Origin of the sequence: Enterobacter sichuanensis, assembly GCF_002939185.1 — a bacterium.
Lineage (GTDB): Bacteria > Pseudomonadota > Gammaproteobacteria > Enterobacterales > Enterobacteriaceae > Enterobacter > Enterobacter sichuanensis.
In genome coordinates, this window is sequence record NZ_POVL01000003.1 from 1 (window position 1) to 57,180 (window position 57,180).

The 57,180-nt window shown below is 55.8% G+C and carries 54 protein-coding genes and 1 pseudogene (1 of these 55 only partly in view); 23 read left to right on the forward strand and 32 right to left on the reverse strand.

Features of this window, described 5'->3' with window-relative positions:
• The first annotated feature begins 265 nt into the window (after window positions 1–265).
• Window positions 266–928: an HD domain-containing protein gene (locus tag C5687_RS02145; protein WP_104556324.1), complete on the forward strand. Its 663-nt coding sequence runs from the start codon at window positions 266–268 to the stop codon at window positions 926–928.
• Here the strand turns inward: C5687_RS02145 and C5687_RS02150 are convergent.
• The 5 genes and pseudogenes from C5687_RS02150 to C5687_RS02170 all read right to left on the reverse strand — a co-directional run.
• Window positions 852–1,778, reverse strand: a complete 927-nt coding sequence (locus C5687_RS02150; protein ID WP_045406126.1) for an AEC family transporter — start codon at window positions 1,776–1,778, stop codon at window positions 852–854. The two genes, C5687_RS02145 and C5687_RS02150, sit on opposite strands and share 77 nt — an antisense overlap.
• Window positions 1,779–1,783: 5 nt before the next feature.
• A complete protein-coding gene (locus tag C5687_RS02155; protein WP_104556325.1) occupies window positions 1,784–2,518 on the reverse strand; it encodes a TSUP family transporter in 735 nt (244 codons plus the stop codon).
• A complete protein-coding gene (gene pyk, locus C5687_RS02160) occupies window positions 2,519–3,946 on the reverse strand; it encodes a pyruvate kinase (RefSeq protein WP_104556326.1) in 1,428 nt (475 codons plus the stop codon).
• Window positions 3,947–4,140: 194 nt separating this feature from the next.
• A complete protein-coding gene (locus tag C5687_RS02165) occupies window positions 4,141–4,908 on the reverse strand; it encodes a LysR family transcriptional regulator (protein ID WP_104556327.1) in 768 nt (255 codons plus the stop codon).
• A 37-nt stretch (window positions 4,909–4,945) separates the two neighbouring features.
• Window positions 4,946–5,161, reverse strand: a pseudogene (locus tag C5687_RS02170) (hypothetical protein); the annotation flags it as partial.
• 87 nt (window positions 5,162–5,248) lie between these two features.
• On the opposite strand from C5687_RS02170, the gene C5687_RS02175 reads away from it, so the two are divergent.
• The gene (locus C5687_RS02175) at window positions 5,249–5,587 is read left to right on the forward strand and encodes a FlxA-like family protein (RefSeq protein ID WP_025758767.1); all 339 of its coding nucleotides are present in this window, start codon (window positions 5,249–5,251) and stop codon (window positions 5,585–5,587) included.
• Here C5687_RS02175 and C5687_RS02180 read toward each other — a convergent pair.
• A complete protein-coding gene (locus C5687_RS02180; RefSeq protein WP_095451902.1) occupies window positions 5,584–6,519 on the reverse strand; it encodes a LysR family transcriptional regulator in 936 nt (311 codons plus the stop codon). The genes C5687_RS02175 and C5687_RS02180 overlap by 4 nt on opposite strands.
• Window positions 6,520–6,608: 89 nt before the next feature.
• Here C5687_RS02180 and C5687_RS02185 point away from each other — a divergent pair, with 89 nt between their 5' ends.
• Window positions 6,609–7,604, forward strand: coding sequence for a bile acid:sodium symporter family protein (locus C5687_RS02185; protein ID WP_059385483.1), 996 nt, complete (start codon window positions 6,609–6,611; stop codon window positions 7,602–7,604).
• Here the strand turns inward: C5687_RS02185 and C5687_RS02190 are convergent.
• The 3 genes from C5687_RS02190 to zipA all read right to left on the reverse strand — a co-directional run bounded on the left by C5687_RS02190 (window position 7,601) and on the right by zipA (window position 10,859).
• Complete coding sequence (locus C5687_RS02190; RefSeq protein WP_104556328.1) at window positions 7,601–7,816, reverse strand: DUF3820 family protein; 216 nt, start codon at window positions 7,814–7,816, stop codon at window positions 7,601–7,603. The genes C5687_RS02185 and C5687_RS02190 overlap by 4 nt on opposite strands.
• A 1-nt stretch (window position 7,817) precedes the next feature.
• Window positions 7,818–9,833 (reverse strand): NAD-dependent DNA ligase LigA, encoded by a 2,016-nt coding sequence (ligA, locus tag C5687_RS02195; protein WP_094918422.1) that lies wholly within the window; start codon window positions 9,831–9,833, stop codon window positions 7,818–7,820.
• A gap of 69 nt (window positions 9,834–9,902) precedes the next feature.
• Window positions 9,903–10,859 (reverse strand): cell division protein ZipA, encoded by a 957-nt coding sequence (gene zipA / locus C5687_RS02200; protein ID WP_104556329.1) that lies wholly within the window; start codon window positions 10,857–10,859, stop codon window positions 9,903–9,905.
• Between the two features lie 230 nt (window positions 10,860–11,089).
• Between zipA and cysZ the strand changes: the two genes are divergently transcribed.
• The 5 genes from cysZ (at window position 11,090) to crr (ending at window position 15,883) form a co-directional block, all read left to right on the forward strand.
• Entirely contained in the window at window positions 11,090–11,851 is a 762-nt protein-coding gene (gene cysZ / locus C5687_RS02205) for a sulfate transporter CysZ (protein WP_095451904.1), read from the forward strand.
• Window positions 11,852–12,014: 163 nt separating this feature from the next.
• On the forward strand, window positions 12,015–12,986 hold the full coding sequence (gene cysK / locus C5687_RS02210; RefSeq protein ID WP_104556330.1) for a cysteine synthase A: 972 nt from the start codon (window positions 12,015–12,017) through the stop codon (window positions 12,984–12,986).
• Between the two features lie 317 nt (window positions 12,987–13,303).
• On the forward strand, window positions 13,304–13,561 hold the full coding sequence (ptsH, locus tag C5687_RS02225) for a phosphocarrier protein Hpr (protein WP_000487600.1): 258 nt from the start codon (window positions 13,304–13,306) through the stop codon (window positions 13,559–13,561).
• A gap of 44 nt (window positions 13,562–13,605) precedes the next feature.
• Entirely contained in the window at window positions 13,606–15,333 is a 1,728-nt protein-coding gene (gene ptsI, locus C5687_RS02230; protein ID WP_008501604.1) for a phosphoenolpyruvate-protein phosphotransferase PtsI, read from the forward strand.
• A gap of 40 nt (window positions 15,334–15,373) precedes the next feature.
• Window positions 15,374–15,883 (forward strand): PTS glucose transporter subunit IIA, encoded by a 510-nt coding sequence (gene crr / locus C5687_RS02235; RefSeq protein ID WP_003861316.1) that lies wholly within the window; start codon window positions 15,374–15,376, stop codon window positions 15,881–15,883.
• A 44-nt stretch (window positions 15,884–15,927) separates the two neighbouring features.
• Here crr and pdxK read toward each other — a convergent pair whose 3' ends face one another.
• From pdxK to C5687_RS02285, 10 genes are all read right to left on the reverse strand, one after another.
• Window positions 15,928–16,764, reverse strand: a complete 837-nt coding sequence (gene pdxK, locus C5687_RS02240; RefSeq protein WP_104556331.1) for a pyridoxine/pyridoxal/pyridoxamine kinase — start codon at window positions 16,762–16,764, stop codon at window positions 15,928–15,930.
• A gap of 5 nt (window positions 16,765–16,769) precedes the next feature.
• On the reverse strand, window positions 16,770–17,681 hold the full coding sequence (gene cysM, locus C5687_RS02245) for a cysteine synthase CysM (RefSeq protein ID WP_025758777.1): 912 nt from the start codon (window positions 17,679–17,681) through the stop codon (window positions 16,770–16,772).
• Between the two features lie 118 nt (window positions 17,682–17,799).
• Window positions 17,800–18,894, reverse strand: coding sequence for a sulfate/thiosulfate ABC transporter ATP-binding protein CysA (gene cysA, locus C5687_RS02250; RefSeq protein WP_023615695.1), 1,095 nt, complete (start codon window positions 18,892–18,894; stop codon window positions 17,800–17,802).
• Window positions 18,884–19,759, reverse strand: coding sequence for a sulfate/thiosulfate ABC transporter permease CysW (cysW, locus tag C5687_RS02255; protein ID WP_025758780.1), 876 nt, complete (start codon window positions 19,757–19,759; stop codon window positions 18,884–18,886). The genes cysA and cysW overlap by 11 nt, the downstream gene beginning before the upstream one ends.
• Complete coding sequence (cysT, locus tag C5687_RS02260; RefSeq protein WP_045286558.1) at window positions 19,759–20,592, reverse strand: sulfate/thiosulfate ABC transporter permease CysT; 834 nt, start codon at window positions 20,590–20,592, stop codon at window positions 19,759–19,761. Before cysT ends, cysW begins: the two co-directional genes overlap by 1 nt.
• Window positions 20,592–21,605: a sulfate ABC transporter substrate-binding protein gene (locus C5687_RS02265; RefSeq protein ID WP_104556332.1), complete on the reverse strand. Its 1,014-nt coding sequence runs from the start codon at window positions 21,603–21,605 to the stop codon at window positions 20,592–20,594. The genes cysT and C5687_RS02265 overlap by 1 nt, the downstream gene beginning before the upstream one ends.
• 176 nt (window positions 21,606–21,781) lie before the next feature.
• A complete protein-coding gene (locus tag C5687_RS02270) occupies window positions 21,782–22,681 on the reverse strand; it encodes a Dyp-type peroxidase (RefSeq protein WP_104556333.1) in 900 nt (299 codons plus the stop codon).
• A gap of 92 nt (window positions 22,682–22,773) precedes the next feature.
• Window positions 22,774–23,349, reverse strand: a complete 576-nt coding sequence (locus C5687_RS02275) for an RpoE-regulated lipoprotein (RefSeq protein ID WP_047959186.1) — start codon at window positions 23,347–23,349, stop codon at window positions 22,774–22,776.
• 63 nt (window positions 23,350–23,412) lie between these two features.
• Complete coding sequence (locus tag C5687_RS02280; RefSeq protein ID WP_104556334.1) at window positions 23,413–23,862, reverse strand: DUF2919 domain-containing protein; 450 nt, start codon at window positions 23,860–23,862, stop codon at window positions 23,413–23,415.
• Entirely contained in the window at window positions 23,849–24,274 is a 426-nt protein-coding gene (locus tag C5687_RS02285) for a GNAT family acetyltransferase (protein WP_023308738.1), read from the reverse strand. The genes C5687_RS02280 and C5687_RS02285 overlap by 14 nt, the downstream gene beginning before the upstream one ends.
• 212 nt (window positions 24,275–24,486) lie before the next feature.
• On the opposite strand from C5687_RS02285, the gene amiA reads away from it, so the two are divergent.
• Both amiA and hemF read left to right on the forward strand, forming a co-directional pair.
• Window positions 24,487–25,362 carry an N-acetylmuramoyl-L-alanine amidase AmiA gene (gene amiA, locus C5687_RS02290; RefSeq protein ID WP_045286561.1) on the forward strand — a complete coding sequence of 292 codons (876 nt, stop codon included), beginning with the start codon at window positions 24,487–24,489 and terminating at the stop codon, window positions 25,360–25,362.
• Window positions 25,362–26,261, forward strand: a complete 900-nt coding sequence (gene hemF, locus C5687_RS02295; protein WP_104556335.1) for an oxygen-dependent coproporphyrinogen oxidase — start codon at window positions 25,362–25,364, stop codon at window positions 26,259–26,261. The genes amiA and hemF overlap by 1 nt, the downstream gene beginning before the upstream one ends.
• 85 nt (window positions 26,262–26,346) lie before the next feature.
• Here the strand turns inward: hemF and maeB are convergent, their stop codons facing one another.
• Window positions 26,347–28,626 (reverse strand): NADP-dependent oxaloacetate-decarboxylating malate dehydrogenase, encoded by a 2,280-nt coding sequence (gene maeB / locus C5687_RS02300; RefSeq protein ID WP_025758794.1) that lies wholly within the window; start codon window positions 28,624–28,626, stop codon window positions 26,347–26,349.
• Between the two features lie 246 nt (window positions 28,627–28,872).
• On the opposite strand from maeB, the gene tal reads away from it, so the two are divergent.
• Both tal and tkt read left to right on the forward strand, forming a co-directional pair.
• Entirely contained in the window at window positions 28,873–29,823 is a 951-nt protein-coding gene (tal, locus tag C5687_RS02305) for a transaldolase (protein WP_025758795.1), read from the forward strand.
• A 19-nt stretch (window positions 29,824–29,842) separates the two neighbouring features.
• The gene (gene tkt, locus C5687_RS02310; RefSeq protein ID WP_095449848.1) at window positions 29,843–31,831 is read left to right on the forward strand and encodes a transketolase; all 1,989 of its coding nucleotides are present in this window, start codon (window positions 29,843–29,845) and stop codon (window positions 31,829–31,831) included.
• 96 nt (window positions 31,832–31,927) lie between these two features.
• Here the strand turns inward: tkt and C5687_RS02315 are convergent, their stop codons facing one another.
• From C5687_RS02315 to aegA, 3 genes are all read right to left on the reverse strand, one after another.
• Window positions 31,928–32,971 (reverse strand): DUF1176 domain-containing protein, encoded by a 1,044-nt coding sequence (locus C5687_RS02315; protein ID WP_095441524.1) that lies wholly within the window; start codon window positions 32,969–32,971, stop codon window positions 31,928–31,930.
• A gap of 105 nt (window positions 32,972–33,076) precedes the next feature.
• Window positions 33,077–33,670, reverse strand: a complete 594-nt coding sequence (gene nudK, locus C5687_RS02320; protein ID WP_047959191.1) for a GDP-mannose pyrophosphatase NudK — start codon at window positions 33,668–33,670, stop codon at window positions 33,077–33,079.
• Between the two features lie 66 nt (window positions 33,671–33,736).
• Entirely contained in the window at window positions 33,737–35,713 is a 1,977-nt protein-coding gene (gene aegA / locus C5687_RS02325) for a formate-dependent uric acid utilization protein AegA (RefSeq protein ID WP_104556336.1), read from the reverse strand.
• Window positions 35,714–35,865: 152 nt separating this feature from the next.
• Between aegA and narQ the strand changes: the two genes are divergently transcribed.
• Together narQ and acrD are read left to right on the forward strand one after the other, a co-directional pair.
• Window positions 35,866–37,560, forward strand: a complete 1,695-nt coding sequence (gene narQ, locus C5687_RS02335) for a nitrate/nitrite two-component system sensor histidine kinase NarQ (RefSeq protein WP_104556337.1) — start codon at window positions 35,866–35,868, stop codon at window positions 37,558–37,560.
• A gap of 142 nt (window positions 37,561–37,702) precedes the next feature.
• Complete coding sequence (acrD, locus tag C5687_RS02340) at window positions 37,703–40,816, forward strand: multidrug efflux RND transporter permease AcrD (RefSeq protein ID WP_104556338.1); 3,114 nt, start codon at window positions 37,703–37,705, stop codon at window positions 40,814–40,816.
• A 109-nt stretch (window positions 40,817–40,925) separates the two neighbouring features.
• Here the strand turns inward: acrD and ypfM are convergent, their stop codons facing one another.
• On the reverse strand, window positions 40,926–40,985 hold the full coding sequence (gene ypfM / locus C5687_RS02345; protein WP_015572204.1) for a protein YpfM: 60 nt from the start codon (window positions 40,983–40,985) through the stop codon (window positions 40,926–40,928).
• A 387-nt stretch (window positions 40,986–41,372) separates the two neighbouring features.
• Here ypfM and C5687_RS02350 point away from each other — a divergent pair, with 387 nt between their 5' ends.
• The 3 genes from C5687_RS02350 to C5687_RS02360 are packed head-to-tail and all read left to right on the forward strand — an operon-like array spanning window position 41,373 to window position 43,083.
• Window positions 41,373–41,723 carry an ArsC family reductase gene (locus C5687_RS02350; protein ID WP_045284553.1) on the forward strand — a complete coding sequence of 117 codons (351 nt, stop codon included), beginning with the start codon at window positions 41,373–41,375 and terminating at the stop codon, window positions 41,721–41,723.
• 10 nt (window positions 41,724–41,733) lie between these two features.
• On the forward strand, window positions 41,734–42,861 hold the full coding sequence (dapE, locus tag C5687_RS02355) for a succinyl-diaminopimelate desuccinylase (protein ID WP_025758963.1): 1,128 nt from the start codon (window positions 41,734–41,736) through the stop codon (window positions 42,859–42,861).
• Window positions 42,862–42,885: 24 nt separating this feature from the next.
• Entirely contained in the window at window positions 42,886–43,083 is a 198-nt protein-coding gene (locus tag C5687_RS02360) for a YpfN family protein (protein WP_008501627.1), read from the forward strand.
• A gap of 38 nt (window positions 43,084–43,121) precedes the next feature.
• On the opposite strand, the gene ypfH is transcribed toward C5687_RS02360, so the two are convergent.
• The 6 genes from ypfH to dapA all read right to left on the reverse strand — a co-directional run bounded on the left by ypfH (window position 43,122) and on the right by dapA (window position 49,579).
• Window positions 43,122–43,817 carry an esterase gene (gene ypfH, locus C5687_RS02365; RefSeq protein ID WP_104556339.1) on the reverse strand — a complete coding sequence of 232 codons (696 nt, stop codon included), beginning with the start codon at window positions 43,815–43,817 and terminating at the stop codon, window positions 43,122–43,124.
• 73 nt (window positions 43,818–43,890) lie between these two features.
• Window positions 43,891–45,837, reverse strand: coding sequence for a tRNA(Met) cytidine acetyltransferase TmcA (locus C5687_RS02370; RefSeq protein WP_104556340.1), 1,947 nt, complete (start codon window positions 45,835–45,837; stop codon window positions 43,891–43,893).
• Complete coding sequence (ypfJ, locus tag C5687_RS02375; RefSeq protein ID WP_008501630.1) at window positions 45,837–46,706, reverse strand: KPN_02809 family neutral zinc metallopeptidase; 870 nt, start codon at window positions 46,704–46,706, stop codon at window positions 45,837–45,839. Before ypfJ ends, C5687_RS02370 begins: the two co-directional genes overlap by 1 nt.
• 120 nt (window positions 46,707–46,826) lie before the next feature.
• Window positions 46,827–47,540 (reverse strand): phosphoribosylaminoimidazolesuccinocarboxamide synthase, encoded by a 714-nt coding sequence (gene purC, locus C5687_RS02380; RefSeq protein ID WP_008501631.1) that lies wholly within the window; start codon window positions 47,538–47,540, stop codon window positions 46,827–46,829.
• Window positions 47,541–47,649: 109 nt separating this feature from the next.
• Window positions 47,650–48,684 (reverse strand): outer membrane protein assembly factor BamC, encoded by a 1,035-nt coding sequence (bamC, locus tag C5687_RS02385; protein WP_033146169.1) that lies wholly within the window; start codon window positions 48,682–48,684, stop codon window positions 47,650–47,652.
• A gap of 16 nt (window positions 48,685–48,700) precedes the next feature.
• A complete protein-coding gene (dapA, locus tag C5687_RS02390) occupies window positions 48,701–49,579 on the reverse strand; it encodes a 4-hydroxy-tetrahydrodipicolinate synthase (protein ID WP_008501633.1) in 879 nt (292 codons plus the stop codon).
• A 145-nt stretch (window positions 49,580–49,724) separates the two neighbouring features.
• Between dapA and C5687_RS02395 the strand changes: the two genes are divergently transcribed.
• Together C5687_RS02395 and bcp are read left to right on the forward strand one after the other, a co-directional pair.
• The gene (locus tag C5687_RS02395) at window positions 49,725–50,294 is read left to right on the forward strand and encodes a glycine cleavage system transcriptional repressor (protein ID WP_025758958.1); all 570 of its coding nucleotides are present in this window, start codon (window positions 49,725–49,727) and stop codon (window positions 50,292–50,294) included.
• Entirely contained in the window at window positions 50,294–50,764 is a 471-nt protein-coding gene (bcp, locus tag C5687_RS02400; RefSeq protein ID WP_025758956.1) for a thioredoxin-dependent thiol peroxidase, read from the forward strand. Before C5687_RS02395 ends, bcp begins: the two co-directional genes overlap by 1 nt.
• 92 nt (window positions 50,765–50,856) lie before the next feature.
• Here bcp and C5687_RS02405 read toward each other — a convergent pair whose 3' ends face one another.
• Window positions 50,857–51,921 carry an AI-2E family transporter gene (locus C5687_RS02405; protein WP_045284556.1) on the reverse strand — a complete coding sequence of 355 codons (1,065 nt, stop codon included), beginning with the start codon at window positions 51,919–51,921 and terminating at the stop codon, window positions 50,857–50,859.
• Window positions 51,922–52,142: 221 nt separating this feature from the next.
• Between C5687_RS02405 and bepA the strand changes: the two genes are divergently transcribed.
• Together bepA and arsC are read left to right on the forward strand one after the other, a co-directional pair.
• A complete protein-coding gene (bepA, locus tag C5687_RS02410; protein WP_045284557.1) occupies window positions 52,143–53,606 on the forward strand; it encodes a beta-barrel assembly-enhancing protease in 1,464 nt (487 codons plus the stop codon).
• A gap of 18 nt (window positions 53,607–53,624) precedes the next feature.
• On the forward strand, window positions 53,625–53,981 hold the full coding sequence (gene arsC / locus C5687_RS02415) for an arsenate reductase (glutaredoxin) (protein ID WP_045284558.1): 357 nt from the start codon (window positions 53,625–53,627) through the stop codon (window positions 53,979–53,981).
• Here arsC and C5687_RS02420 read toward each other — a convergent pair.
• Entirely contained in the window at window positions 53,978–54,802 is an 825-nt protein-coding gene (locus C5687_RS02420) for a hypothetical protein (RefSeq protein WP_104556341.1), read from the reverse strand. The genes arsC and C5687_RS02420 overlap by 4 nt on opposite strands.
• 147 nt (window positions 54,803–54,949) lie before the next feature.
• Here C5687_RS02420 and celB point away from each other — a divergent pair, with 147 nt between their 5' ends.
• Both celB and C5687_RS02430 read left to right on the forward strand, forming a co-directional pair.
• Window positions 54,950–56,269 carry a PTS cellobiose transporter subunit IIC gene (gene celB, locus C5687_RS02425; protein ID WP_025758948.1) on the forward strand — a complete coding sequence of 440 codons (1,320 nt, stop codon included), beginning with the start codon at window positions 54,950–54,952 and terminating at the stop codon, window positions 56,267–56,269.
• 3 nt (window positions 56,270–56,272) lie between these two features.
• Window positions 56,273–57,180: the 5' portion of a glycosylasparaginase gene (locus C5687_RS02430; protein WP_104556342.1), read on the forward strand. 49 nt of this gene lie beyond the right edge of the window; 908 of the gene's 957 nt are visible here — the first part of the coding sequence; the start codon lies at window positions 56,273–56,275; its stop codon lies off the right edge, out of view.

The following is a 57,180-nucleotide window of genomic DNA, read 5'->3' on the forward strand; positions in this document are numbered from 1 at the left end:
GTAAAAAAGCGCCCTAAAGGCGCTTTTTTGCTTTCTGCGATATATACGATTCGAACCTGTTGCAGGTTCGAGCCGAACGTAGTGAGGCACAGGAGCCGTTTTCGGCGACGGCCCGAAGGGCGAGCGGAAAACCGTATTCCTTTAAAAATTATGCGTTTTTCTCGTCTGGCAGACGTCTTAATTAAATGAAGGATAAGATATAACATTTCGGTCTGGAAAAGACGCAAAAAAGGCAATATAAAATAACGATTTAGGTGAAAAAACAATGAAACTCAGCGAACGTGCCAGACGCTTTGCAACCCAGGCTCATCGTAAAGCCGGTCAAAAACGTAAGTTCACAGGCGAACCTTATATTGTCCACCCTGCATCCGTCGTCAAATTACTACAAAGCATAAATCCAACCGAAGAAATGATCGCAGCGGCATGGCTCCATGATGTCGTTGAGGATACGGGAGTTACACTGGAAACCATCGATTCGTTGTTCGGCGTGGAGGTCGGACAATATGTTGAAATGCTGACGGATGTCAGGCCCCGGCGAACGGGAGGCTCTCGTATTGACCGCAAGAATGCCAATCTCATTCACAGCGCGCGGGCAAATGCCGGAGCACAAACGATAAAGTTATGCGATCTTATAGATAATGCAAGAGATGTTGTGGCGCGCGACCCGATTTTTGCCTGCGAATATATTTTAGAGATGAAAAGGTTGCTCAGTGTCCTCACAGCCGGAGATCAAATCCTGTATGCACAAGCCCGCGCGCTATGCGATGAAGGACTTGCCCTGCTGTGTCAGCAGCAGGGAAGCGATGCATGGTTCGTAGAGAGCTGGGCGCAGTATGAACAGCACACGCCACTCAGCTCGGTGACAACGTGGTCAGAAAAAGAATTGCCGGAATCGTTACCGCAGCCAGTACCGTCTGAACAGAAATAATGCCTGCTGAGAGGCGGTAATCTCCACCAAGCAGTTTGGACATGATGTAGGCAGAGGGAGTACAAGGAAGAGCGTTGAAGAGTACGACAGTTGCCAGTACAGGACCACTTATTCCTGACCATATACCAATGAGTAGTGTCACCAGAGGAACAAAAAGAAGCTTAACGATTGTCGACTGCAACACGGCACCGTGAGAAGCACGGGCCGCTTTCAGATCCAGCCCGGCACCTACAGCCAGTAGCCCCAGAGGCAGAGAAGCACCTCCCAGAATATGCAAAATGTCGGATACAATCTGCGGTAAATGCAAACTCGCGACATTAAAAAGCAGCCCAGCAAGCACCGAAATTATGACAGGGTTACGTACCAGCGCCCTGATGATTTGTGCCTGCGCGGGTTTCGAACCCTGACCGTAATACATCAGTACAATAATGGATGCCACATTCAAAAGAGGAATCGCTACAGCGATACTAATCGACGTGACTGCCAACCCGGTAGTGCCATAGGTTGCTGCCGCTGCCGCCACCCCAATATAGGTATTCGGCCGTAATGCTCCCTGAATGACAGAGGAAAATACAGGACCTGACTGTCTGCTTAATCCCCGCCAGATCCAAAGAGACAGAGCTGCCAGCAGCACTGCCCCAAGGATAGACCATGCGATAGGCTTGACCGGAAATTCCCCCAGGTCAGCCGAGGCAACCTGGGAGAACATTAGCGCAGGGAACAGCCAAAAGTAATTGAGCTTCTCACAGGGCAACCAAAATTGCATATCAATAAAATTGCGCGAGCGCAGCATATAGCCCAGGGCAATCAGAAACATGACAGGAATAAGAGCGAGCAGAGTCGTAATCATGGTCGTCAGATATATCCCTTCGTTAGCACCAGAATACCATATACCGCAATAAAGGCTGTCAGCAGACCTTCATATACGGATGGGCTAGCGCGACGGAAAAGTACGTTCCCTACTCCCCAGTAAACAAATAGTGCAAATGGTGCGGCCATAAAGCCGGAGAGACTCAGAGAATGTGGTTTCAGGATAGTAAGCGTAAGCAATTGTATTATGCCAAACATCAGATAATAGCGTGAGACTTCTGCGCGTATGGCTGTCTTTTCGTTTTGAATGGTTGAGGCATAGAGAGCCAATAATGCCCCACCCATATTTGCTACCCCATGCAAAGCCCCCATCACTAGCACATAAAGGCGCTGATATTTAATAAGCCTGGCACTGATAAACTGTCTAAAATTTGTACTCAATCTCACTACTGCAGAAAATATGAGTACCAGACCAATAATGAAGTCAAAATTAAACTTTCCACCTGAAGTAATAATGACACTCAGAAAGATAATCACAGCAGCCGCACACAAGGCCATATTTAAAATTTCTTTCCTGTCTACACGCCATCCACGACCAGTATATAACTGAGTCAATGAAATCAGGACCGATGAAGGCAAAAGCAGGCCCAGGACAGACGAAAAATCATACCCTAGCAGGAGAAGTGCTGGTGTCCCAAAGACCAGAATACCCATGCCAAAGATAGATTGAACCACTGAAAACAGCATAATAACAGGCAAGAAGAGATATTCGTGTTCCATTTATGCCACCTCTGCTTCATTGCGTTTTATCAACTGATGCTGAAGCCAGGCTTTTACATTAAGAGTGTGAATTACATTTCCATTAAGGCTATTACTGTCCTGTTGAGCAGAGATAATCACGACATAATCATCTTCAAGAAGATATCCACTATGGGTTAATTTTCTCAAAAGTTGATCTTCGCCCTGTAGTGATATTTCATCCTCGTTTTTAATATACACGCTGGTCACATTCGGAAGTAGATTCCAGCTACGTGTCAATTCTGGATGTGTTCCTATGGCTAATACAGGCAATCCGGCATCAGACATAGCAGCAATGCGCACGGCGTAACCCGTACGGGAAAGGACGACCAGGCGAGTCAGCGGTAAAGCCTTTGCAAGCGCACGAATGGTATGTCTGAGATCGCTGTCTGTTGGCTCTTTGACGGTATGATAAGGTGAGTGGCGCCCCGTAGCCGCGAGTGTCGCAATACGACTGATCCGATCAACAGCCTCAACCGGATAGCGACCCACAGCCGTTTCACCGGAAAGCATAACAGCTGAAGCGCCATCCAATATAGCATTAGTGATATCGCTGACTTCCGCTTTTGTTGGTAAAGGATTTTCAATCATGCTGTGGAGCATTTCAGTCGCAACAATGGTGGGCTTACCTGCGCGAGCCGCTTCACGGAGGATTTTTTTCTGATAAAGGGCCACATGATCAATGGATGTTTCAACGGCAAGATCGCCACGGTCAATCATAATCACATCTGCCGAATCTACAATTTCAGCAAGATGAGTAATCCCCCCACGGTTTTCTACTTTTGCCACGATACGCGGAACGGGTGCAGCAATCAGATCACGAATGGTTTCAATATGCTCCCGGCTTTCAACAAAACTGATTCCGATATAATCAACACCGATTGATTTAGCAAATTCAATCATTGCTCGATCTTTATCTGTTACCAAAGACTGCCCAAGGTCGATACCAGGAACATTTATTCCCTTACGACTCCTTAATTTGCCATCCATATCAGCCCGCAAATAAATATCTCTTCCCTGAATGTTGTCAACAACAAATGAAAGCGTTCCGTCATCTGCGAAAACGCCGTCGCCGACGGATAATTTCTCATGAAGCCGATCAAATCCGACGGGAACTTTTTCTGTACCGTCATGGCGGGTATCTGTTGTCAGTATTATTGTATCGCCACTTTTGAACGAAGGTTCATGAGCCAACTGGAGTGTCCGAATTTTCCTTCCAGGAATATCCAGCAGTACAGGAACATCAGGAACGGTGTTACGCAGAAGCTTAACCGTTTCTGCATGCCATTCGGGGGTATTATGAGAACCATTTAATCGAGCAACGGACATGCCTGCTTTGCGTAATTTGAGTAACGTGTCAGTATTGTCTGAAGCCGGGCCGATAGTAGCGATAACGCGTGAACCTGCCATAAATAACTCCTTGTATAAGAAAAGCTCTTTATGACAGTTTTATGACAATTCAGTTAATGATATTAAACTATTTAATATGCCTAATAATTATTACAGCAATTTTATGATGATCCGAACCTGTAATTTCAACATTTCCATAATTAGGGATTTCTTATACATATTTTCAATAAGAAGATAAAAAGCGTTTTATCCCCTCAGCCAGCCGTCAACGTCGCAATCAACGTCTTCACCGCAGGCGTCGCCTGCTTCTCGTCATACACCACATACAAATCGGCCGGTATACGCTCCTTCATCAGCGGCGAAAACCCGGCCTGCTGGCAGACGCGATGTAAAAATGCCCAATCAGAATGCGCGGAAGGCATCGTGACAAAATACTCGTCCTGCAATGCTGAGAGCGCAATTGCTGATTCGCTCACCAGACGGTGATCTTCCGGCATCGCCACCAGAAAAGCGGCGTCATACAACCGCACGCTGGTTAACCCCGCGGTGGGTTCGGTTGCCATTCGCCAGATGCCCACGTCCAGCTCCCGCCGCTCAAGCTGCGCCATCTGCATGACCGGGGATTTTTCACGAAACACGACATCTACATTCGGATGCGCTTTTAAAAAAGCGTGTATTACCGTGCGCACCTCGCTCCACATCGCAGTGCCGAAAATCCCCGGCTCAATGCGCCCAGCCTCCCCCCGGCCTATTTGCTCGACGCGAGCCAACGCCAGGTTTGCGCTGGCGAGCAACCGGCGCGACTCTTCCATCAGCACTTTACCGGCATGTGTCAGGGCGACACTTCGCGAGTGGCGAATGAACAGTAACGTGCCCAGCTGGCTTTCCAGTTCTTTAATATGCAAGCTGAGCGGCGGCTGAGACATATTGAGACGGGCCGCAGCCCGTCCAAAATGTAGTTCCTCCGCCACGGCCAGAAAGTAGCGCAGCAACTTGAGATCGGTACGATAGACGCGTTCCATCAAAACATATCCTGGCGATAACATTGATGCGCCTGCCTTAAGGCCTTTCACCCTCCACAGGGGAAATTGAGTGCGCAACTGTACGCATCTCGCTATTTTTACAGGTATGGCGATAGTTAAAACTGAAATAAAACACCACCGCGAGCGCCAGCGCGTAGGTTGCAAACACCAGCCAGATCGTCTGCCACTCTTTCACCCCGTCCACCGAGAAATAATCTACGGTTATACCGCTCAATACCGAACCGACATACGCAATGTAACTCCCTGCCAGATATGGCAGTTTTCCTCAAGCTAATCCCGTCGGTGCCGATACCTCTGTTTTATAACGCGAGGAAAAAGTATGACGACCATTCAGGCTTCAACCCAACCTATTCAGACCAGCGGCGGGAGCGGTACTTCCAGCAGTAACGATATCGCCGCGCAAATCAGCCGCATTCTCGATAAGATCAAAAAGCTGACTCAGCAGTTAAAAGAGCTGGCGAACAGCCCCGGCAGCACGGATGAGAAGAAAAAGCAGCAGGAACTGATTCAGACCCAGATCAAAGTGCTGCAGGCGCAGCTCGCCGCGCTGCAGCGCCAGCAGGCGGAAGAGGCGCAGAAGAAGCAGGATCAAAAGCTCGGCAAAGTGGAAGGTGTGAACAGTCCGTCAGACTCGCATCAGATCGATATCTACATCTAATCTTCTGATGCGTTAAACAGTGGGTCGCGTATGCGGGCCTCGGTTAATCGCTGTGCCTGGATACGCACCACTTCCCAGATGGCCTGGGCGGCACCCGAGAGGGAACGATTTTTTCGCCGGACCAGCATCAGCTTTCTCTCCACAACGGGCGTGAGTCGCTTCACGGCCAGCCGGCTTCCCTGCGGCAGGGGAAGCGCCAGAGCCGGCAACACGCTGATCCCGATTCCGGCTTCCACCATCGGAAACAGCGTCGCCGGGTGACCAATTTCCTGTACGATCGTTGCCGTTACGCCCTGATTCACCAGCGCGGAGTCAATCAACGGACGGCTGCCCGAGGCATAGTCCTGTAATACCAGATTTGCGCCCTGCAGGCGCTGCCAACTGACCTCCGGCAAGATTGCCAGCGGATCGTCGTCCCGACAGAGCAGTAAAAAAGGCTCTGAAAGCACGCTCTCACACGTCAGATCGCTCACCTGGCCGGGATCGATAACAATACCGAAATCCACATCTCCCTGGCGGATGCTTTCCAGCACCCACTGCTGCGGCCTGTCATGCAACACAAAATCGATATCCGGATAACGCTGGTTGCCCTCTGCGATACATTGCGGGATAAGGTGTGCAGAAATTGTCTGGCTGGCTGCGACCCGCACCGTACCCGAAAGCTGCTGCCCCAGTCTCCCGACGTCTCTGAGCGTGCTGTTCAGTTCATCCAGCAGCCGTTCGAGGCGCAAAGCCAGCTGTTGCCCCGCTTCGGTCAGGACAACCTCGCGCGTGGTACGGTCAAGCAGCCTCACGCCGGTCTGATTCTCCAGCTCTTTCACACTGTGGCTGACCGCCGACTGGCTCAGGCCAATCATCTCCCCTGCCCGACTAAAGCTGCGGGCATGCGCGACGGTAACGAAAATACGAAGCTGGCGTAAGGAGTAATTCATCTGTTTCGTTCATGAATGGATGCAATAAATCAATTTTATTTCTCAAATGGAAAAAAGCACAATAGCGACATCTGTTTTCAGGAGTCATTATGAAACTATTTCGTATTATTGATCCGTTTACGCTTACCCTGGTTGTTACCGTATTACTGGCCTCTTTCTTTCCCGCTCGCGGGGGATTCGTCCCGTTCTTTGAAGGGCTAACCACGGCCGCCATCGCCCTGCTGTTCTTTATGCACGGGGCGAAACTCTCCCGCGAAGCCATTATCGCCGGCGGGAGCCACTGGCGACTGCATCTGTGGGTGATGTGCAGCACCTTTATTCTTTTCCCGATTCTCGGCGTGCTGTTTGCCTGGTGGGCGCCGGTTAATGTCGACCCTGCGCTCTACACCGGTTTCCTGTATCTGTGTATTTTGCCGGCCACCGTGCAGTCCGCCATTGCGTTTACCTCTCTGGCGGGAGGGAACGTAGCGGCCGCCGTCTGCTCGGCATCGGCATCCAGTCTGCTGGGGATTTTCGTCTCCCCACTGCTGGTCGGCCTGCTGATGAACATGCACGGCGCGGAAGGTAACCTTGAGCAGGTGGGCAAAATCTGTCTGCAATTGCTGCTGCCGTTTGTGCTGGGCCATCTCTCCCGACCGTGGACCGGCGCGTTTGTGGCAAAGCACAAGAAATGGATTTCAAAAACCGATCAGTCGTCGATTCTGCTGGTGGTCTATTCCGCCTTCAGTGAAGCGGTCGTGAACGGGATCTGGCACAAGGTGGGCGCAGGCTCTCTGCTGTTTATCGTGGTGGTCAGCCTCATCCTGCTGGCGATTGTGATTGCCGTGAACGTCTTTGTGGCACGCAAGTGCGGATTCAACAAAGCGGATGAGATCACCATTGTCTTCTGCGGTTCGAAGAAGAGCCTGGCAAACGGTATCCCGATGGCCAACATTCTGTTCCCGACCTCGGTGATTGGGATGATGGTGCTACCGCTGATGATTTTCCATCAGATCCAGCTGATGGTCTGCGCGGTGCTGGCGCGTCGCTATAAGCGCCAGACGGAAAAACTGGCGCAGGAAGAGACCCGCGCCGCGAAGGCTTAAGGACGTTTCAGGGGCTGGACCAGCTGGGTCAGCCCCTCCGTTTTGATCAGTAACGTGATAGCCATCAGCTTGCCCAGTCGCCCGGCCGGGAATTCATCCTTGCGGGCAAACCACAGGAGATACTCCTCCGGCAGGTCAATCAGCCTGCGGCCCTTATATTTACCGAACGGCATCTCCGTATTAGCGATCTCGACGAGCTGCTCTTTCTCCACCTTACTCTCCTAACAGACGCATCATTTCCGCTTCGTCGATAACTTCAATCCCCAGCTCCTGGGCTTTTGCCAGCTTGGAACCGGCGGCTTCCCCGGCGATCACCAGGTCGGTTTTCTTCGACACGCTGCCCGCCACTTTAGCTCCCAGCGCGACCAGACGTGCCTTTGCATCATCACGGGATAGCTGGCTCAGGCTGCCGGTCAGCACCACCGTTTTACCGGCGAACGGGCTGTCGATCTCTTCGGCGTTGACGACGACCGGCGCAGGCCATTTGATGCCCTCGGCCAGCAGTTTGCCGATGACCTCGCGGTTGCTCTCTTCAGCAAAGAAGTTAAAGACATGCGTGGCGACGACGATGCCGACATCCGGAACTTTCTGCAGTTCGTCGATGCTCGCGTTTTCCAGCGCCTCCAGCGTACCAAAATACGCCGCCAGCCCTGCTGCCGTCGCTTCACCCACTTCACGAATGCCGAGCGCATAAAGGAAACGGGCGAAGGTGGTCTCTTTAGCCGCTTCCAGCGCGTTAACCACGTTCTGAGCTGACTTTGGCCCCATGCGGTCAAGACCTGTCAGCTTGCCCGCGGTCAGTTTGAAGAGATCCGCGGGGGTATGGACATACTCTTTCTCAACCAGCTGGTCGATAATCTTGTCGCCCATGCCGTCGACGTCCATCGCCCGACGGGAGACAAAGTGCTTCAGTGACTCTTTACGCTGCGCGCCACAGATTAAACCGCCCGTGCAGCGTGCCACCGCTTCACCTTCCACACGCTCAACGTCAGAGCCACACACCGGGCAATGGGTCGGGAAGATAACTTCGCGCGTATCGTCAGGACGTTCTGACTCAACGACGTTAACCACCTGCGGAATCACATCGCCCGCGCGGCGGATCACCACTTTGTCACCGATACGCAGACCAAGGCGTTCGATCTCATCGGCATTATGCAGCGTGGCGTTACTCACCAGTACCCCCGCAACCTGCACAGGCTCCAGACGCGCGACAGGGGTGATGGCGCCCGTCCGTCCTACCTGGAACTCCACGTCGCGCACAAAGGTCATCTGCTCCTGGGCCGGGAACTTAAACGCCACCGCCCAGCGCGGCGCACGCGCCACAAAGCCCAGCTGCTCCTGCAGCGCCAGCGAGTTTACCTTAATGACCACACCATCAATGTCGAAACCGAGTGTCGGACGGTCCTCTTCAACCTTGTGATAGAACGCAAGCACCGCCTCCGGTGAGTCGCAAAGCTGGACGCGGTTGCTTACCGGCAGCCCCCAGGCCTTAAACTGCAGCAGACGGCCGAGATGCGTATCCGGCAGCTCGCCGCCTTCCAGAATACCGACACCGTAGCAGAAGAAAGTAAGCGGTCGCTTCGCGGTGATGCGCGGATCCAGCTGACGCAGAGAGCCTGCCGCCGCATTACGCGGGTTTGCAAACACCTTCCCGCCGGTGCGGCGCGCTTCCTCGTTGATTTTCTCGAAGCCCGCCTGCGGGAGGAACACTTCGCCACGTACTTCCAGACGCGCTGGAATGTTGTCACCCTGCAGCTTCAGCGGGATCGCGCGAATGGTGCGCACGTTGGTGGTAATGTCTTCCCCCGTGGTGCCATCCCCTCGGGTCGCGGCACGCACCAGTACGCCGTTTTCGTAGAGAAGGCTGACTGCCAGGCCATCCAGCTTCAGCTCACAGCACCAGGTCAGAGAGTCGTTGCTTTTCAGGCGATCCTGCACGCGCTTGTTAAACGCCAGGAAGCTCTCTTCATCGAAGACGTTATCCAGCGACAGCATCGGTACTTCATGACGTACCTGGCTGAATGCCCCCAGCGGCTCGGCGCCAACTCGCTGGGTGGGGGAATCTGGGGTGATAAGTTCCGGGTGCTGCGCCTCTAATTCACGCAGCTCGCGCATCAGGCGGTCGTACTCGGCATCCGGGACTTCCGGCGCGTCCATAACATGATAGAGATATTCATGATGGCGAAGCGTGGTTCGCAGTTCAGTGAGTTGTTGTTCGATTGAGTCCATATCACACCATCAATGAGAAAAAAACCCCGACATGCGGGGGTTGAGGAGGAGTTGAAGTAAACGCGACGATTACGCGTTGGCTTCCTTCACTTCGCGGATGCGGTCCTGATACTCGCGCAGTTTCTGCGGCGTCATCATGCGACGCTGATCGTCGAGTACCACACCACCGACTTCGTCGGCGATATGCTGAGCGGACTGCAGCATCAGCTTAAAGTTTTGCAGTTCATCACCGTAGGACGGCACCTGCATAAAGATAGTGACGCCCGGGGTCACGAAATCACCGGTCATTTCCGGATCAAACGTGCCAGGATTGACCATATTGGCCAGGCTGAACAGCGCCGGGCCGCTACCGTCAGGACTCAGATGGCGATGGAAAATATTCATATCACCAAACTTGAAACCTGCCTGTTGAATACTGTTAAGCAGCACATCACCGTTGAGATGGCTGCCCTGATGTGCGGCCACGTTCATGATGATCACCGCTTCTTTACGCTGCGGTTTTTCAACAACCGGTTCAGGCTCTGCAACGGGCTCAGGCTCAACGTGCGGGGCCGGGGCAGGCTGCGGCGCAGGCTGCACATGAACAGGCTGTTGCGGCTGTTGTACCGGCTGTGCAGGCTGCTGTTGAACCGGCTGCGGTGCAGCAGGCTGCTGATGGACAGGCTGTTGCGGCGGCTGGCGCACCGGCTCTTCTACCGGCTGCGGCGCGTGCTGGCGCGGCTGAGCAGAAGCATACGGCGGTTGATACTGGTGCTGCGCTGGACGGGGGGCTTCATGCTCCCCATGAGCCGCGCCGGGCGCAGTATTGACCCGATGAACACGAACTTCACCCACGCCGTCGTCGTCGATGCCATCGATGTCATCTTCACTGTCATCGTCGTCACGACTGGACTTCATGCGCTTCAGTGGGCGATCGCGAAACATAGAGGAACGCTCTTTACGGCTGGTCCAGAAACCATGTACCAGTAAAGCGATTATGGCGATCGCGCCAACAATGATTAATATCAGACGCAAATCCTGCATCATTATATTCTCTGTTGTTCTAACACCTTGCCACCACGGCAAACATTTACTCACTAAGAGTATTTGCCGTTTACGTCAAGTGCAAGTGCGTGCAGAGCATTCGCAGCATAAAGATGAAGGAAATCGTGCTTTTTGCTGGTTTTTCGAACATTTCCGAACTGGTCATTGGTCCGTAAGTGGATAATATAGGCGAGCAATTCCACTGGTTGTGAAAAAAGGAGTACAGCCTGGTTATGGTTTCAACATCTTCTTCTCCCCCGCGCAGCGGTGTCTGGTATTTTTCTCAGGGCTGGAAACTGGTCTCCCTGCCGGGTATTCGACGCTTCGTCATTCTGCCGCTGCTGATCAACATTATTCTGATGGGCGGCGCGTTCTGGTGGCTGTTCACAAAGCTGGAGAGCTGGATCCCGTCGCTGATGAGCCATGTGCCAGACTGGCTGCAGTGGCTTAACTACCTGCTCTGGCCGGTGGCGGTGATCTCCGTGCTGCTGGTGTTTGGGTACTTCTTCTCAACGATTGCGAACTGGATAGCTGCCCCGTTTAACGGCCTGCTGGCGGAACAGCTGGAAGCACGCCTGACCGGAGCGACGCCACCGGATACCGGCATACTGGGGATCATGAAAGATCTTCCCCGTATCATGAAGCGCGAGTGGCAGAAATTTGTCTGGTACCTGCCCCGGGCGATTGTGCTGCTTATCCTCTATTTTGTGCCCGGCATTGGCCAGACGGTGGCGCCGGTGCTGTGGTTCCTCTTCAGCGCCTGGATGTTGGCTATTCAGTACTGCGATTACCCGTTCGATAACCACAAAGTACCGTTTAAAGAGATGCGCACCGCCCTGCGCACCCAGAAGGTCGCCAATATGCAGTTCGGCGCCCTGACCAGCCTGTTCACGATGATCCCCTTCCTCAATTTGTTCATTATGCCGGTGGCGGTATGTGGCGCGACGGCGATGTGGGTGGACTGCTACCGTGCTAAGCACGCGTTATGGAAATAATGCAAAAATGTGTAAAGCAGGGGTGGCTTATGCCGCCCCTTATTCCATACTGATCCCCATTATTTCCTTGCAGTATATAGATATGCGAATTCCTTACTTCCCCCTACCTGCTCAACAGGTATGCTGGGTCGGTATCCCAATTTCATACAGTTAAGGACAGGCCATGAGTAAGATTTATGAAGACAACTCGCTGACTATCGGTCATACGCCCCTGGTTCGACTGAACCGTATCGGTAATGGACGCATTCTGGCGAAGGTCGAATCACGTAACCCGAGCTTCAGCGTAAAATGCCGTATCGGTGCAAACATGATTTGGGATGCTGAAAAACGTGGCGTACTGAAGCCTGGCGTTGAGCTGGTAGAACCGACCAGCGGCAACACCGGTATCGCACTGGCCTATGTGGCGGCGGCGCGTGGCTATAAGCTGACGCTGACCATGCCAGAAACCATGAGCATTGAACGTCGCAAGCTGCTCAAAGCGCTGGGCGCGAACCTGGTCCTGACCGAAGGCGCGAAAGGCATGAAAGGTGCCATTCAGAAAGCCGAAGAGATCGTGGCGAGCGATCCGGCGAAATACCTGCTGCTTCAGCAGTTCAGCAACCCGGCTAACCCTGAAATTCACGAAAAGACTACCGGCCCGGAAATCTGGGAAGACACTGACGGCCAGATTGATGTCTTTATCTCCGGCGTGGGTACCGGCGGTACGCTGACTGGCGTGTCGCGCTACATTAAAGGCACAAAAGGTAAAAAAGACCTGATCACCGTTGCGGTTGAACCCACTGACTCCCCGGTTATCACCCAGGCGCTGGCGGGCGAAGAGCTTAAACCAGGCCCGCACAAAATCCAGGGTATTGGCGCAGGTTTCATTCCGGGCAACCTGGATCTGAAGCTTATTGATAAAGTGGTGACCATCACTAACGAAGAAGCCATCTCTACCGCGCGTCGCCTGATGGATGAAGAAGGCATTCTGGCGGGTATCTCTTCCGGTGCGGCCGTTGCGGCAGCGCTCAAACTTCAGGAAGACGAAGCCTTTACCAACAAGAATATTGTGGTTATCCTTCCTTCTTCGGGTGAGCGTTACTTGAGCACCGCACTGTTTGCCGATCTCTTCACGGAAAAAGAGCTGCAACAGTAATGCCAGCATGTTAATAACGCGTAAAAAAGCACCTTTTCAGGTGCTTTTTTGTGGCCTGCTTCAAACTTTTACCCCTCCTGGCATTGCTTCACCCCGTAGGGTCTGGTATTTAAACCAGCAATTATTTTGATGCGTGAAATTAATCAGTGAACGAAATAGCCTTGCTGAATCGATTTTATGATTTGGTTCAAGTCTTGCTTTCGCTGCATAATGTTTAATGACGATCGAAACGTCAGCGCTAACAATACAGGCTAAAGTTCAGTCGCCAGGCTAGACTTTAGTTCCACAACACTAAACCTATAAGTTGGGGAAATACAATGTTCCAGCAAGAAGTTACCATTACCGCTCCGAACGGTCTGCACACCCGCCCTGCTGCTCAGTTTGTTAAAGAAGCGAAAGGCTTCACTTCTGAAATCACTGTGACTTCCAACGGCAAAAGCGCCAGCGCAAAAAGCCTGTTCAAACTGCAGACTCTGGGCCTGACTCAGGGCACCGTAGTCACCATCTCTGCGGAAGGTGAAGACGAGCAGAAAGCAGTTGAGCATCTGGTAAAACTGATGGCTGAGCTCGAGTAAGTTTCCGGGTTCTTTTAAATATCAGTCACAAGTAAGGTAGGGTTATGATTTCAGGCATTTTAGCATCCCCGGGTATCGCTTTCGGCAAAGCACTGCTGCTGAAAGAAGACGAGATCGTCATCGACCGGAAAAAAATTTCTGCCGACAAGGTTGATCAGGAAGTTGAACGTTTTCTGAGCGGTCGTGCCAAGGCATCTGCGCAACTGGAAGCAATCAAAACTAAAGCTGGCGAAACTTTCGGTGAAGAAAAAGAAGCCATCTTCGAAGGGCACATCATGCTGCTCGAAGATGAGGAGCTGGAGCAGGAAATCATAGCCCTGATTAAAGATAAAGGCATGACGGCCGACGCGGCTGCCCATGAAGTTATCGAAGGTCAGGCAACTGCCCTGGAAGAACTGGATGATGAATACCTGAAAGAGCGTGCGGCTGACGTACGTGACATCGGTAAGCGCCTGCTGCGCAACATCCTGGGCCTGGCCATTATCGACCTGAGCGCGATTCAGGATGAAGTGATCCTGGTTGCCGCTGACCTCACCCCGTCTGAAACCGCACAGCTGAACCTGAAAAAGGTCCTCGGTTTCATCACCGATGCGGGCGGCCGTACCTCCCACACCTCTATCATGGCACGTTCTCTTGAACTGCCTGCTATCGTGGGTACCGGTAGCGTCACCTCTCAGGTGAAAAACGGTGACTATCTGATTCTGGATGCCGTAAACAATCTGGTTTACGTCAACCCAACTAACGAAGAGATCGAGAAACTGCGCGCAGTTCAGGAGCAGGTTGCGACTGAAAAAGCGGAACTCGCTAAGCTGAAAGACCTGCCAGCCATTACCCTGGATGGCCATCAGGTAGAAGTGTGCGCAAACATCGGTACCGTCCGCGACGTTGATGGCGCTGAGCGTAACGGTGCGGAAGGCGTAGGTCTCTATCGTACTGAATTCCTGTTCATGGACCGTGACGCCCTGCCGACTGAAGAAGAGCAGTTCGCAGCGTACAAAGCGGTGGCTGAAGCCTGTGGCTCTCAGGCCGTTATCGTCCGTACCATGGACATCGGTGGCGACAAAGAGCTGCCGTACATGAACTTCCCGAAAGAAGAGAACCCGTTCCTGGGCTGGCGTGCAGTACGTATCGCCATGGATCGTAAAGAGATCCTGCGCGATCAGGTTCGTGCGATCCTGCGTGCCTCTGCTTTCGGTAAGCTGCGCATTATGTTCCCGATGATCATCTCTGTTGAAGAAGTGCGTGCACTGAAGAAAGAGATCGAAATCTACAAACAGGAACTGCGTGACGAAGGTAAAGCGTTTGACGAGTCAATTGAGATCGGCGTGATGGTGGAAACACCAGCGGCGGCAACGATTGCGCGTCATTTAGCCAAAGAAGTTGATTTCTTTAGTATCGGCACCAATGATTTAACGCAGTACACCCTGGCAGTTGACCGTGGTAATGATATGATTTCACATCTCTACCAGCCAATGTCACCGTCCGTACTGAACTTGATCAAGCAAGTTATTGATGCTTCTCATGCAGAAGGTAAATGGACTGGCATGTGTGGTGAGCTTGCAGGCGACGAACGTGCTACACTTCTGTTGCTGGGTATGGGTCTGGACGAATTCTCTATGAGCGCCATTTCCATCCCGCGCATTAAGAAGATTATCCGTAACACGAACTTCGAAGATGCGAAGGTGTTAGCAGAGCAGGCTCTTGCTCAACCGACAACGGACGAGTTAATGACGCTGGTTAACAAGTTCATTGAAGAAAAAACAATCTGCTAATCCACGAGATGCGGCCCAAATTACTGCTTAGGAGAAGATCATGGGTTTGTTCGATAAACTGAAATCTCTGGTTTCTGATGATAAGAAAGACTCCGGAACTATTGAGATTGTTGCTCCGCTCTCCGGCGAGATCGTCAACATCGAAGACGTGCCGGATGTAGTGTTTGCTGAGAAAATCGTTGGTGATGGCATTGCTATCAAACCAACTGGCAACAAAATGGTTGCTCCAGTTGACGGCACCATCGGTAAAATTTTTGAAACCAACCATGCGTTCTCTATCGAATCTGATAGCGGTATCGAACTGTTCGTTCACTTCGGTATCGACACCGTTGAACTGAAAGGCGAAGGCTTCAAACGTATCGCGGAAGAAGGCCAGCGTGTTAAAGTTGGCGACCCGGTCATTGAATTCGATCTGCCACTGCTGGAAGAAAAAGCCAAGTCTACCCTGACGCCGGTTGTTATTTCCAACATGGACGAAATCAAAGAACTGATCAAACTGTCTGGCAGCGTCACCGTGGGTGAAACCCCGGTTATCCGCATCAAGAAGTAATTCTTGCCGCACAGTAAAATGGCGCCTTCGGGCGCCATTTTTGTTTATGCGGGGAGGATGAGTTCGTCATACCCTTTCGACTGCGTATACAGCATCACGTCAGTCACCCGATCGCCGGCCATACGGATGGCATCGGCAACGGTTTTTCCCTCAACAATGCCGCTCACCAGTTCCGAGCAGAACAGATCGCCCGTTCCTTTTAGATCGGTTTCCACGCGCGGATGCGCGCTGACGGTAATCCCCTCACGCGTGACCAGCACCACGTGGATGTTTTGCGGATCGTCAGCCACCGGCGCGCTGGTGATGGCCACCCATTTCAGTGTGTCGGAGAGCAATCCCTGCGCTGCTGAAATCGCGCTTTCCGGTGTACGACACGGTTTGCCGCTTAAGACTTCCAGTTCGTAGACGTTTGGCGTAATCCCCTGCGCCAGCGGCAGCAGGTGCTCCCTATACGCTTCGGGAATATCGGGCTTTACGTACATCCCGCTGTCGATATCGCCGATAACCGGGTCGACCAGCACCAGCAGGTCTGGATGCTGTGCTTTAACCGCCTTCAGCCACTGCGCCAGCAGGGCAATCTGGCTGGCGCTGCCCATATAGCCGGTAGTAACCGCTTTAAACTCGCGCAGGATCTCGCGCTCTTCCAGCGCCTTCAGATAGCCGCTGAACCACTCATCGGGGATCACCCCGCCGTAGAAGGTGTCATAGTGCGGTGTGTTACTAAACAGCACCGTCGGTACGGCGGTGACGTTCAGCCTGTGGGTACGAATATTCGGTACCGCGATACTGTTCCCGACGCTGCCGTAAACCACCTGCGACTGCACCGCGACAATGTCGGTTTGCTGCGCCCGGGTGTTATCCCGGAATAGAATCATCTCCATGACGCTTAAATCCCCGCCCCCTGCGAATAACTCTCTTCACCAAAAACGCCGGTCGACAGATAGCGATCGCCGCGGTCGCAAATAATTGCCACCACAACGGCACCGGGATTCTCCTGCGCTACCCGAATCGCGCCTGCCACCGCGCCACCCGAACTGACCCCGCAAAAGATGCCTTCACGCACGGCCAGTTCACGCATGGTATTCTCCGCCTCGCGCTGATGAATATCCAGCACCTGATCCACCAGCTGCGCATTAAAAATGCCCGGCATATATTCCGCAGGCCAGCGGCGAATGCCAGGAATGCTGCTCCCCTCTTCCGGCTGCAGCCCAACGATGGTAACGGCTTTCGCCTGCTCGCGCAGAAAACGCGACACGCCGGTAATGGTGCCAGTGGTGCCCATGCTGGAGACAAAATGGGTTATCCGTCCGTCGGTCTGCTGCCAGATTTCCGGGCCGGTGGTGGTGTAGTGGGCGTAAGGGTTGTCCGGGTTATTGAACTGATCGAGCAGTTTACCCTCGCCGCGCTCAGCCATGGCTAATGCTAAATCGCGCGCGCCTTCCATTCCCTGCTCTTTGGTCACCAGAATCAGTTCGGCCCCGTAGGCACGCATCGCGGCGCGTCGCTCCTGGCTCATGTTGTCCGGCATCAGCAGCTTCATACGGTAGCCTTTCAGCGCCGCAATCATCGCCAGAGCGATACCGGTGTTGCCGCTGGTGGCTTCGATCAACACATCGCCGGGTTTGATTTCACCGCGCTTTTCGGCCTGGACAATCATCGACAGCGCCGCACGATCTTTTACCGACCCGGCCGGGTTATTGCCTTCGAGTTTGACCCAGATTTCGCTGCCGTTAGCTGGCCCCATGCGCTGAAGCTTGACCAGAGGGGTGTTGCCGATGGTGTGTTCGAGTGTATTCACGATTTTTACTCAATAAAAAAGCCGGGTGGCGCGCAGCGATCCCGGCCTACAAGACGCAGTTTTAGCTGTAGGCCCGGTCAGCGCAGCGCCACCGGGCGATAAACATCCTAATAACCTATCAGGCTGACTCCGCCAGAGCAATATCCTCGCGCGTCTCGATGCGCTCATTTCCGTGATAAATACGGGCATGCTGCAGACCGACAAACAGCCGCTCTCCGCGGTGCGGCGGAACGTCGTCGCGCATCACGACGGTCAGCGGCTCGGTATACCAGCCCAGCGGTTGTACCACCAGTTGGGTGTAGTGTCCTTTAGGGCTCGCTTCCAGCACCTGTACCGGCAGCGGTGAATCCAGGCTGGTTCGGCGGCTTACGTCCACTTCCCACGGGCGCAGGAACAGATCAACCGGGCCCTGGTGCGCGGAGGTATAGCCCAGCGGCCAGCGGTGCGCCCCTACATGGAATTGACCGCCGCGAATGGTGCCCTGCAGACGGTTGACCTCGCCCATAAATTCCAGCACGAAGCGGGTCGCCGGTTCACGCCACAGCTGTTCTGGCTCGTCAACCTGTTCAATGTTGCCCTGGCTCATGACCACCACGCGATCCGCGACTTCCATCGCCTCTTCCTGATCGTGGGTCACGAACACGCTGGTAAACTTCAGCTCTTCATGGAGCTGACGCAGCCAGCGACGCAGCTCTTTACGCACCTGCGCATCCAGCGCGCCGAAGGGTTCATCCAGCAGCAGAATTTGCGGTTCAACAGCTAACGCACGCGCCAGCGCCACGCGCTGTTTCTGCCCGCCGGACAGCTGCGCCGGGAAACGGTCCGCCAGGTGAGCCAGCTGTACCATCTCAAGCAGTTTGGTCACTTTCGCCTTAATGGTTGCCGCATCCGGGCGTTCACGACGCGGCAGCACGGTCAGGCCAAAGGCGATATTGTCAAACACGGTCATGTGGCGGAACAGCGCGTAGTGCTGGAACACAAACCCCACCTTACGGTCGCGGGCATGCAGACGGCTCACGTCGGTGCCGTGGAAGCGGATATGCCCGCTGGTCTGATGCTCAAGCCCGGCGATAATGCGCAGCAGCGTGGTTTTACCCGAGCCAGACGGCCCCAGCAGCGCCACCATTTGTCCGGAAGGGATATCCAGCGAGATATCATTCAGCACCTGGGTGCGACCAAAAGACTTCTTAATATTGGCAATCTCAATGCTCATGATTTCCCTCCTGATGCTGACGTTTTTCCTGATTTTCTAAACGCCACTGCACCACACTCTTCAAAAACAGGGTCAAAATGGCCATCAGCGTCAGCAACGCTGCGGCAGTAAAGGCGCCGATGGTGTTGTAGTCCTGCTGCAGCAACTCAATCTGCAGCGGCAGCGACAGGGTTTCACCGCGAATGGAGCCGGAGACGACGGAAACGGCACCGAACTCGCCAATTGCGCGGGCGTTGGTCAACACCACGCCGTAAAGCAGCGCCCAGCGGATATTCGGCAGCGTCACGCGGCGGAACATCTGCCAGCCTGACGCGCCCAGCAGCACCGCCGCTTCATCTTCGTTGCTCCCCTGGCTTAACATCACCGGTACCAGCTCACGCACCACAAATGGACAGGTGACGAAGATGGTGACCAGCACCATGCCTGGCCAGGCAAACATGATCTGCAGGTTATGCGCATCCAGCCAGCCGCCCAGCGGACCGTTGGAGCCGTAAAAGAGCAGATACACCAGACCCGCCACCACCGGCGAGACGGCAAAAGGAATATCCAGCAGGGTGAGCAGCAGCTGACGTCCCGGGAAGTTAAAGCGCGTCACCAGCCACGCCAGCAGAGTACCGAACACCAGGTTCACCGGCACGGTGATCAATGCAATCAGCACGGTCAGCCAGATGGCGTGGAGCATATCCGGGTTCGCCAGGTTTTCCAGCGCAGGCATCAGCCCCTTGCTGAACGCCTGAACGAAGATATAAATCGTCGGCACGACGAGAATGAGGGCGGACACCAGCACGCCCGCCCCAATCAGAAACCATTTCCCCCAGTTAATACGGGGCACATCGTATCGCTTCAATTGCGTAACTTCCGCCATCAGTGACCTACCACACGTCGACCAAAGCGACTTTGCAGAGTGTTAATCGAGTACAGCAGCAGCAGCGAGGCCGCCAGGATCACCGAAGCGATCGCGCTCGCCGCCGGATAATCAAACTCCTGCAGACGGATGAAAATCATCAGCGAGGTCACTTCCGTTTTCCAGGCAATGTTCCCGGCGATAAAAATCACTGCGCCGAACTCACCGAGGCTGCGGGTAAACGACAGCGCAATACCCGCCATCAGCGCCGGGGAGAGCTCCGGCAGAACCACCTTGCGGAAACTCTGCCAGCGCGTGGCGCCGAGCGTTTCCGCCGCTTCTTCATATTCCGGCCCCAACTCTTCCAGCACCGGCTGCACGGTACGCACCACAAACGGAATACTGGTAAAGGCCATCGCTACTGCGATACCGAGCCAGGTATAGGTCACCTTGATGTCAAACTTCGCCAGCCACTCACCGTACAACCCGTTAACGGAGAAGAGCGACGCGAGGGTTAAGCCAGCAACCGCCGTTGGCAGTGCAAACGGCAGATCCATCAGTGCGTCAAGCAGCGTACGGCCCGGGAAGCGATAGCGGGTTAAGATCCACGCCATCAGCAGGCCAAACACGCCGTTAAAAATGGAGGCGACAAACGCTGACAGCAGCGTCACCTTATAGGCCGCCACCACCTGCGGGTTGGTGATGACCTCCCAGTACTGCGCCCAGCTCATCTGCGCGAGCTGCATTACCAGCGCGCTGAGCGGCAACAACAGGATCAGGCAGACGAACAGCAGGCTGGTCCCAAGGCTTAAGGTAAAACCCGGCAGCACGCGTTTAGTCGATACTGCAAACATTACTTACGCCCCGCCGCCAGCAATTTGTCTAATTCACCGCCGCTGGCAAAGTGCGTTTTCATTACGTCAGGCCAGGAGCCGAAATGGTCTTCCACGCGGAACAGCGCGGTCTGCGGGAATTTATCTTTCAGTTTGTTCATCACGTCCGGGTTATTCACGCGGTAGTAGTAATCGGTGATGATGGTCTGCGCCTGCGGGCTGTACAGGTAGTTGAGATAGGCTTTTGCCGCTTTCTCGGTGCCGTTTGCCTGTACGTTTTTATCCACCCACGCCACCGGGAACTCGGCCAGGATGTTGGTTTTTGGGATTACCACCTCGAAGCCCTGCGCCTCATACTGCTTGCGGATGTTGTTCACTTCCGATTCAAAGCTAATCAGCACGTCGCCCAGACCGCGCTCTGCGAAGGTTGTAGTTGCGCCGCGTCCGCCGGTATCAAACACTTCGACGTTTTTCAGGAACTTGGTCATGAACTGCTCGGTTTTCGCTTTGTCGTTACCGTCAGCCTTGTCCGCCGCGCCCCACGCCGCTAAATAGGTGTAACGCGCGTTACCGGAGGTTTTTGGGTTTGGGAAAATCAGCTTCACGTCAGAACGCACCAGGTCGCTCCAGTCGTGGATATTCTTCGGGTTGCCCTTGCGCACCAGGAAGCCCATGGTGGAGTAGAACGGCGAGCTGTTGTTCGGCAGACGGCTCTGCCAGTCCGCCGGGATCAGCTTGCCTTTATCGTGCAGGATCTGCACATCAGTGACCTGGTTGTAGGTCACCACGTCCGCTTTCAGCCCCTGGAGGATCGCCAGCGCCTGCTTGGACGAACCGGCATGGGACTGCTTGATGGTCAGCTTATCGCCGTTATTGTCTTTTGCCCACTGCTGCTCAAACGGGGGATTAAGGGCGGCGAACAGCTCGCGGGAGACATCGTATGAACTGTTCAGCAGCTCAGTCGCCTGCGCCTGTGCCACCAGCAGTAAACCTGCCAGCGCCAGAGTTCCTTTTTTCAGTACAGTAACGGCCATTGCGCACCCTTATAAATGTGATGACTATCTTATAGTCATAATATTTATAACGAGGACGAAAGGAGTAACGGTTTTATATACCGTTTGGTGATTTACAAGCAGAAAAGGGAATAAGGGTGCGGGGAAAATTGCCGGGCGGCGCTAACGCTTACCCGGCCTACGTATGGAGAGCGGGTTTACAGCGCCAGCAAACGCTCCACGGACGGCGCGAAGTAGTAGCCACCGGTCACCGGTTTGGTGAAGCGCAGCATGGCGTCACGCTTGCCGTCGTTATCGCCAAACATGCTGAGCAGCTGCTGCTCAATGTTGTGCAGGCGCGCGCAGTAGGCGCAGAAGTAAAGGCCGTGCGTACCGCTTGCTGTGCCGTACGGCAGGCTCTGGCGGACAATCTTCAGCCCTTTGCCGTCTTCCTTAAGGTCAACGCGGCTCAGGTGCGAGGTGACCGGACGCTCATCGCCGTCGATCTCTTCGTTGGCTTCTTTGGTACGGCCAATCATCATCTCCTGGTCATGCACGCTCATGCGGTTAAGCTGTTTGAGGTTGTGCTCCCAGCGCTGCACGAACACATAGCTGCCACCCGCGTCCACGCCGTCTTTGATCACCGCCACTTCACGACGCGTCTCTTCACCCGCCGGGTTTTCGGTTCCGTCGACAAAGCCGCTCAGATCGCGCTCTTCGACCCAGCGGAAACCGTGCACTTCTTCCTGCACGTCGATGCTGTCGCCAAAGGCCGCTATCGCCGCCTGCGCAACGGAGAAGTTAACGTCGTGACGCAGAGAGAGGATGTGGATCAGCACGTCGTACTGCGTCGCGGGCGCAAGGCCTTTACCGTAGGGAATGAAGTCTTTCAGCTCTTCCGCCCCTTCGCCACCGCTCAGCTGACGCCAGACGTTATTGCCAAAGGCGACAACGGCGCCGAGGTGGGCTTCCGGGAACGTAGCCTGGAAGGTCGCCAGCTTATCAATGAACGCTTTACTGGCCGCACGCAGGGCATCCACGTCCCCTTTTACATTGGCTTCAATCCAAATCGCCGCGCGGCAATGTTCTGGCAAAATGCCACTCTGAACCTGAGACATCGCTCCTCCTGAAATAAAGATGCCACGTCAGCGTGGCATGGATGGCGGGTATTATACCCGGATTTCAGCGAGGCGGTTTGTTCCGGCGCAAATTACTGCTGCCAGATAATTTTGCTCACTTTCCAGTTCTTCAGCGTGTCGTCCGACGGCATCAATCCTTCCGGACCGCTCCAGGTGCCGGTAAAGACATAGCTGATGTGCTGGCTGCCTTGCGCCTTACAGGCCACCGCCACACCATCGTCAGAAGGGGCGCTGGCGCAGTTGCCAAAGGCCTGCTTATAGAGATCGCTAAACGGCGTTCCTATCTTCACGCCGCTGGCAGTCGGAATGGCTTCATCCAGCACCGTAACGCGGTTTACCGTGCCTTTGTCACCGTTGATCACCAGCGCCAGCGTGTCACCCTTCAGCGCTTCGTAATAGCGAACAATGTTACCATTCTCGGTTTTCATGCCGCTGCGCAGGCGATAATCACTGCTCAGGGCGTCCTGAATAGCATCCTGATCCAGCGCCGTCGCGGCGGTAATGTTCCCCACGCCCTGCTCGGTCACTTCCGTTGATGAGCCAAACCAGTTCCACGGATACGCAGCGGACCAGTTAATGGAGGAGAGCGTGGAACAGCCTGTCAGGGCCAGCGGGAGAGCGCATAAAAGTAAACGCAGCGATTTCATTGAAACGTCCTTACGTGTTAAATCAACGCTTGTTGGAGTGCGACTTCTGCAAAAAGTGCCGCATTAATCATCCTGATGGGCGAAACAGGCGCGAAGACGCGGATTGGTCAGCAGCCACAGCAGCGCCACAATATCCGCCACCACCAGCGCAATGCCAATGCCCGTAAGCGGCTCACCGTACCACCAGAGTACCGGCTGCCAGAAGAGCAGCGCAATCTGAGCGAGGATCAGCATCCAGCGCAGCGCCCGCCACAAACGTGGGATCGCCTGGCGTCGGCCGCTGCACAAAAAAGCCATCACCGCCGGTACGCCCGGCAGTAAGCCGAGCCAGAACGCATCGTGATCGGGATAGAAGAGATTCAGCAGCGTATCACCCTGCCCGCGCGACGCGGCAGCCATCACAAACAGTACCCAGGTTCGTGCCTGAAGCAGCAGAACGCACCAGAATAAAAAGGGCAACCTGACCCGCCCCTGCGCGTCATAATCTGCCGGATGGATCTCAGTACTCTTCATCTTCGATCAGGCGCTTACCTAAACTCAGCACGTCAGAATGTTCATAGCCCAGACGCTCGTACATGCCCAGCACCACGTCGTTATCTTCCCGAACCATGATCTGGATTTTCGGACAGCCACGGGCGATCAGCTTCTTCTCGAGACGATTGAGCAGCGCGTTGGCAATGCCGCGCCCCCGGTATTCCGGATGAACGCCCAGATAATAGGCCGAGCCGCGATGACCGTCATAACCGCCCATTACCGTGCCTACGACTTCGCCGTTGACTTCCGCAACCAGAAACAGACTGACGTCGTGATTCACCTTCCGCTCAATGTCCATTTCCGGATCGTTCCACGGACGCAGCAGATCGCAGCGCTCCCAAAGGGTGATCACCTCTTCGAAATCTTCCTGGCGAAAAACGCGTATCTCCATGGTATTAACCGCCTTTTCGGGTTTAAAAACAGTGATTATGGCGTGAACCGTGCCTTTAGCCAATAACCGGGGAAAATCTCGCCAAAATTTGGCATAATGTCACTTTGTCACGTATTGAAATGAAAAGTAAAACAATTCTCAATAAGGACTGTCGTAACGCTAAACGCGATACGATATAACACCAGGACCCCATTTTTTAGTATTCAGGCCGCATGAGCACATTCAAACCATTAAAAGCACTCACATCGCGTCGTCAGGTTCTCAAAGCGGGGCTGGCGGCCTTAACGTTAACGGGCATCGCAAAGCAGGCTCAGGCAAAAGACGAGAGCACGCTCAAAACTAGTAACGGACACAGCAAACCCAAAACCAAAAAACCCGGTGCGAAGCGTCTGGTGATGCTTGACCCGGGCCACGGTGGAATTGATACCGGCGCCATCGGCAAAAACGGTTCGAAAGAAAAACACGTCGTGCTGGCGATTGCAAAAAATGTACGCGCAATTTTACGCAGCAACGGTATTGACGCCCGTCTGACGCGCTCTGGCGACACCTTTATTCCGCTGTATGACCGGGTGGAGATCGCCCACCAGCACGGCGCGGATCTGTTTATGTCGATTCACGCCGACGGCTTTACCAACCCTTCAGCGGCGGGCGCCTCGGTGTTTGCGCTGTCCAACCGTGGCGCCAGTAGCGCCATGGCGAAATACCTCTCCGACCGTGAAAACCGGGCGGATGAAGTCGCCGGGAAAAAAGCCACCGACAAAGATCACCTGTTACAGCAGGTGCTGTTCGACCTCGTGCAGACGGATACCATCAAAAATAGCCTGACGCTCGGCTCGCACATCCTGAAGAAAATTAAGCCGGTGCATCGTCTGCACAGTAAAAGCACCGAACAGGCGGCATTTGTGGTGTTGAAATCACCGTCTATTCCGTCCGTGCTGGTGGAAACCTCGTTTATCACCAACCCGGATGAAGAGCGTCTTCTCGGCACCACGGCGTTTCGCCAGAAGATCGCCAACGCCATCGCCTCCGGCATTATCAGTTACTTCAACTGGTTCGATAACCAAAAAGCGCACTCCAGGAAACGTTGATGAAACCCAATGCTCAACTGGTTAAAACCTTCCTGCTGCAGCTGCAGGATGAGATTTGCCGCAAACTGGCCGCCGCGGACGGTGGTGAATTCCAGGAAGATAACTGGCAGCGTGAAGCCGGCGGCGGCGGGCGCAGCCGGGTGCTGCGCAATGGCGGTATCTTTGAACAGGCGGGCGTGAATTTCTCCCACGTTCACGGAGACGCCATGCCCGCGTCTGCGACCGCGCACCGTCCTGAACTTGCGGGCCGCAGTTTTGAAGCGATGGGCGTCTCGCTGGTGGTGCATCCACACAACCCGTTTGTGCCGACCAGCCACGCCAACGTCCGCTTTTTCATTGCGGAAAAACCGGGGGCCGATCCGGTCTGGTGGTTTGGCGGCGGTTTCGACCTTACGCCCTACTACGGGTTTGAAGAAGATGCCGTGCACTGGCACACCACCGCGCGAAACCTCTGCCTGCCGTTTGGTGAAGACATCTACCCGAAGTTTAAAAAATGGTGCGACGACTACTTCTACCTGAAGCATCGCGACGAGCAGCGCGGCATTGGCGGGCTGTTCTTTGACGATCTGAACACGCCTGATTTTGATACCGCGTTCCGCTTTATGCGCGCGGTGGGCGAAGGGTATACCGACGCTTATCTGCCCATCGTCGAACGCCGTAAAGACACTAACTACGGTGTGCGCGAGCGCGAATTCCAGCTTTATCGTCGCGGGCGCTACGTGGAGTTTAATCTGGTGTGGGATCGCGGGACGCTGTTTGGCCTGCAGACCGGCGGGCGCACGGAATCGATTTTGATGTCGATGCCGCCGCTGGTGCGCTGGGAGTACTGCTACGAGCCAAAAGAAGGCAGCCCGGAGGCTGCCTTGAGTGAGTTTCTGAAAGTACGAGACTGGGTTTAACCCCCCTCACCCCGGCCCTCTCCCAAAGGGAGAGGGAGTATAAATCCCCTCTCCCTTTGGGAGAGGGTTAGGGTGAGGGTAAAAATTACAGCGGCTGGGTCTGCGCCTCAACCACCGCCAGGGCCACCATATTCACGATACGGCGCACAGAGGCAATCGGCGTTAACACGTGCACCGGTTTCGCCACGCCCATCAGCACCGGGCCTACGGTCACCCCTTCAGAACTGGAGACGCGCAGCAGGTTGTAGCTGATACGCGCCGCTTCCACGTTCGGCATAATCAGGATATTCGCCGATCCTTTCAGCGGGCTGTCCGGCATACGTTCGTTGCGGATGCTTTCCACCAGTGCCGCATCACCGTGCATTTCCCCGTCAATCATCAGCTCCGGCGCGCGCTCGCGCACCAGCGCCAGCGTCTCACGCATTTTGCAGGCCGCCGCAGATTTAGACGAACCAAAGTTAGAGTGCGACAGCAGCGCCACCTTCGGCTCGATACCAAAGCGGCGCACGGTCTCTGCGGCCATCACGGTGATCTCCGCCAGCTCGTCCGGGCTCGGATCGTCGTTAACGTAGGTGTCAGCGATAAAGGTGTTGCCGCTCGGCAGCAGCAGCGCGTTCATCGCCCCGGCGGTATGGACCCCGTCGCGATAGCCGAAGATCTCCTGCACCACGCTAAAGTGCTCGTGGTAATCGCCGATGGTGCCGCAGATCAATGCGTCCGCTTCACCGCGATGGACCATGATCGCGCCGATCACCGTCGTGTTGCTGATGACGGCTTTCTGCGCCTGCTCCTGGGTGATCCCGCGACGCTTCATGATCGCGTAGTATTCGCTCCAGTACTCTTTAAAGCGCGGATCGGATTCGTTGTTGACGATCTCGAAGTCGACGCCCGGCTTAATCTGCAGACCCAGCTTCTGAATGCGCATCTCAATCACGCTCGGACGACCAATCAGGATCGGCTTCGCCAGACCTAAGGTGATCAGCTCCTGGGTAGCGTGCAGCACGCGCGCCTCTTCCCCTTCCGCCAGCACCACGCGCTTCGCGTCGGCACGCGCCTGCGAAAAGATCGGCTTCATGAACAGGTTAGTTTTATAGACAAACTCGGTGAGCTTATCGATGTAAGCATCAAAATCCTGTATCGGACGCGTCGCCACGCCGGAATCCATCGCCGCTTTGGCCACCGCTGGCGCAATTTTGACAATCAGGCGCGGGTCAAACGGTTTAGGAATGATGTAGTCCGGGCCAAAGCTCAGATCCTGATCGCCGTAGGCGGAGGCCACCACTTCGCTCTGCTCGGCGTGGGCCAGTTCCGCAATGGCGTGCACGGCGGCAAGCTTCATCTCTTCGTTGATCGCCGTTGCGCCAACGTCCAGCGCACCGCGGAAGATGAACGGGAAGCAGAGCACGTTGTTGACCTGGTTCGGGTAGTCGGAACGGCCGGTACAGATAATGGCATCTTCACGCACCGCTTTCGCCAGCGGCGGCAGAATTTCCGGCTCCGGGTTCGCCAGGGCCAGGATCATTGGCGCGCGCGCCATCTTCTTCACCATCTCCTGGGTCAGCACTTTCGGGCCCGAACAGCCAAGGAAGATATCCGCGCCATCAATGACGTCCTCGAGCGTGCGCTTGCCGTCGTCTTCTACCGCATACGCCGCTTTGGTTTCCGCCATGTTGGGCTCGCGGTCTTTATAGATAACGCCTTTAGAATCACAGACCACGATGTTGTGCTTCTGCATACCCAGCGCCACCAGCAGGTTCATACAGGCGATGGCCGCCGCACCTGCGCCAGAAACCACCATGCGCACGTCAGAGAGATTTTTTTCCACCACGCGCAGGCCGTTCAGAATCGCGGCGGTGCTGATAATCGCGGTGCCGTGCTGGTCATCATGGAACACGGGAATATTCATACGCTCGCGCAGCTTCTGCTCGATATAGAAACATTCCGGCGCTTTGATGTCTTCCAGGTTAATCCCGCCGAAGGTCGGCTCCAGCGCGGCCACCACGTTAATGAATTTGTCAGGATCGAGCTCGTCCACCTCGATATCAAACACGTCGATACCGGCGAATTTCTTGAACAGCACGCCTTTCCCTTCCATCACCGGTTTACCCGCCAGGGCACCGATGTTACCGAGACCGAGTACCGCCGTACCGTTAGAGATAACGGCCACGAGGTTGCCGCGCGCGGTGTATTTGTAGGCCGCCAGCGGGTCTTTTTCGATTTCCAGACACGGTGCCGCAACGCCTGGCGAATAGGCCAGCGCCAGATCGCGCTGGGTTGCCAGCGGCTTGGTTGGGGAGACCTGGATTTTGCCCGGGACAGGGAACTCGTGAAAATCGAGGGCACTCTGTTTTAACTGATCGTCCATCTTGTTATTCCTTTTACGTATCGGTCAGATAGTATCGCCTCAGGACAGCACATAAACTTTGAAGGCTGCCAAACTCTCACCATCACACATTAAAAATTGTTATCAATTTATAACAGCCATGTTACCCGTCTCAAAAGCAATGCCTCCCCCGTCTGCTATGCTTTTTTGTTAAGTCCATCATGATTTTCTCAGAAGTGTGAACTAACGCACTCATCTAACTCTTTTATTTCCAAGGAGTAATCATTTATGAACCAGCTAGACGGCATCAAACAATTCACTACCGTGGTTGCAGACAGCGGCGATATCGAGTCGATTCGCCACTATCAGCCGGAAGATGCGACCACCAACCCTTCGCTTCTGCTCAAGGCTGCCGGGCTTGCCCATTTTAGTCATCTGATTGATGACGCCATTGCCTACGGTAAACAGCGCGGGAAAACGCAGGAGCAGCAGGTCGCCGAAGCCAGCGACAAGCTGGCGGTTAATTTCGGTGCGGAAATTCTGAAAAGCATCCCGGGACGCGTCTCCACCGAAGTGGACGCCCGCCTCTCGTTCGATAAAGAAAAGAGCATCAATAAGGCCCGCCGCCTGGTCGAACTCTACCAGGAACAGGGGATCGATAAATCACGCATTCTGATCAAACTGGCGTCGACCTGGGAAGGCATCCGCGCGGCAGAGGTGCTGGAAAAAGAGGGGATCCACTGCAACCTGACGCTGCTGTTCTCCTTTGCTCAGGCACGCGCCTGTGCCGAAGCCGGCGTGTTCCTGGTCTCACCGTTTGTCGGCCGCATCTACGACTGGTACCAGGCGAAACAGCCGATGGATCCGTACGTGGTGGATGAGGATCCGGGCGTGAAATCGGTCCGTAATATCTACGACTATTACAAGCAGCACCGCTATGAAACCATCGTGATGGGGGCCAGCTTCCGCCGTACCGAGCAGATCCTCGCCCTGGCCGGCTGCGACCGTCTGACCATCTCCCCTAACCTGCTGAAAGAGCTACAGGACAAAGAAGAGACGGTTATCCGCAAGCTGATCCCCACCTCTACCGTGCTGCCAAAACCGAAAGCCATGACCGAAGCCGAATTCCGCTGGGAGCACAATCAGGACGCCATGGCCGTGGAAAAACTGGCGGAAGGTATCCGCCTGTTCGCCGTTGACCAGCGCAAACTTGAAGATCTTCTCGCCGCCAAACTTTAACCTTGCCACGGAGTGAACTATGTCCCGTAAAGAGCTAGCCAATGCCATTCGCGCCCTCAGCATGGATGCCGTGCAAAAAGCCAATTCCGGCCACCCCGGCGCGCCCATGGGCATGGCTGATATTGCCGAAGTGTTGTGGAACGACTTTCTGAAACACAACCCCAATGACCCCACCTGGTACGACCGCGACCGTTTTATTCTCTCCAACGGCCACGCCTCGATGCTGCTCTACAGCCTGCTGCATCTTTCCGGCTATGATCTGCCGCTCGAGGAGCTGAAAAACTTCCGCCAGCTGCACTCAAAAACGCCGGGTCACCCGGAAATTGGCTATACGCCCGGGGTAGAAACGACCACCGGGCCGCTCGGTCAGGGGCTGGCCAATGCGGTCGGGCTGGCGATTGCCGAGCGCACGCTGGCGGCGCAGTTTAACCAGCCGGGGCACGACATTGTCGATCACTACACGTACGTGTTTATGGGCGACGGATGTCTGATGGAGGGGATTTCCCATGAAGTCTGTTCCCTGGCGGGCACCCTGGGGCTGGGTAAGTTGATTGGCTTCTACGATCACAACGGCATCTCCATCGACGGGGAAACCGAGGGCTGGTTCACCGACGACACGGCAAAACGCTTCGAAGCCTACCACTGGCACGTGGTACATGAGATCGACGGCCACGATCCTGAGGCGGTGAAAAAAGCGATTCAGGAAGCGCAAAGCGTGAAGGACAAACCGTCGCTGATTATCTGCCGCACGGTTATCGGCTTTGGTTCACCGAACAAGGCTGGCAAGGAAGAGGCGCACGGCGCGGCGCTGGGCGAAGAGGAAGTGGCGCTGACCCGGCAAAAGCTGGGCTGGAAACATCCGCCGTTTGAGATCCCGAAAGAGATTTACCGGGCGTGGGACGCCCGTGAAGCGGGGGAAAAAGCCCAGCAGGCCTGGAACGAGAAGTTTGCAGCATACAAAAAAGCACACCCGGAACTGGCCGCCGAATTCTCTCGCCGCATGAGCGGTGGCCTGCCGGAAGACTGGGACGATAAAACCCAGGCGCTGATTGAAAACCTGCAGTCCAACCCGGCGAAAATCGCCACCCGTAAGGCTTCGCAAAACACGCTGAATGCCATTGGTCCGCTGCTGCCCGAACTGCTTGGCGGCTCGGCGGATCTGGCCCCAAGTAACCTGACCATCTGGTCCGGCTCGAAATCGCTGAAAGAGGACATTGCCGGGAACTACATCCACTACGGCGTGCGCGAATTCGGGATGACCGCCATTGCCAACGGTATCGCTCATCACGGCGGTTTCGTGCCCTACACCGCCACCTTCCTGATGTTTGTCGAGTATGCCCGTAACGCAGCGCGCATGGCGGCCTTAATGAAGGCGCGACAGATTATGGTCTATACCCATGACTCCATTGGTCTCGGGGAAGATGGCCCCACGCACCAGGCGGTTGAACAGCTGGCGAGCCTGCGCTTAACGCCAAACTTCAGCACCTGGCGTCCGTGCGATCAGGTCGAAGCAGCAGTTGGCTGGAAACTGGCAGTAGAGCGCCACAATGGCCCAACGGCATTAATTCTGTCACGCCAGAACCTGACGCAGATTGAACGCACCCCGGAGCAGGTGAAAAATATCGCCCGCGGCGGCTACATCCTGAAAGACAGCGGCGGCAAGCCGGACGTGATCCTGATTGCGACCGGTTCAGAAGTCGAAATCACGGTGAAAGCGGCGGAAAAACTGACCGCCGAAGGCCACGCGGTGCGCGTGGTATCCCTGCCCTCAACGGATATTTTTGACGCCCAGGATGAGGCGTACCGTGAGTCGGTGCTGCCCTCTAACGTCGCGGCGCGCGTGGCGGTGGAAGCCGGTATTGCCGACTACTGGTACAAATATGTCGGCCTTAAAGGGGCGATTGTGGGCATGCGCGGCTACGGTGAGTCCGCCCCTGCCGACAAGCTGTTCCCATATTTTGGTTTCACCGTTGAGAACGTGGTAGAGAAGGCGCTGAGCGTGCTGTAGTGCGGTCTGTTTATTGCCGGGTGGCGCTATCGCTTACCCGGCCTAGAGTTCGGATGTTTAGTAGGCTGGGTAAGGCGAAGCCGCCACCCGGCAAAGCTAGCGGGTGATCCACAACGTGGGCCAGGCATCTGGCCCATTCCAGTTATCGCAGCTGGGCTCCTCGGCATAACGCACCAGGCGGAAACGCTGGCCGTCAAAACGCCAGCGCGTCTGGATGCCACAATCCCCCAAACCGCGCCCCAGCGCCAGCGTGGTCAGCTCGCGTGTCTTCTCATCGAAGCTGGCGTTCATTAACTCCATTTCACTGCTGCCACTCGACGGCGTAAACGGCAGACGTAGCCTGACGCTGCGGGCAGAGAACGGTTTTTTACGTGACACCAGCCATGCCAGATCGACGGTGTTATAGGCCCCCGCCTCGCAGCTGACGATCAACAGCGCTTTTTCATCGGTTAACGCGGTGACGCGCACTTCGCGGCGGTTAGGATCGAGCGAGCACTGGCTGCTGTTCATCCGCCCGGTGCCATAATCCAGCAGGTCATTCAGTTCGGCGTGGGAAAGCGGTGTTGGAGTAGGATTAACGGTCGCCACCTTTTTCAGGGCGGGCGCGGGCGGCACGCTTAACGGCGGATCGTCACCTTTCTTAATCCACGCGGTTTCACTGCCGACACGCTTTTGCTGGGCATCAATAAACAGCAGCGCGGCTTTCAGACCGCTCAGGGAAATCACCTGCTTACCGCCGCGCAGGGTCAGGGTCTTCCCTTCCTGAATATTTTTCAGAAAGGCGGTGATGGTGGCCGCATCGTCCGTTTTCAGGTGCCATGGCGTGAGCTGCCAGCGCTGCTTGTCCAGCTTCAGAGGCACATTGTCCAGCAGCAGCCGGGAGGCAATCTCCGGCTCTTTGACGGAGGGCGTATCCAGCCCGCCGAGATCGATACGCAGCGTGGCATCCGTTTTCGCGCCGGCGCTACGGGTGAGTGTCATGACCAGCCCCCGGTGTTCGCCGGTGTTGCGGGCCAGGCAAAAGTTCTGGTTATTGCAGGTCACCTGCCAGTCAGAGAAAGCTTGCTGAGCAGGCGCAGCCCTCACCTGCGGCGCGAGGAGCAGACAAAACAGGGAAAATAAAAAGACGCTATAGCGCATGAATGACACAATCCCGGAACGAAAACGCGTAACTGGGCAGTATCTTCGTGTTCCGGCCGGGTCGTCTCAATCGGATTTATCGGATAGATTTATCCGAAAAACACTCTACATCCGTTCGAAAGTGGCATTCATTAAGCCGGTACTCTGCAAATACTGCAGCAATATCACTGCTTTACCATCCCTGATTTCGCCTGAACGCATCATTTCCAGCGCCCGGGAGAAAGGCAACTCCAGCACCTCGATATCTTCATCCTCCACGCCACCGCCTCTGTGCGTACGCTGGGCGTCGCTGTATTCCGCAATGAAGAAATGGATAAGTTCCGTGACGCCGCCAGGGGACATATACAGCTCAAAGACTTTTTTGACCTCGCCCACTTCAAAGCCCGTTTCTTCTACGGCCTCTTTGCGGATGCAGACTTCCGGCTCATCGTCATCAAGCAGGCCCGCGCAGGTTTCAATCAGACGTCCGTCAGGGTTACCGTTGACCCACGTCGCCACTCTGAACTGACGGATCAGGACCACGCTCTGCTTTTCGCGGTTATAGAGCAGAATGGTGGCTCCGTTACCCCGGTCGTAAACCTCGCGCTTATGGCGGATCACTTCACCGTTATTGCGCGTAAGATCGTAGGTGATGTTACGCAGGACAAAGTAGTTTTCAGAGAGAATTTTGTCTTTGATAACGTCAATTTTCAGGGTCATACGGGCTCCACGACATAATGAGTGGTCCTATACTACGCCGTGAATCCCGCTTTGTCGCCCGCCGCTTTAATGATGTTTCGGGCCGCTAACCCCAAGCCAGTCGAGTATCCCTTGCGCCGCATGACGCCCTTCCGCCATCGCGGTCACCACCAGATCCGCGCCGCGAACCGCATCACCGCCGGCGAAAATATGTGGGTTGCTCGTCTGGTAACGGTAGCGACTTTCGACCGAGGCCACGATGCGTCCCCACTCATCCGTTTCAACACCCTGCGCCTGCAGCCACGGCATCGCGTGCGGGTTAAAACCAAACGCCATGATCACCGCATCAGCCTCCATTACAAACTCGCTGCCGGGCACCGGAACGGGCCGACGCCGCCCCTGCGCATCCGGCTCACCGAGCCGGGTACGCAGCATCCGGATGCCGTTGACCTTCCCGTCAGGAGCCTGCGTCAGCTCAACCGGCTGGACGTTAAATTCAAATGCCGCCCCCTCTTCTCTGGCATTCTTCACCTCTTTCTTCGACCCCGGCATGTTGGCCTCATCCCGGCGATAGGCGCAGGTCACCTTCGCGGCGCCATGGCGTAGCGCGGTACGTACGCAGTCCATGGCGGTATCGCCCCCACCGAGCACCACCACGTTCAGCCCACGGGTATCGATGAACGGTTCGCTGGCCGTTGCGTCCAGCCCCATCACATGCCGCGTGTTGCCCACCAGGAAAGGCAACGCGTCATAGACCCCTGGCGCATCTTCGTGCGGGATACCGGCCTTCATCGAGCGATAGGTGCCCACGCCAATGAACAGGGCGTCGTACTCGTCCTTTAACTGTGACATCGACACGTCCTTGCCCACCTCGCAGTTCAGCGCAAAGCGGATCCCCATCGCGGTAAATATCTCCCTGCGCCGCGCAAGCAGCGATTTGTCCAGCTTGAATGCCGGAATGCCAAAGGTGAGTAAACCGCCGATTTCCGGATGCCGGTCATAGACCGTCACGCTCACCCCGCTGCGCGCCAGCACGTCGGCGCATGCCAGCCCGGCGGGACCGGCACCGACGATCGCGACACGTTTACCCGTCGGCGTGACGGCGGACATATCCGGCCGCCAGCCCATCGCCAGCGCCCTGTCGGCGATATAGCGCTCGATGTTGCCGATGGTAACGGCCCCCGCCTCGTCACGAAGCGTGCAGGCCCCTTCGCATAACCGGTCCTGCGGGCAGACGCGGCCGGTTATTTCAGGCAAGCAGTTGGTCTGATGAGAAAGTTCGACCGCGCCGGCAATATCCCCCGCATTCAGACACTCAATCCACTGCGGGATGTGGTTGTGCAGCGGGCAGGTCCATTCGCAAATGCTGTGCTCTCCGCACTTCAGGCAGCGCGACGCCTCGCGGGCGGCCTGTTCGGCCCGAAACGGCAGGTAAATTTCGTGAAAATGGCACACGCGTTCCGCAGCGGGCAGTTTGTCTGGCTCACCGCGTGGCAGGGACATCTGCATCTGCTGCAGCTTACTGCGCGGGAGCTCGTCTCTGACGACCTCTCTATGCCAGGGCTGGACCGCCAGGCAGGCCGCACGCTGGCGGCGCGATTTGACCAGCGTGTCCAGCACGGCAGGCGTCGCAAGGGAGAGGACATCAGCCGGGCAGTTTTCGATACAGGCCGGGCCCTGTGGACGCGTCAGGCAGAGATCGCATTTATTCGCCGAGGCCTTCACGCCGCCGTGGTCGAGCGGGGTGACGATGATCTCCATCGTGCCAAACGGGCAAGCCACCGCGCAGGCCTTACAGCCGATGCATTTTTGTTGATTCACCTGTACGCTGTCATCGCGTTTGCTGATGGCGCCGTTCGGACAGCTCTGCGCGCAGGGCGCATTTTCACAATGATGACATGTGACGGGGCTTCGCTTCCCGCCGGACCTCAGGACCGTAATACGGGGATGAAAATGGCGCTCGCTCAGAACGTGTTGCTCACCGTTGTGCGCCATGACGCAGGCCACTTCGCAGGCGCGACACCCAATGCATTGCTGGCTGTTAGCCATAATAAAACGATTCATAACCACACCTGTTTTTGCTTCAATATCCTTATTCTTTATAAGAGTATGGTATTTACGCATCACGGCGCGTTCGGGCAATGTGCAAATGCCCGGAAGACCCAATTATTTCCAGTGAACCTGTGGCAGATCAATTTTATTCAGAGAGCCGTTCTGTGACCGTTAAACGACCCGTTTCCGCAAGCCTTGCCTGGGCTTTCTTTTCGATCATTGTCTTATCCGTGCTGACCAGTACCGTCGCACTGCTGACGCTGGCCAGCAGCCAGCGTGATGCCGAGGCGATTAATATTGCGGGTTCGCTGCGCATGCAGAGCTATCGACTGGGCTATGAGATGCAGCGCAACAGCCCTTCCCTTGCCGCGCACCGCGAGCACTGGCAACAGACGTTGCGCGCGCCGGCACTGCAGAAGCTGGACCGCTGGTACGTCCCGGACAATGTTAACGCCCGCTATCAGCAGCTGCAGGTGGCCTGGCTGGAGATGGATAAACGTATCGACCGCGGCGACAGCGCCTGGTATCAGACCCACATTGAGGATTTTGTCGGCCGCATTGATGCCTTTGTGCTCGCCCTGCAGCACTACACCGAGCATAAAATTCAGACGGTGACCCTGCTCTCCCTGGCCGGCGCGCTGGGGATCCTGTTGCTGACGCTGTTTACCCTGCGCCGCATTCGTCGTCAGGTGGTGTTACCGCTTAACAATCTGGTGGCCGCCAGCGAACGGATTGAGCGCGGTGAATTTGCCACCCCTGCGCCGGATACCGCCCTGCCGAACGAACTGGGCCAGCTTTCGCGCGCCTTCAACCACATGTCCGGCGAGTTAGCGACGCTCTACCGCTCGCTTGAAGCCTCGGTGGCGGAAAAGACACGGCATTTGCATGACGCCCACCAGCAGCTCGACATGCTGTTCAAGTGCTCTCAGGCGCTGAATACCGGCCAGATAGACAGCCACTGTTTCCGGCATATCCTGCAGATTGTCCATGACTATACGCAGATGAACTATCTGGAACTGCGCACCAGCGACGACTGGCGGCTGTGTGAAGGGACGGCGTCACGCGACATCCCACTGCAAAACCTGCCGGTAGTGATGCAGGACACGCTCTACGGCGAGCTTCGCTGGCAAAGCGAGACGGACAGCGTCCCTCTCCCTCTGATGAGAAGCGTGGCGACCATGCTCGGGCGTGGACTGTACTTTAACCAGGCGCAGAAGCATTACCAGCAGCTGCTGCTGATGGAAGAGCGCGCCACCATTGCCCGCGAACTGCATGACTCGCTGGCGCAGGTGTTGTCGTATCTGCGCATTCAGCTTACGCTGCTGAAACGCGCCGTGCCGGAGGAGAACACCCCGGCGCAGACCATCATTACCGATTTCTCCCGCGAGCTGAACAACGCCTGGCAGCAGTTGCGCGAGTTGCTCACCACCTTCCGCCTGACGCTGAACCACGCGAATTTACCCGCGGCGTTGCAGGAGTCTCTTGACGCGCTGCAGAGCCAGACGCAGGCGAAGCTGCACCTCGACTGTCGCCTCTCCTCGCTGGCGCTCGACGCGCAAAAGCAGGTTCATCTGTTACAGATCGTGCGTGAGGCGGTGTTGAACGCCATTAAGCACGCGCAGGCCAGCGAGATCACCGTGAGCTGCGTGACGGCTGTGGACGGTACGCACCGCGTCAGCATTCGTGACAATGGCATCGGGATTGGCGAAGCCAGCGAGCCGCCGGGACACTACGGTCTGAACATTATGCGTGAACGCGCGCAACGGCTTGGGGGAGCACTGCACTTTTCGCAGCCACAAAACGGGGGCACGCTGGTCAGCGTCACGTTCCCCGTGCCGCAGGCACCGGCGGGTAAATAACGGTAAAGGAGGAAGCGCAGGGAAAAGCGCATGATAATTTACACTATCTCCTTTTTTTCTCCACGTTTGACCTGAGCCTTACCGCTAAAGTTATGCGGGCAATAAACAATAATGACGAGCAGCAAAACGAGGTCACTTTTTCATGGCGAATTTTTTTATCGATCGCCCCATTTTTGCCTGGGTAATTGCCATTCTGTTGTGTCTGACAGGAGTCCTGGCAATTACGTCACTTCCCGTTGAGCAATATCCCGATCTGGCCCCGCCTAACGTGCGTGTCACCGCAAACTATCCCGGCGCGTCCGCACAAACGCTGGAAAATACCGTGACGCAGGTTATCGAGCAGAACATGACGGGTCTGGATAACCTGATGTACATGTCCTCGCAAAGTAGCGCCACCGGTCAGGCAACGGTGACCCTGAGCTTCAAGGCTGGCACTGACCCGGATGAAGCGGTGCAGCAGGTACAAAACCAGCTGCAGTCGGCCATGCGCAAACTGCCCCAGGCGGTACAGAACCAGGGCGTGACCGTGCGTAAAACCGGCGACACCAATATTTTGACCATCGCGTTTGTGTCGACAGATGGCTCGATGGATAAACAGGATATCGCGGACTACGTCGCCAGTAATATTCAGGATCCGCTCAGCCGTATTAACGGCGTCGGGGATATCGACGCTTACGGTTCACAATATTCAATGCGCATCTGGCTCGATCCCAACAAGCTCAACAGCTACCAGATGACGGCAACCGACGTGACGGATGCCATCAAAGCCCAGAACGCCCAGATTGCCGTAGGGCAGCTCGGGGGAACCCCGTCCGTTGATAAGCAGGCCCTGAACGCCACCATTAATTCGCAATCCCTGCTGCAGACGCCGGAGCAGTTCCGCAACATCACTCTGCGGGTGAATCAGGATGGGTCGGAAGTGCGTCTGGGCGATGTCGCCACGGTGGAAATGGGCGCAGAAAAGTACGACTACCTGAGCCGCTTTAATGGCAACCAGGCCTCCGGTCTGGGGATTAAGCTGGCCTCCGGCGCGAACGAAATGGCCACGGCGAAACTGGTGTTAGACCGTCTGGATGAGCTGTCGCAGTATTTCCCGCACGGGCTGGAGTACAAAGTCGCCTATGAAACCACCTCCTTCGTTAAAGCGTCGATTGAGGACGTGGTGAAAACCCTGCTGGAAGCCATCGCGCTGGTGTTCCTGGTCATGTACCTGTTCCTGCAAAACTTCCGCGCGACGCTGATCCCAACCATTGCCGTTCCTGTGGTGCTGCTCGGGACCTTTTCGGTGCTTTACGCGTTCGGCTATAGCATTAACACCCTGACGATGTTTGCGATGGTGCTGGCGATTGGCCTGCTGGTGGACGATGCCATCGTGGTGGTTGAAAACGTCGAGCGCATCATGAGCGAAGAAGGACTCTCTCCGCGCCAGGCGACGCGCAAATCGATGGGTCAAATTCAGGGGGCGCTAGTCGGTATTGCGATGGTGCTCTCGGCGGTCTTTATCCCGATGGCCTTCTTTGGTGGCACCACCGGAGCGATTTACCGTCAGTTCTCCATTACCATCGTCTCGGCAATGGTGCTCTCCGTGCTGGTGGCGCTGATCCTCACCCCTGCGCTGTGCGCCACCATCCTCAAACCACTGCATAAAGGGGAGCATCACGGTCAGAGAGGGTTCTTCGGTTGGTTTAACCGGATGTTCAACCGCAATGCCGCCCGGTATGAATCTGCCGTCGGTCGCGTGCTGCACCGCAGCCTGCGCTGGATGATGATTTACGTTGTGCTGCTGGGCGGGATGGTCTGGCTGTTCCTGCACCTGCCCACCTCATTCCTGCCGATGGAAGACCGGGGAATGTTCACCACCTCGGTGCAGCTCCCGAGCGGCGCAACGCAGCAGCAGACGCTGAAAGTGGTTCAGAAGGTGGAGCAGTACTTCTTCACCAAAGAGAAAGATAATGTTGTTTCCGTCTTCTCCACCGTCGGGTCCGGCCCGGGTGGGAACGGGCAAAACGTCGCCCGCATGTTTGTTCGTCTGAAGGACTGGGACGAGCGCGATAGCAAAACGGGAACATCGTTTGCCATTATTGAGCGTGCGACAAAAGCCTTTGCGCACATTAAAGAAGCCCGCGTCTTTGCCAGCAGCCCACCGGCCATCAGCGGGCTGGGCAGTTCCGCCGGGTTTGATATGGAGCTCCAGGATCACGCCGGTGCGGGCCATACGGCGCTGATGGCGGCGCGCGATACGCTGCTGGCGCTCGCAGGCAACGATCCGGGCCTGACCCGCGTTCGCCATAACGGTCTGGATGACAGCCCGCAGCTTCAGGTGGATATCGATCAGCGCAAGGCGCAGGCGCTGGGCGTGTCGATTAACGATATCAACGACACCCTGCAAACGGCGTGGGGCTCGAGCTATGTGAATGACTTTATGGATCGCGGCCGCGTGAAAAAAGTGTATGTCCAGTCCGCCGCGCCATTCCGTATGCTGCCGGATGATATTAACCGCTGGTTTGTCAGAAACAGTGCCGGGGGAATGGTGCCGTTCTCTGCCTTTGCGACTTCACACTGGGAGAGCGGTTCGCCGCGTCTGGAGCGCTATAACGGCTATTCCGCGGTTGAAATCGTCGGGGAAGCCGCGCCAGGCGTGAGTACCGGTACGGCCATGGACATCATGGAAAAACTGGTGCAACAGCTGCCTGCCGGTTTTGGTCTGGAGTGGACGGCCATGTCTTATCAGGAGCGCCTCTCCGGAGCGCAGGCACCGGCACTTTACGCGCTCTCTCTGCTGGTGGTCTTCCTCTGTCTTGCCGCACTGTATGAAAGCTGGTCAGTGCCGTTCTCGGTCATGCTGGTGGTGCCCCTTGGTGTCATTGGCGCCCTGCTCGCCACCTGGATGCGTGGTCTGGAAAACGATGTCTACTTCCAGGTCGGGCTGCTCACCGTGATTGGGCTGTCGGCGAAAAACGCCATTCTGATCGTTGAGTTTGCCAACGAGATGAATGCCAAAGGCCAAGAGCTGATGGCCGCCACGCTGCACGCCTGCCGTCAGCGCCTGCGCCCGATCCTGATGACCTCGCTGGCGTTTGTTTTTGGCGTACTGCCGATGGCAACCAGCACCGGCGCAGGCTCCAGCAGCCAGCATGCGGTCGGCACAGGGGTCATGGGCGGTATGATTTCGGCGACCGTCCTGGCCATCTATTTTGTTCCGCTGTTCTTTGTGCTGGTGCGTCGCCGCTTCCCGCTAAAGGAACGTCCGGAGTAAGTGGTTGAAATAAAAAAAGGCGGCTTAATCGGCCGCCTTTTTATTGTGTGATTCATTCACACTATGGTTATTTTACTTATTTAAGTGCTCTTACAATTCTTACTGAATGTCATTTACGAAGCATGCCTTCGATAAAATCTTTCCAGTTCCCCAGTTCACGTTCAATCATAACAACCTCTCTTATTATTATGCGCATTCTACAAAAACGTATCATCATTGTGAAGACTATTTAACCAATTGCAGCGATTGTACCCCACGTCATACGGGGATTTATGATAAATATGAACGGAGAGTCCTCAATTTTTTGTGACGGCCAGCAATATTCTGAAATAACCCTACGGACGGGTGAGTTTTATTTTACCCGCTGAGTTTACTCGACATTTAAAGCTTATGGACATCTATGCTTAAAGGATGAAAGAATATTCAGCGTACAGTTGTTAGTTGAATTAAGATGACGCATAAATCCAGACGATTCCTGAATGTGTTATATTCCACTTAAGGATATATCTTCGAATTTACTGAACATTTAATCACCAGAACGACAAAAGGATTCACCATGGTTGTGATGTACGGCATTAAAAATTGCGACACCATCAAAAAAGCCCGCCGCTGGCTGGAGGCGAACAACGTAGAGTACCGTTTCCACGATTACCGTGCCGATGGGCTTGATGCAGAATTTCTGCATACCGCTATCGACGAGCTGGGCTGGGAAGCCTTGCTGAATACCCGCGGCACCACCTGGCGTAAACTGGATGAATCTCTTCGCGCCAGCATCAATGACGCCGACAGCGCGGCAAAACTGATGCTCGACATGCCGGCAATCATCAAACGCCCATTGCTCTGCGCGCCAGGGAAGCCTATGCTGCTGGGTTTCAGTGAAACCCTTTATTCCGACTTTATTCGTTGAGGTGTAGTTTATGTCATGCCCGGTCATTGAGCTGACTCAGCAGCTTATTCGCCGTCCTTCCCTTAGCCCGGACGACGCAGGTTGTCAGGCATTAATGATTGAGCGCCTGCGCGCTATCGGTTTTACCGTGGAGCGTATGGATTTTGGCGACACCCAGAATTTCTGGGCCTGGCGCGGCCAGGGCGAAACGCTGGCCTTTGCCGGACATACTGACGTGGTGCCCGCTGGCGATGCGGACCGCTGGATCAATCCCCCGTTTGAACCCACCATCCGCGATGGCATGCTGTTCGGCCGCGGGGCGGCAGACATGAAAGGCTCGCTGGCGGCGATGGTGGTAGCGGCTGAGCGCTTTGTCGCACAGCATCCGAACCATAAAAACCGTCTCGCGTTTCTGATCACCTCTGACGAAGAAGCCAGCGCCCATAACGGCACCGTAAAGGTTGTTGAGGCGCTGATGGCCCGCAACGAGCGCCTGGACTACTGCCTGGTGGGTGAGCCGTCCAGTACCGAAGTGGTGGGTGATGTGGTGAAAAATGGCCGCCGTGGCTCGCTGACCTGTAACCTGACCATTCACGGCGTTCAGGGGCACGTTGCGTATCCGCATCTGGCTGATAATCCGGTTCATCGCGCTGCGCCGATGCTGAGCGAGCTGGTGGCGATTGAGTGGGATAAAGGCAACGAGTTCTTCCCACCGACCAGCATGCAGATTGCGAACGTCAAAGCCGGAACCGGCAGCAATAACGTGATCCCGGGGGATTACTTCGTCCAGTTCAACTTCCGCTTTAGCACGGAACTGACCGACGAGATGATCAAGGCGCGCGTTATCGCCCTGCTGGAAAAATATAATCTGCGCTACACCGTGGACTGGTGGCTTTCCGGCCAGCCGTTCCTGACACAGCGCGGCAAGCTGGTGGATGCGGTGGTCAACGCCATCGAGCACTATAATGAAATTAAGCCACAGTTGCTGACAACGGGTGGCACCTCAGACGGACGCTTTATCGCCCGTATGGGCGCCCAGGTTGTCGAACTGGGACCAGTGAACGCGACCATTCATAAAATCAATGAGTGTGTTAATGCGGCAGATTTACAACTGCTGGCCCGTATGTATCAACGTATTATGGAGCAACTCGTCGCCTGACGAACGCTCTGAGAGGAATAGCGAATGGACTGGCTTTCAAAGTACTGGTGGGTTCTGGTGTTGGTTTTTCTGGTCGGCGTATTGCTGAACGTGATTAAAGACCTTAAGCGCGTTGACCATAAAAAATTTCTCGCCAACAAACCGGATCTTCCCCCGCACCGCGATTTTAACGACAAGTGGGACGACGACGACGACTGGCCGAAGAAGGACCAGAAGAAGTAATCGGTCTGTATCCCCTCTCCTGTGGAGAGGGGATAACCTCACATAAACTCAACAATATTATCATTATCCGGCTTACCGCCGCTGAGCGCTTCATCAAAGTAGTGCTTCGGTACGGTATAGCGCAGATGGTCGAGTGCGAACTGCATGCTACGGTCATCAATCGCGTGGCCCAGATCGTCAACGATATCCAGCGTCACATCTCCCCCTTCGCGAATCAGCGCTTCCTGTGCGGCGACCGCATGCGAGAGTTCAATCACCCGGTCTTCCCCACCGTGGATCAGGTGGATAGTCGTCTGCGTGGTCGCGTGGGTCGGTAGTGCCGCAAAACGGCCGTTAAACGCAATCACCCGTGAAACCAGACCCGGCTGCGCTTTTACGCTTTCCAGCGACATGATTGACCCCTGTGAGAAACCTATCAGGGCGGTTGCGTCGGCCCCCACGCCGCTCTGCTGCTGCCAGTAGCGGACAATGTCGATAAACGTGGGCATGATGGCATCAATGCGCGCCTGACGGTTCTCTTCCGTCACGCCCTGAACTGAGAACCACTGTCGTCCGTTCGGACCACACGGCTCGACGCCACCGATGCTGACAATCAGTGCCTGCGGAAAAACCGGCGCAAACCAGCTGCCGATCTGCCCCATATTGACGGCATTATCGCCAACACCATGAAACAGAAGCAGTAACTGTTTAGCCGGTTTGTCAGGGCTTTGAACAACAAAATGGTCATGTTTCATGGTGGTCTCCTTAATAGATGACCTGGATTCTACGCCTCGCGGCGGGAATGACCATGCCACTTTACTGAAGAAGTCATTGAAAAAATTGCCATTGCAAAATGGCTTCTTTCAGCTGCTGGCAGCGGAGAGAGTCAAGACTTTCAAGCGCTTGCGCCGTTTCACTGCGCAACTTTACCAGCAGCGCTTTTTGTCCGATGTCTTCCGTTTTCCCTTCCATCTTCCCCCGCAGTGCCGGAAGCGGCATATCGACGGCGAGCAACAACCGTGTCAACGCGGCAACCGACGTGGAAAACGCGCGATGCGCAAAAGCAAACCCCGCCAGTTCCAGCCAGTCGTCATGATTAAGCGTAGCTTCCCACTCATCTTCCACCGGGATCTTTTCACCGTTCCAGGCCGATAACACCCGCGCATCGCGCTTCAGACGCTGCTGCGCCTGCTGACACAGCTGATGCCCAGCCTCACTCTGCGCCAGCAGCGCCATCGCGGTGTAACAACCGCTGCTGGCTTCACGGTGGCTTCCCATCCGCACCAGCACAAAGCCGCACTGCTGCCAGAAACGCCAAAGCTCTTCGGTATAACCAAAGCTCACCGACAGATAATCCTCCCCGCTGGCGCTGCGAATAAGCGCCTGACCAATTCCTTCCCGCTGACGGTGAGGATGTACGGCAATACGGGTCACCCTTCGGCCTCTGAGCGTTGCCGCCAGCGGAGAGCCGCCGTGCGCCGCCAGAGACTGCGCCACCAGGTTTCCACGAGGACGGCGGAACCCCGCCCACACCGCGCGGCTAAGCGCAGGGGACAACCCGCCCTCCTCCACCAGCCACAGCGCTCCGGCGATGACCGGGTTCGCTTCGGCGACAGCAAACTGTTGCCCGGGCGCGTCCATCATGCGGCGTAAATCGAGCGGCGAGGTGCGATAATGCGCCGCACAGAGCAGCTCATAGACGCTCGCGACCAGCGCCGGACGGCGTTCCCATGCCGCGGGGGTCAGAGAGGTGATACGCACCTCGCCTTCCGGGCGGCGGTCAAGCAGCGTGTCGTCAAACAGCAGCGCGCTGGCCACGATCCGCTCAAGCGGACAACCTGCCGCCCAGCGTACCGGCGTTGATAAGCTGTAGCGCTGCAACCCGGCAAACCGACCGCAGAACTTGAGCAAGAATCCCCTGCCCGTCCCTTCATATCCCTGCACCGTGGTGGTCAACAGCACGCGAGGGAAACGGCTCACCAGCTTTTCCAGCAGCGGGCCGGGGATCGCGGCAGCTTCATCGACAATCAGCCAGTCAGCCTGATGCGAAGAAGCTAACAGCGCGTCCGGGGCCATAAAATGAAAACGCTCTCCGGCAAAGCGGGCGATACTTTCTGTCGCCCCTTTCGTCGGTGCGGTGACGACGGCGCTGCCCGCAATACGATGGAGTAACATTCCCGCCAGGGCCGACTTACCGCGCCCGCGCGCGGCGGTAACGGCCACGATGCCCCGCGGCATTTTCTGAAGAACGTCCAGGATCGCCGCCTGCTCGCGCTGCGGTGCGCCACTGGCTGGGCGCCAGTCTGGAGCATCGGGTAAAGGCGGAAGGGATAAATCGCTGCCCTGAAGCCAGACAATCGCGTCGGGGTCGGCGGCAAGGGTCCGGCAGAAATGGTGGACAAAATGCGGCGTGGCTATCGCTTCGGCGCTGTCGCTCCAGCGCAGGGAATCACGGTCAGGAAACCCGGCCCACGCCTCAAGCGGCGGAACCCGCAGCACCAGAAGGCTCCCGGCGCTCAGCGTTCCGCTCAGCGCGGCGAACGCGGCAACATCGAACCCGCAGCACGCGTCAAAAACAGCATGCCGGAACTCGCGTCCCAGCAGGCTACTGATGGCTTTTGAAGGATGTTCGTCAAGCCTTACCCAGTCTCCGGGTAGAGCGTCTCGCAGCGCTTCTGCCTGGGCTAAGCTCCACTGCGCATCGCCGCTGAGCACCACCAGCCGACGATGGCCAGTGCGCTCAAGCTCGCTTATCAGCTGTTCAAAGCGCAGCATTACATCGCTTTGCCGAAGGTATTACACTGCGCCGGATCGCCACTGTCGAAACCGCGTTTAAACCAGCTATAGCGCTGTTGCGAGGTGCCGTGCGTGAAGCTGTCCGGCACGACGCGCCCCTGGCTCTGCTGCTGAAGACGATCGTCACCGATAGCCTGAGCGGCATTTAACGCCTCTTCAAGATCGCCGGATTCCAGAACGCCCTGCTGCTGCATGCTGTGGCCCCAGACGCCCGCGAAGCAGTCCGCCTGCAGCTCCATTTTAACGGAGAGGCGGTTCACGTCGGCCTGAGAGGCATTTTGCTGAAGCTGGCGTACTTTTGGCTCAATCCCTAACAGTTTTTGCACGTGATGGCCGACTTCATGCGCGATCACGTAGCCCTGGGCGAAATCACCGTCCGCGCCAAGCTTGCGTTTCATGTCATCGTAAAAAGAGAGATCGATATAGACGGTGCCGTCTGCCGGGCAGTAGAACGGCCCCATTACCGATTGCCCGGTACCGCAACCGGTGCGGGTTGCTCCCCGGTACATCACCAGCTTCGGCTGCTGGTAGGTACGCCCCATCTTCTCGAACAGCTGACCCCAGGTATCTTCTGTGGTGGCGAGAATCACGGAGGTAAATTTGGCCGCTTCATCTTCATTCGGGCTGATGGAGCGCTGAGAATGTTGCTGCTGTTGCAGCGGCTGACCGGTCATCAGGCCAGTGAGATCGACCCCGTAATACCCTGCAACCAGCACCACAATCAGCAGAATGATGCCGCCCTTTCCGCTGGGTAACCGGAAACCGGGCCCTCCCATGGAAGGACCGCCACCACCATCGCTGCGTCTGTCTTCTACATTGTCACTTTCACGACGCCCTTGCCAGCGCATAACCACCTCGAACTATTCCATTAATAATAGCTATGATCGTAGGCGGTTAACGGCAAGATTACCATAGGAAACAAAGGTAAGAGGCCAAAGGATGCGAACATCCTTTGGCAAGTGAGGGAGTTAGTCGAGCTTAACGCCTAAACGGTGAGCAACCGCTTCGTACGCTTCAATCAGGCCACCCAGGCTCTGACGGAAACGGTCTTTGTCCATTTTATCCAGCGTTTCTTTATCCCACAGGCGGCTACCGTCCGGCGAGAACTCATCGCCCAGCACCACCTCGCCTTTAAACAGACCAAACTCCAGCTTGAAATCGACGAGGATCAGGCCCGCGTCATCAAACAATTTTTTCAGCACGTCGTTGGCTTTGTAGGTCAGCTCTTTCATGCGCGCCAGGTTCTCTTTATTCACCCAGCCGAAGGTTTCGCAGTAAGAATCATTGACCATCGGATCGTGCATCGCGTCGTTTTTCAGGAACAGGTCGAACAGCGGTGGATTCAGTTCGATACCTTCTTCAATGCCCAGACGCTTCACCAGGGAGCCCGCTGCACGGTTACGAATCACGCACTCAACCGGAACCATATCCAGTTTTTTCACCAGACATTCCGTATCGGACAGCAACGCTTCCATCTGAGTCGGGATACCCGCTTCGGCCAGTTTGGTCATAATGAAATGGTTGAACTTGTTGTTCACCATGCCTTTACGATCGAACTGCTCAATGCGAGCGCCATCCCCTGCTGACGTATCATTGCGGAACTCGAGCACCAACAGATCCGGGTTTTCCGTGCTGTATACGGTCTTCGCTTTGCCACGATACAACTCAGCTTGCTTCTGCATCTTCATTACTCCTGGTGTGATGATTTGTGTTCAAAACTGGGCATATTATGCCACGCACACGTTTGCGTAGCACGAAAATAAAAAGGGCTGGATTCACCAGCCCTCGTTTTTATTTGCTGAATGCCGCCTGGAAGACAGCGACCAGCGCATCGTTCTGCGACTGGGTCAGCGTGTGACCTTTTGGATCGATAAACTGCAGACTGCTGCGGTTATCAAGGTCACCGACCTGAATCTTGTAGTCACCGGAGGCAAGCTGAGGATCTTTCGCACCCAGCTCCTGCCACGCGCTGTCGGAGAGCGGCTTGTAGGTTGCCGTCATGCTGCCGGTTGAACGCGTGCTGTCGGTGACCTTCATGCCCACTTTTTCCAGGGTCGCTGGCAGACGCTGCCAGGTCTGGTTAAACGGTGCACGCACCACCAGCATTGGCAGACCGGTATCATCCGCACCGCTTTGCACATCGAAGGTCGCGCCATTGCGGCTCTGCGCGGCGTTGGCGGCATCGGTGGCAGTCTTATCGAGACCTGCGGCAATCACGTTCAGCATTTCGGTGCTGTAACGCTGCAGGGACGCGGCATCTGCAACCGGTTTACCCGCCTGCTCCAGGTTCAACAGCTTCACGTTAACCGCTTGCTGATACCCCTGTGGTTTGACGGAGACTTGATAGCGGCCGCGGTACTGCTGATCTTCATCCAGACGGTTCCATTCGATCCAGTCGGTGGTTAACGTCTGGCTGGCGTCATCGCGTTTATCGATGGTGTAGTTCTTCGACTGAATAACGCTGACAACCTGCGGCCACAGGGTGCTACCGCGCGCGCTCTCAACCATCAGAGACGCGGTATCACCGGTGAACTGGGTACGCGCCCCGCTCACCAGCGCCAGAGGCTGTGCTGGCGGACGAATATCAAGCGCTTTACCGACCAGGCCGCTGCCGTTGGTCACGGGGATATTATAATCGCCGTTCTGAATCGGCAGGATCATACCAGCCGGTGCGTGAAGTTCAGCAAGCGGGGTCGCATCCAGATAGGATTCATCACCGCTCACCTGGCGCTTGTAGCGCGAGTCTGAACTACAGGCAGCGAGCAGCATAACAAGCGAAACACTCGCAACCTTCGCCAGGCGCGACTTCTGTACTGAATAAGCCATCAAATCTCCCTAAACTTTACAGCAAACCGGCATGCTTCAGCGCTGCCCTGACGATATCACGACCGTGGTCGGTAATCGGTGTCATTGGCAGACGCAGCGTATCGGTTGCTACAAGCCCCAACTCCTTACACGCCCATTTCACGGGGATCGGATTGGGTTCGACAAATAATTTATTGTGCAGCGGCATCAGACGCTGATTAATGACACGCGCTTCATCAAAGTGACCGGCGGCGGCCAGTTTGCACATTTCAGCCATATCGCGCGCCGCAACGTTTGCCGTTACGGAGATCACGCCATGGCCACCGAGCTGCATAAAGTCCAGCGCGGTCGCATCATCACCGCTCAACAGGATAAAGTCGTCTGAAACCAGCTCTTTGATCTGATGAACGCGGCTTAAGTTCCCTGTCGCCTCTTTAATACCGATAATATTTTTTACTTCCGAGAGACGACCAACGGTTTCCGGCAGCATATCGCAGCCGGTACGGGACGGCACATTATACAGAATTTGTGGCAAGTCAGTATGTTCAGCGATGGCTTTGAAGTGCTGGAACAAACCTTCCTGGGTAGGACGGTTGTAATAAGGGGTCACCGTCAGACAGCCGACGATGCCGCTGTCGTTAAAACGTTTAGTCAGGCTGATCGCTTCTGCGGTTGCATTTGCCCCTGTCCCCGCGATGACCGGAATACGTCCGTCAGCCAGTTCGAGGGTCAGCATAACCACATCACCGTGCTCATCGTGGCTCAGCGTTGCAGATTCACCGGTAGTCCCTACCGAAACGATCGCCGAGGTTCCATTGGCGACATGGTAATCAATCAGCTTCTTCATGCTAGACCGGCAGACGTTACCTTTTTCATCCATCGGTGTTACAAGCGCGACAATACTTCCCGTGAACATGAGCCATCCTCTGTGCGAACAAGAGTCTCAATGGTACGTTTGGAACTGTAATAAAAGCAAGCGACCTGAGGCCCTCAGGCGGTTGTATGCATGTTTTTTTTATGCTTTCCTTAGGAAGACTTAACCATGCAAAGGAAGAACAGGTTTGACAACCTCATCACAACATTACCTGGTTATCACTGCGCTGGGTGCCGACAGGCCGGGTATCGTGAACACCATCACGCGTCACGTGAGCAGCTGCGGCTGTAATATCGAAGACAGCCGTCTGGCGATGCTGGGCGAAGAGTTCACGTTTATTATGCTGCTGTCCGGAACATGGAATGCCATTACGCTTATCGAATCCACCCTGCCGCTGAAAGGCGCGGAGCTGGATTTGCTCATCGTGATGAAACGTACCACCGCGCGCCCACGTCCGGCCATGCCCGCTACCGTCTGGGTGCAGGTTGAAGTCCCTGATTCCCCCCATCTGATCGAGCGCTTTACCGCGCTGTTTGACAGCCATCAGATGAACATCGCCGAGCTCGTTTCCCGCACACAGCCGGGCGACGAGAACACCGTACCCACGCTCTTTATTCAGATTACCGCACACAGCCCTGCTTCACAGGATGCGTCAAATATCGAGCAAGCGTTCAAAGCCCTCTGTACAGAATTAAACGCGCAGGGCAGTATAAGCGTCGTAAATTATTCGCAGCACGAACAGGATGGAGTTGAGTAATGAATCCACTGAAAGCCGGTGACATCGCACCGAAATTTAGCTTACCGGATCAAGACGGCGAGCAAGTAAATTTGACCGACTTCCAGGGACAGCGTGTTCTGGTCTATTTCTACCCGAAAGCCATGACCCCCGGCTGCACCGTACAGGCCTGCGGCTTACGCGACAACATGGACGAGTTGAAAAAAGCCGGCGTGGAAGTGCTGGGTATCAGCACGGATAAACCCGAAAAGCTGTCACGATTTGCTGAAAAAGAGCTGCTGAACTTCACGCTGCTTTCTGATGAAGATCATCAGGTGTGCGAACAGTTCGGCATCTGGGGCGAGAAGACGTTTATGGGTAAAACCTACGACGGCATTCACCGCATCAGCTTCCTGATCGACGCTGACGGTAAAATTGAACACGTGTTTGACGACTTCAAAACCAGCAACCACCACGATGTAGTGTTGAACTGGCTGAAACAAAGTGCCTGAAAGTGAGTGTCGGGTGGCGGCTTCGCCTTACCCGACCTTCTCCCTCTCCCTGTGGGAGAGGGTCGGGGTGAGGGCATCAGGCCGCACAAAATCTACTTCTCCTCCACCGCTGGCACATCCGGCCACGCGTGCACCACCGCTTTAATCAGCGTCGCCAGCGGAATGGCAAAGAACACGCCCCAGAATCCCCACAGCCCGCCGAAAATCACCACCGACAGAATAATCACCAGCGGATGCAGGTTCACCGCTTCGGAGAACAGCACCGGTACCAGCAGGTTACCGTCCAGCCCCTGAATAATCAGGTACACCGCGAAGCAGCTCCAGAACTCAGTTCCCAGGCCAAACTGGAACAGCGCGACGCCAACCACCGGAATGGTCACCACAAACGCGCCGATGTACGGAATCAGAACCGACAGCCCCACCAGCACCGCCAGCAGCAGCGAGTAGTTCAGACCGAAGATCAGGAAGCCAATCCAGGTGGCGACCCCCACGACGATCATCTCCAGCACCTTGCCGCGAATGTAGTTGGTGATCTGCTGGTTCATCTCTTCCCAGACCTGCCCCGCCAGACCGCGATTGCGCGGCAGAATACGCCGAACGGCGTTGAGCATCTGGTCTTTATCTTTTACCAGGAAGAAGACCATCAGCGGCACGAGCACGAGATAGACCGCCAGGGTAAGCAGCCCCACCAGCGACGCCAGAGAGTACTTCACCACCGAATCACCCATAGTCATGATGCGGGCGCGCATATTTTCCGCCATCGCGTCGATGATCCCGGCATCCATCAGGGCCGGGTAACGGCGCGGCAGCGTGGCGGCGAAATCAGAAAGCTTATTCAGCATGCCGGGCATATCGCGGATCAGGTAGATCCCCTGCTGCCAGGCTACCGGCATCACCACGAAGGCCATTAACAGCAGGATACCGACAAACAGCACCAGGACGATGCTGGCCGCCCAGCGACGGGAACAGCCAATATGTTCCAGACGCGCCGTTGGCCACTCCAGCAGGTAGGCCAGCACAATCGCCACCAGCAGGGGGGCGAGCAGACCGCTGAAGAAGAACAGAATACCGAACCCGGCAACCAGAATAACCAGCAAAGCAATGGCCTCCGGGTCGCTGAACCGGCGCCGGTACCACTGCATTAACATTTCGAGCATACAACCCTTCCCTGAATCGAATGGCGGGAGTGAGACGGTGAATTGTATCTAACTGTCACAAAAAAGACTTTCGCTTTTTGTATCCCGGTCACAATCCGCAAAAGCATGATGAATGGGATTTTCTTCATGCAGCAACACGGCTACACTCGCTGGGCAGCAGAGATGAACGATATGCCGCTTCATCGGTCAAATTAGCACATCCAATATACAGGACAGTGGTTATGTTCAGGCAGTTGAGAAAAACACTGGTAGCAACACTGATTGCCGCAGTGACGGTCGGTCAGGTATTACCCGCTTTTGCTGACTCGTCCGATTCATTGCCGGACATGGGCACCACAGCAGGAAGCACGCTCTCGATTGGGCAAGAGATGCAAATGGGCGATTACTATGTTCGTCAGCTGCGCGGCAGCGCTCCGCTGATTAACGACCCTTTGCTGGTACAGTACATCAACGGGCTGGGGATGCGTCTGGTGGCGCACGCCGACTCGGTAAAAACGCCGTTCCACTTCTATTTGATTAATAATGACGAAATCAACGCCTTCGCCTTCTTTGGCGGTAACGTGGTGCTGCATTCGGCGTTATTCCGTTACTCAGACAACGAAAGCCAGCTGGCCTCGGTGATGGCGCACGAAATTTCGCACGTCACGCAGCGCCACCTGGCGCGTGCGATGGAAGACCAGAAGCGTAACGCACCGCTCACCTGGGTGGGCGCACTGGGCTCTATTCTGCTGGCAATGGCCAGCCCGCAGGCCGGGATGGCAGCCTTAACCGGTACGCTGGCCGGTACGCGTCAGGGGATGATCAGCTTTACCCAGCAAAACGAGCAGGAAGCGGACCGCATCGGCATCCAGGTGCTGCAGCGCTCGGGCTTCGACCCGCAGGCCATGCCGAGCTTCCTGGAAAAACTGCTCGATCAGGCCCGTTATTCTTCCCGCCCACCGGAAATTCTGCTTACGCACCCGTTACCAGAAAGCCGTCTGTCAGATGCGCGTAACCGTGCCAACCAGATGCGTCCGGTGGTGGTCCAGTCTTCGCAGGATTTCTACATGGCGAAAGTGAGAACGCTGGGGATGTACAATTCCGGACGTAACCAGCTCACCAGCGACCTGCTGGATGCCCTGGCGAAAGGTAACGTGCGTGAGAAAAACGCCGCGCAGTATGGCCAGGCGCTGCAGGCGATGGAAGCCAGTAAATACGACGAGGCGCGTAAAGCGTTGCAGCCGCTTCTGGCCGCCGACCCGAATAACCCGTGGTATCTCGATTTGTCCACGGATATCGATCTGGGGCAGAAGAAACCTGCCGATGCGATTAACCGCCTGAAAGGGGCGAAAGACGTTCGTACCAACCCGGTACTGCAGCTTAACCTGGCGAACGCTTACTTACAGGGCGGCCAGCCTGGGGAAGCGGCGACCATTCTGAACCGCTACACCTTTAATAATAAAGACGATCAAAACGGCTGGGACCTGCTTGCACAGGCTGAAGCCCAGTTAGGCAACCGCGATCAGGAGCTGGCGGCGCGCGCCGAAGGCTTTGCCCTGGTGGGGCGCCTCGATCAGGCGATTTCCACGCTCAGCAGCGCCAGCGCGCAGGTCAAACTCGGCAGCCTCCAGCAGGCCCGTTACGACGCGCGTATCGATCAGCTGCGCGGCCTGCAGCAGCGCTTTAAGCCGTACGAGAAGATGTAATAAAGGAGAATGTACGTCATGACAGACGCCGTAAAAATCTATCACAACCCTCGCTGCTCCAAGAGCCGCGATACCCTGAGCCTGCTGAAATCTAACGGCGTTGAGCCTGAGGTGGTGCTGTATCTCGACACCCCGCCTGATGCCCAAACCCTCCGTCAGCTGCTACACATGCTGGGGATGGGCAGTGCACGAGAGCTGATGCGCCAGAAAGAAGATCTGTATAAGTCGCTTAACCTGGACGACAGCCGTCTCACCGAAGCCGAGCTGGTTCAGGCCATGGTTGAAAATCCAAAGCTGATTGAGCGACCGATTGTGGTGGCCAACGGCCAGGCACGCATTGGTCGCCCGCCGGAAGACGTGCTCGAGATCCTCTAATCGTTACGCCGCATCGCTTCCAGAAAGGCCTGCGGCGTGCTTTCACCTAACGTCTTCTGCGCTTTTCCCCGGTTGTAACTCTCACACAGTTGAATCAACAGCTCCCCGACAGGCGTCGTTTTCACCTGCGGAATAATGTCCTGCAAGGGTACCGCGACCTGCACCGCCCGGGAGACCCGGGGATGCTCGTTGATGGCAATTTCACTGTCCGGCAGGGTGACCTCAAAACCAAAAGTATCAACAGATTGTACAGGGGCCGGACAGGCCTCAAGCAGCGCCTGCGTCCATCGCGTCAACAGCTGCGGCGATAACCCCGCATAGAGCCGCGCATAGCACCAGCCGCTCACTGGCTCCCGCGCCCACAGCAGATGCTGCTCCCCACCGTCGTCCATATGAAGCGATAACGGCAAATGATGCAGCATCAGTTGCTGAGGCACGACACCGGCCTTCAGCGCTTTTTTACCGCGCAGCGGCGCACGCTTCGGTTTGGTGCCAGCGGGTTTGAGATAGCGATTCAGCGTTGCCCGGGACACGCGGATCCCCAGTACGTTATTAACCAGAAGCAGCAGTTCATCCAGCGGCGCGTTCAGGATATCGCGCAGCGCATTCACCAGAACAGCCTGCTCTTGTCTCATCGCTTTGTGTATCAATTTTGGCGTTGTCTGCTTATCTGAAACCTGCTCACGGTTGCGCCAGCGCCTGACGGTGGTGATGGAGATCCCCAGCTCAGTCGCCAGCTCTCGGTCGCTCTTATCGGACTGCTGGAGATAACGACGAATACGTGGCGTGGTGGTGGCATTAGCATGCAGTTTAATTTCCATCGCAACAATTCCATTAACTAATCATATGAGATTTATATAGCACACGCGGTTGCTTTGTGACCGATTTCACCTTTCGCCCGCCACGCTTCACTGATAATCCACAGACATAACATAAACCGCACCACTCAATCTTGTACGGAGTTCACAATGAACAATGTTCTGGGATTTCTTGAAGCAAAGCTGATGCCGCTGGCAGCCAAAACGGCACAGCAGCGTCACCTCGGGGCCATTCGCGGCGCCTACGTGTCGTTCATGCCGTTTATCATTGTCGGTTCGATTCTGCTGGTGATCTCGTCATTTCCGAATCAAACCTATCAGCAGTTTATGTCTCAGGCCTTTGGTGAGAGCTGGAGCGCCATCATCGAAATTCCGTTCAACGCGGTGTTCTCCACCATGTCGCTGTTTATCAGCTTCCTGGTGGCGTTCCGCCTGGCCGAACACTACGGCGAAGACCGCATCTCCTGCGGCATCCTGGCGCTGGTAGCGTTTCTGATCCTGACGCCGTTTATCAAAGTGGCGGAGAACGGCGGGATTACCGTGATGCCGGTGGAGTGGATTGGCAGTAAAGGACTGTTCGTGGCGATGATTGGCTCGCTGCTGTGGACGGAGCTGTTCTGCTGGCTGAAGCGCAAAAATCTGGTCATCAAAATGCCGGACGGCGTGCCGCCTGCGGTACAGGAGTCGTTCGCTGCGCTGATCCCGGCGCTGCTGGTGATGATCCTGGTGCTGGTTATCCGCATCGTCTTTGAGAACACCCATTACAACACGATCCATCAGTTTATTTATGAGGTTGTGGCCACGCCGGTACGCCACTACGGCACCTCTTACTTTGGCGCGCTGATGACGGTATTCAGCATTACCATTCTGTGGTCAGTGGGCATTAACTCCGGCTCGATGATTAACGGCATTATTCGTCCCCTGTGGATGGAGAACCAGACTGATAACATCGCCGCCATTCAGGCTGGCACCACGCCGCCGCACATCATTACTGAACAGTTTTTTGACATGATCTGGATGGGTGGCGCAGGGGCTACGCTGTCGCTGGTGATTGCGATGCTGATTTTCGCCCGCAGCAAAAACATGCGTGAAGTCGCCCGCCTGGGCGCGGGGGCGTCGGTGTTTAACATCAACGAACCGATTCTGTTTGGTCTGCCGGTAATCATGAACCCGATCATGCTTATCCCCTTCAATCTTGTGCCGCTGGTGCTGGTGAGCGTGCAGTACGCGGCGATGAAAATTGGCGCGGTCGCCGTAACCACCGGGGTGTTTATCCCATGGACGCTGCCGCCGGTGATCAGCGGTTTTATCGTCACCGGGCACCTCAGCGGCAGCGTGATGCAGCTTATCAATCTGCTGATTGGCGCCATGCTGTATCTGCCTTTCATGCGCATTGTGGACAAGCAGTACCGCGCGGCGGAAGTGGCGACCGTTACGCAAACCGACACGACACTTGCAAAACAGGAGTAAAGCATGTGGGGAATTATCGCCACCTGGCGAATGGCGCTTGAAGGCGTCACAGAGTCTGCCTCTGCGCTGGCTGCGGGAAAACCGGTCTCTGCGGCAGTGGTGGATGCCGTTGCCGCCGTCGAAGATTTTCCGTTTTATAAATCCGTCGGCTACGGTGGGTTACCTACTGAAAACGGCGAGGTTGAGCTGGACGCGGCGTACATGGACGGCGACACGCTGGCGTTTGGTGCCGTGGGTAATCTTGTGGATATCGCCAACCCGGTGCGCGTGGCGCAGGCGCTCAGCCGTCAGCGGTATAACAGCCTTTTGGTCGGCCAGGGGGCGCGCGAATGGGCCCTGAGCCAGGGCTTTGCGGACAAAACCATGCTCACCGACCGCGCCATGCAGCATTACCGCAAGCGCTGCCGGGAGACGCTGGATAAAGGCCTAAGCCCGTACGACGGCCACGACACCGTCGGGATTATCGGCCTCGACAAACAGGGCTCCATGAGCGTCGCCACCTCCACCAGCGGCCTGTTTATGAAAAAACGCGGTCGACTCGGCGATTCGCCGATTATCGGCTCCGGCTTTTACTGTGACAGCGAAACCGGCGCCGCCACCGCCACAGGCGTGGGGGAAGATCTGATGAAAGGCTGTACCAGCTACGAAATTGTTCGCCGCATGGCCCAGGGCATGACGCCCCAGCAGGCGGCGGATTCAGTGGTGTTTGAACTGGAAGACAAGCTGATGTCGCGCTTTGGCCGCGCGGGAGATCTCTCCGTGGTGTGCATGAATAATAAAGGCGAGTTCGGCGCGGCGACCAATATCAAAACCTTCTCGTTTGTGGTCGCCACCGCCCGCCAGCCGCTGACCGTATTTCGCGCCGAGCGCCGGCAGGAAAAGACGTATTATCAGGCCGTGGATGAAGCATG

Excerpts from the sequence above, each read along its gene's own strand:
- ptsI (WP_008501604.1), top strand. The coding sequence starts at position 13,606 with ATGATTTCAGGCATTTTAGCATCCCCGGGTATCGCTTTCGGCAAAGCA.
- pyk (WP_104556326.1), bottom strand. The coding sequence starts at position 3,946 with ATGGCAGGTTCACGCGTTATCGCTACTATCGGCCCGGCTTCAGACAAT.
- cysW (WP_025758780.1), bottom strand. The coding sequence starts at position 19,759 with ATGGCGGAAGTTACGCAATTGAAGCGATACGATGTGCCCCGTATTAAC.
- cysK (WP_104556330.1), top strand. The coding sequence starts at position 12,015 with ATGAGTAAGATTTATGAAGACAACTCGCTGACTATCGGTCATACGCCC.
- C5687_RS02285 (WP_023308738.1), bottom strand. The coding sequence starts at position 24,274 with ATGGAGATACGCGTTTTTCGCCAGGAAGATTTCGAAGAGGTGATCACC.
- cysT (WP_045286558.1), bottom strand. The coding sequence starts at position 20,592 with ATGTTTGCAGTATCGACTAAACGCGTGCTGCCGGGTTTTACCTTAAGC.
- crr (WP_003861316.1), top strand. The coding sequence starts at position 15,374 with ATGGGTTTGTTCGATAAACTGAAATCTCTGGTTTCTGATGATAAGAAA.
- C5687_RS02420 (WP_104556341.1), bottom strand. The coding sequence starts at position 54,802 with ATGGAAATTAAACTGCATGCTAATGCCACCACCACGCCACGTATTCGT.
- C5687_RS02350 (WP_045284553.1), top strand. The coding sequence starts at position 41,373 with ATGGTTGTGATGTACGGCATTAAAAATTGCGACACCATCAAAAAAGCC.
- dapE (WP_025758963.1), top strand. The coding sequence starts at position 41,734 with ATGTCATGCCCGGTCATTGAGCTGACTCAGCAGCTTATTCGCCGTCCT.
- tal (WP_025758795.1), top strand. The coding sequence starts at position 28,873 with ATGAACCAGCTAGACGGCATCAAACAATTCACTACCGTGGTTGCAGAC.
- C5687_RS02165 (WP_104556327.1), bottom strand. The coding sequence starts at position 4,908 with ATGGAACGCGTCTATCGTACCGATCTCAAGTTGCTGCGCTACTTTCTG.
- celB (WP_025758948.1), top strand. The coding sequence starts at position 54,950 with ATGAACAATGTTCTGGGATTTCTTGAAGCAAAGCTGATGCCGCTGGCA.
- bcp (WP_025758956.1), top strand. The coding sequence starts at position 50,294 with ATGAATCCACTGAAAGCCGGTGACATCGCACCGAAATTTAGCTTACCG.
- C5687_RS02155 (WP_104556325.1), bottom strand. The coding sequence starts at position 2,518 with ATGGAACACGAATATCTCTTCTTGCCTGTTATTATGCTGTTTTCAGTG.
- nudK (WP_047959191.1), bottom strand. The coding sequence starts at position 33,670 with ATGACCCTGAAAATTGACGTTATCAAAGACAAAATTCTCTCTGAAAAC.
- ypfJ (WP_008501630.1), bottom strand. The coding sequence starts at position 46,706 with ATGCGCTGGCAAGGGCGTCGTGAAAGTGACAATGTAGAAGACAGACGC.
- C5687_RS02360 (WP_008501627.1), top strand. The coding sequence starts at position 42,886 with ATGGACTGGCTTTCAAAGTACTGGTGGGTTCTGGTGTTGGTTTTTCTG.
- ypfH (WP_104556339.1), bottom strand. The coding sequence starts at position 43,817 with ATGAAACATGACCATTTTGTTGTTCAAAGCCCTGACAAACCGGCTAAA.
- zipA (WP_104556329.1), bottom strand. The coding sequence starts at position 10,859 with ATGATGCAGGATTTGCGTCTGATATTAATCATTGTTGGCGCGATCGCC.
- C5687_RS02315 (WP_095441524.1), bottom strand. The coding sequence starts at position 32,971 with ATGCGCTATAGCGTCTTTTTATTTTCCCTGTTTTGTCTGCTCCTCGCG.
- C5687_RS02150 (WP_045406126.1), bottom strand. The coding sequence starts at position 1,778 with ATGATTACGACTCTGCTCGCTCTTATTCCTGTCATGTTTCTGATTGCC.
- cysZ (WP_095451904.1), top strand. The coding sequence starts at position 11,090 with ATGGTTTCAACATCTTCTTCTCCCCCGCGCAGCGGTGTCTGGTATTTT.
- pdxK (WP_104556331.1), bottom strand. The coding sequence starts at position 16,764 with ATGGAGATGATTCTATTCCGGGATAACACCCGGGCGCAGCAAACCGAC.
- acrD (WP_104556338.1), top strand. The coding sequence starts at position 37,703 with ATGGCGAATTTTTTTATCGATCGCCCCATTTTTGCCTGGGTAATTGCC.
- amiA (WP_045286561.1), top strand. The coding sequence starts at position 24,487 with ATGAGCACATTCAAACCATTAAAAGCACTCACATCGCGTCGTCAGGTT.
- cysA (WP_023615695.1), bottom strand. The coding sequence starts at position 18,894 with ATGAGCATTGAGATTGCCAATATTAAGAAGTCTTTTGGTCGCACCCAG.
- C5687_RS02280 (WP_104556334.1), bottom strand. The coding sequence starts at position 23,862 with ATGAAGAGTACTGAGATCCATCCGGCAGATTATGACGCGCAGGGGCGG.
- maeB (WP_025758794.1), bottom strand. The coding sequence starts at position 28,626 with ATGGACGATCAGTTAAAACAGAGTGCCCTCGATTTTCACGAGTTCCCT.
- C5687_RS02370 (WP_104556340.1), bottom strand. The coding sequence starts at position 45,837 with ATGCTGCGCTTTGAACAGCTGATAAGCGAGCTTGAGCGCACTGGCCAT.
- ligA (WP_094918422.1), bottom strand. The coding sequence starts at position 9,833 with ATGGACTCAATCGAACAACAACTCACTGAACTGCGAACCACGCTTCGC.
- C5687_RS02175 (WP_025758767.1), top strand. The coding sequence starts at position 5,249 with ATGACGACCATTCAGGCTTCAACCCAACCTATTCAGACCAGCGGCGGG.
- aegA (WP_104556336.1), bottom strand. The coding sequence starts at position 35,713 with ATGAATCGTTTTATTATGGCTAACAGCCAGCAATGCATTGGGTGTCGC.
- arsC (WP_045284558.1), top strand. The coding sequence starts at position 53,625 with ATGACAGACGCCGTAAAAATCTATCACAACCCTCGCTGCTCCAAGAGC.
- C5687_RS02270 (WP_104556333.1), bottom strand. The coding sequence starts at position 22,681 with ATGTCTCAGGTTCAGAGTGGCATTTTGCCAGAACATTGCCGCGCGGCG.
- C5687_RS02275 (WP_047959186.1), bottom strand. The coding sequence starts at position 23,349 with ATGAAATCGCTGCGTTTACTTTTATGCGCTCTCCCGCTGGCCCTGACA.
- dapA (WP_008501633.1), bottom strand. The coding sequence starts at position 49,579 with ATGTTCACGGGAAGTATTGTCGCGCTTGTAACACCGATGGATGAAAAA.
- hemF (WP_104556335.1), top strand. The coding sequence starts at position 25,362 with ATGAAACCCAATGCTCAACTGGTTAAAACCTTCCTGCTGCAGCTGCAG.
- C5687_RS02185 (WP_059385483.1), top strand. The coding sequence starts at position 6,609 with ATGAAACTATTTCGTATTATTGATCCGTTTACGCTTACCCTGGTTGTT.
- C5687_RS02405 (WP_045284556.1), bottom strand. The coding sequence starts at position 51,921 with ATGCTCGAAATGTTAATGCAGTGGTACCGGCGCCGGTTCAGCGACCCG.
- bamC (WP_033146169.1), bottom strand. The coding sequence starts at position 48,684 with ATGGCTTATTCAGTACAGAAGTCGCGCCTGGCGAAGGTTGCGAGTGTT.
- C5687_RS02180 (WP_095451902.1), bottom strand. The coding sequence starts at position 6,519 with ATGAATTACTCCTTACGCCAGCTTCGTATTTTCGTTACCGTCGCGCAT.
- tkt (WP_095449848.1), top strand. The coding sequence starts at position 29,843 with ATGTCCCGTAAAGAGCTAGCCAATGCCATTCGCGCCCTCAGCATGGAT.
- bepA (WP_045284557.1), top strand. The coding sequence starts at position 52,143 with ATGTTCAGGCAGTTGAGAAAAACACTGGTAGCAACACTGATTGCCGCA.
- ptsH (WP_000487600.1), top strand. The coding sequence starts at position 13,304 with ATGTTCCAGCAAGAAGTTACCATTACCGCTCCGAACGGTCTGCACACC.
- purC (WP_008501631.1), bottom strand. The coding sequence starts at position 47,540 with ATGCAGAAGCAAGCTGAGTTGTATCGTGGCAAAGCGAAGACCGTATAC.
- C5687_RS02265 (WP_104556332.1), bottom strand. The coding sequence starts at position 21,605 with ATGGCCGTTACTGTACTGAAAAAAGGAACTCTGGCGCTGGCAGGTTTA.
- C5687_RS02145 (WP_104556324.1), top strand. The coding sequence starts at position 266 with ATGAAACTCAGCGAACGTGCCAGACGCTTTGCAACCCAGGCTCATCGT.